Origin of the sequence: Enterococcus sp. RIT-PI-f, from assembly GCF_001297065.1 — a bacterium.
In the GTDB taxonomy this organism is placed as follows: Bacteria; Bacillota; Bacilli; order Lactobacillales; family Enterococcaceae; genus Enterococcus_D.
Map to the genome: position 1 here is coordinate 230,687 of NZ_LHOX01000011.1, position 57,671 is coordinate 288,357.

General features: G+C 40.8%; 59 protein-coding genes (2 of these 59 running past the window's edge). 15 read left to right on the forward strand and 44 right to left on the reverse strand.

The window, feature by feature from the left end; all coding sequences use genetic code 11:
- Positions 1–727, forward strand: partial view of a ribosomal protection-like ABC-F family protein gene (gene abc-f, locus AEQ18_RS04805; RefSeq protein ID WP_054115226.1) — the final stretch only. Its footprint begins 854 nt before the window's first position; the window shows 727 of its 1,581 coding nt (coding positions 855–1,581); its start codon lies beyond the left edge, outside the window; the stop codon is at positions 725–727.
- Between the two features lie 86 nt (positions 728–813).
- On the opposite strand, the gene AEQ18_RS04810 is transcribed toward abc-f, so the two are convergent.
- The 15 genes from AEQ18_RS04810 to AEQ18_RS04880 all read right to left on the reverse strand — a co-directional run bounded on the left by AEQ18_RS04810 (position 814) and on the right by AEQ18_RS04880 (position 12,922).
- Entirely contained in the window at positions 814–2,274 is a 1,461-nt protein-coding gene (locus tag AEQ18_RS04810; protein WP_054115227.1) for a peptide MFS transporter, read from the reverse strand.
- Positions 2,275–2,639: 365 nt separating this feature from the next.
- Complete coding sequence (locus AEQ18_RS04815; RefSeq protein WP_054115228.1) at positions 2,640–3,824, reverse strand: acetate/propionate family kinase; 1,185 nt, start codon at positions 3,822–3,824, stop codon at positions 2,640–2,642.
- A gap of 24 nt (positions 3,825–3,848) precedes the next feature.
- Complete coding sequence (locus AEQ18_RS04820) at positions 3,849–4,853, reverse strand: class I SAM-dependent methyltransferase (protein WP_054115229.1); 1,005 nt, start codon at positions 4,851–4,853, stop codon at positions 3,849–3,851.
- A 168-nt stretch (positions 4,854–5,021) separates the two neighbouring features.
- Positions 5,022–5,399, reverse strand: coding sequence for a competence type IV pilus minor pilin ComGG (comGG, locus tag AEQ18_RS04825; RefSeq protein WP_152911883.1), 378 nt, complete (start codon positions 5,397–5,399; stop codon positions 5,022–5,024).
- Positions 5,356–5,772, reverse strand: coding sequence for a competence type IV pilus minor pilin ComGF (gene comGF / locus AEQ18_RS04830; protein ID WP_054115230.1), 417 nt, complete (start codon positions 5,770–5,772; stop codon positions 5,356–5,358). Before comGF ends, comGG begins: the two co-directional genes overlap by 44 nt.
- Complete coding sequence (comGE, locus tag AEQ18_RS04835) at positions 5,762–6,079, reverse strand: competence type IV pilus minor pilin ComGE (RefSeq protein ID WP_054115231.1); 318 nt, start codon at positions 6,077–6,079, stop codon at positions 5,762–5,764. Before comGE ends, comGF begins: the two co-directional genes overlap by 11 nt.
- Positions 6,060–6,503 (reverse strand): competence type IV pilus minor pilin ComGD, encoded by a 444-nt coding sequence (gene comGD, locus AEQ18_RS04840; protein WP_054115232.1) that lies wholly within the window; start codon positions 6,501–6,503, stop codon positions 6,060–6,062. Before comGD ends, comGE begins: the two co-directional genes overlap by 20 nt.
- The gene (gene comGC, locus AEQ18_RS04845) at positions 6,500–6,823 is read right to left on the reverse strand and encodes a competence type IV pilus major pilin ComGC (RefSeq protein WP_152911884.1); all 324 of its coding nucleotides are present in this window, start codon (positions 6,821–6,823) and stop codon (positions 6,500–6,502) included. The genes comGD and comGC overlap by 4 nt, the downstream gene beginning before the upstream one ends.
- The gene (gene comGB, locus AEQ18_RS04850; RefSeq protein WP_235505486.1) at positions 6,820–7,851 is read right to left on the reverse strand and encodes a competence type IV pilus assembly protein ComGB; all 1,032 of its coding nucleotides are present in this window, start codon (positions 7,849–7,851) and stop codon (positions 6,820–6,822) included. Before comGB ends, comGC begins: the two co-directional genes overlap by 4 nt.
- The gene (gene comGA / locus AEQ18_RS04855) at positions 7,811–8,767 is read right to left on the reverse strand and encodes a competence type IV pilus ATPase ComGA (RefSeq protein WP_054115323.1); all 957 of its coding nucleotides are present in this window, start codon (positions 8,765–8,767) and stop codon (positions 7,811–7,813) included. The genes comGB and comGA overlap by 41 nt, the downstream gene beginning before the upstream one ends.
- An 80-nt stretch (positions 8,768–8,847) precedes the next feature.
- Positions 8,848–9,498, reverse strand: coding sequence for a tRNA (guanosine(46)-N7)-methyltransferase TrmB (gene trmB, locus AEQ18_RS04860; RefSeq protein ID WP_054115233.1), 651 nt, complete (start codon positions 9,496–9,498; stop codon positions 8,848–8,850).
- 57 nt (positions 9,499–9,555) lie between these two features.
- The gene (locus AEQ18_RS04865; RefSeq protein ID WP_054115234.1) at positions 9,556–10,335 is read right to left on the reverse strand and encodes a phosphotransferase family protein; all 780 of its coding nucleotides are present in this window, start codon (positions 10,333–10,335) and stop codon (positions 9,556–9,558) included.
- Between the two features lie 102 nt (positions 10,336–10,437).
- On the reverse strand, positions 10,438–11,649 hold the full coding sequence (locus AEQ18_RS04870) for an ABC transporter permease (protein WP_054115235.1): 1,212 nt from the start codon (positions 11,647–11,649) through the stop codon (positions 10,438–10,440).
- Positions 11,650–11,651: 2 nt separating this feature from the next.
- Positions 11,652–12,380, reverse strand: coding sequence for an ABC transporter ATP-binding protein (locus tag AEQ18_RS04875; RefSeq protein WP_054115236.1), 729 nt, complete (start codon positions 12,378–12,380; stop codon positions 11,652–11,654).
- Between the two features lie 62 nt (positions 12,381–12,442).
- Positions 12,443–12,922 carry a hypothetical protein gene (locus AEQ18_RS04880; protein ID WP_054115237.1) on the reverse strand — a complete coding sequence of 160 codons (480 nt, stop codon included), beginning with the start codon at positions 12,920–12,922 and terminating at the stop codon, positions 12,443–12,445.
- Positions 12,923–13,130: 208 nt separating this feature from the next.
- On the opposite strand from AEQ18_RS04880, the gene AEQ18_RS04885 reads away from it, so the two are divergent.
- The 3 genes from AEQ18_RS04885 (at position 13,131) to AEQ18_RS04895 (ending at position 15,094) form a co-directional block, all read left to right on the forward strand.
- A complete protein-coding gene (locus AEQ18_RS04885; RefSeq protein WP_054115238.1) occupies positions 13,131–13,556 on the forward strand; it encodes an HIT family protein in 426 nt (141 codons plus the stop codon).
- On the forward strand, positions 13,557–13,913 hold the full coding sequence (locus AEQ18_RS04890) for a YtxH domain-containing protein (protein WP_054115239.1): 357 nt from the start codon (positions 13,557–13,559) through the stop codon (positions 13,911–13,913).
- A 134-nt stretch (positions 13,914–14,047) separates the two neighbouring features.
- Positions 14,048–15,094, forward strand: a complete 1,047-nt coding sequence (locus AEQ18_RS04895; RefSeq protein ID WP_054115240.1) for a peptidylprolyl isomerase — start codon at positions 14,048–14,050, stop codon at positions 15,092–15,094.
- 133 nt (positions 15,095–15,227) lie between these two features.
- On the opposite strand, the gene AEQ18_RS04900 is transcribed toward AEQ18_RS04895, so the two are convergent.
- A complete protein-coding gene (locus AEQ18_RS04900; RefSeq protein WP_054115241.1) occupies positions 15,228–16,550 on the reverse strand; it encodes a PTS sugar transporter subunit IIC in 1,323 nt (440 codons plus the stop codon).
- A 146-nt stretch (positions 16,551–16,696) separates the two neighbouring features.
- Positions 16,697–17,410, reverse strand: coding sequence for a GntR family transcriptional regulator (locus AEQ18_RS04905; protein WP_054115242.1), 714 nt, complete (start codon positions 17,408–17,410; stop codon positions 16,697–16,699).
- A 169-nt stretch (positions 17,411–17,579) separates the two neighbouring features.
- Between AEQ18_RS04905 and AEQ18_RS04910 the strand changes: the two genes are divergently transcribed.
- On the forward strand, positions 17,580–19,001 hold the full coding sequence (locus AEQ18_RS04910) for a glycoside hydrolase family 1 protein (RefSeq protein WP_054115243.1): 1,422 nt from the start codon (positions 17,580–17,582) through the stop codon (positions 18,999–19,001).
- Positions 19,002–19,070: 69 nt separating this feature from the next.
- Here the strand turns inward: AEQ18_RS04910 and AEQ18_RS04915 are convergent, their stop codons facing one another.
- The 5 genes from AEQ18_RS04915 to AEQ18_RS04935 are packed head-to-tail and all read right to left on the reverse strand — an operon-like array spanning position 19,071 to position 23,174.
- Positions 19,071–19,874, reverse strand: coding sequence for a metallophosphoesterase family protein (locus tag AEQ18_RS04915; protein ID WP_054115244.1), 804 nt, complete (start codon positions 19,872–19,874; stop codon positions 19,071–19,073).
- 4 nt (positions 19,875–19,878) lie between these two features.
- Positions 19,879–20,637, reverse strand: a complete 759-nt coding sequence (phnE, locus tag AEQ18_RS04920; protein WP_442855690.1) for a phosphonate ABC transporter, permease protein PhnE — start codon at positions 20,635–20,637, stop codon at positions 19,879–19,881.
- Positions 20,638–20,657: 20 nt separating this feature from the next.
- Entirely contained in the window at positions 20,658–21,437 is a 780-nt protein-coding gene (gene phnE, locus AEQ18_RS04925) for a phosphonate ABC transporter, permease protein PhnE (protein WP_054115246.1), read from the reverse strand.
- Positions 21,434–22,198 (reverse strand): phosphonate ABC transporter ATP-binding protein, encoded by a 765-nt coding sequence (gene phnC, locus AEQ18_RS04930; RefSeq protein ID WP_054115247.1) that lies wholly within the window; start codon positions 22,196–22,198, stop codon positions 21,434–21,436. The genes phnE (AEQ18_RS04925) and phnC overlap by 4 nt, the downstream gene beginning before the upstream one ends.
- 55 nt (positions 22,199–22,253) lie before the next feature.
- The gene (locus AEQ18_RS04935) at positions 22,254–23,174 is read right to left on the reverse strand and encodes a phosphate/phosphite/phosphonate ABC transporter substrate-binding protein (protein WP_054115248.1); all 921 of its coding nucleotides are present in this window, start codon (positions 23,172–23,174) and stop codon (positions 22,254–22,256) included.
- Positions 23,175–23,366: 192 nt separating this feature from the next.
- On the opposite strand from AEQ18_RS04935, the gene AEQ18_RS04940 reads away from it, so the two are divergent.
- Positions 23,367–24,032 carry a cyclic nucleotide-binding domain-containing protein gene (locus AEQ18_RS04940; RefSeq protein WP_054115249.1) on the forward strand — a complete coding sequence of 222 codons (666 nt, stop codon included), beginning with the start codon at positions 23,367–23,369 and terminating at the stop codon, positions 24,030–24,032.
- A gap of 83 nt (positions 24,033–24,115) precedes the next feature.
- On the opposite strand, the gene hemH is transcribed toward AEQ18_RS04940, so the two are convergent.
- Together hemH and AEQ18_RS04950 are read right to left on the reverse strand one after the other, a co-directional pair.
- Positions 24,116–25,063 (reverse strand): ferrochelatase, encoded by a 948-nt coding sequence (gene hemH, locus AEQ18_RS04945; RefSeq protein WP_235505488.1) that lies wholly within the window; start codon positions 25,061–25,063, stop codon positions 24,116–24,118.
- Positions 25,064–25,181: 118 nt separating this feature from the next.
- Positions 25,182–25,769: a TetR/AcrR family transcriptional regulator gene (locus AEQ18_RS04950; protein ID WP_054115251.1), complete on the reverse strand. Its 588-nt coding sequence runs from the start codon at positions 25,767–25,769 to the stop codon at positions 25,182–25,184.
- Between the two features lie 112 nt (positions 25,770–25,881).
- On the opposite strand from AEQ18_RS04950, the gene AEQ18_RS04955 reads away from it, so the two are divergent.
- Positions 25,882–26,976 (forward strand): ABC transporter permease, encoded by a 1,095-nt coding sequence (locus AEQ18_RS04955; protein WP_054115252.1) that lies wholly within the window; start codon positions 25,882–25,884, stop codon positions 26,974–26,976.
- Position 26,977: 1 nt separating this feature from the next.
- On the forward strand, positions 26,978–27,649 hold the full coding sequence (locus AEQ18_RS04960; RefSeq protein WP_054115253.1) for an ABC transporter ATP-binding protein: 672 nt from the start codon (positions 26,978–26,980) through the stop codon (positions 27,647–27,649).
- A 77-nt stretch (positions 27,650–27,726) separates the two neighbouring features.
- Here the strand turns inward: AEQ18_RS04960 and AEQ18_RS04965 are convergent, their stop codons facing one another.
- The 6 genes from AEQ18_RS04965 to AEQ18_RS04990 form a co-directional block, all read right to left on the reverse strand.
- Positions 27,727–29,595, reverse strand: a complete 1,869-nt coding sequence (locus AEQ18_RS04965) for a beta-glucoside-specific PTS transporter subunit IIABC (RefSeq protein WP_054115254.1) — start codon at positions 29,593–29,595, stop codon at positions 27,727–27,729.
- 141 nt (positions 29,596–29,736) lie between these two features.
- Entirely contained in the window at positions 29,737–30,576 is an 840-nt protein-coding gene (gene licT / locus AEQ18_RS04970; RefSeq protein WP_054115255.1) for a BglG family transcription antiterminator LicT, read from the reverse strand.
- Between the two features lie 302 nt (positions 30,577–30,878).
- Positions 30,879–31,775 (reverse strand): EamA family transporter RarD, encoded by an 897-nt coding sequence (gene rarD / locus AEQ18_RS04975; protein ID WP_054115324.1) that lies wholly within the window; start codon positions 31,773–31,775, stop codon positions 30,879–30,881.
- A gap of 172 nt (positions 31,776–31,947) precedes the next feature.
- Positions 31,948–33,348: an MDR family MFS transporter gene (locus AEQ18_RS04980; RefSeq protein WP_326930185.1), complete on the reverse strand. Its 1,401-nt coding sequence runs from the start codon at positions 33,346–33,348 to the stop codon at positions 31,948–31,950.
- Between the two features lie 83 nt (positions 33,349–33,431).
- Complete coding sequence (locus AEQ18_RS04985; RefSeq protein WP_054115256.1) at positions 33,432–33,875, reverse strand: MarR family winged helix-turn-helix transcriptional regulator; 444 nt, start codon at positions 33,873–33,875, stop codon at positions 33,432–33,434.
- 221 nt (positions 33,876–34,096) lie between these two features.
- Positions 34,097–35,062 carry a tRNA dihydrouridine synthase gene (locus AEQ18_RS04990; RefSeq protein WP_054115257.1) on the reverse strand — a complete coding sequence of 322 codons (966 nt, stop codon included), beginning with the start codon at positions 35,060–35,062 and terminating at the stop codon, positions 34,097–34,099.
- 347 nt (positions 35,063–35,409) lie between these two features.
- Between AEQ18_RS04990 and AEQ18_RS04995 the strand changes: the two genes are divergently transcribed.
- Entirely contained in the window at positions 35,410–36,609 is a 1,200-nt protein-coding gene (locus AEQ18_RS04995; RefSeq protein WP_054115258.1) for an MFS transporter, read from the forward strand.
- Between the two features lie 94 nt (positions 36,610–36,703).
- Positions 36,704–37,432 (forward strand): class I SAM-dependent methyltransferase, encoded by a 729-nt coding sequence (locus AEQ18_RS05000; RefSeq protein ID WP_054115259.1) that lies wholly within the window; start codon positions 36,704–36,706, stop codon positions 37,430–37,432.
- Positions 37,433–37,576: 144 nt separating this feature from the next.
- Here the strand turns inward: AEQ18_RS05000 and AEQ18_RS05005 are convergent, their stop codons facing one another.
- From AEQ18_RS05005 to AEQ18_RS05030, 6 genes are all read right to left on the reverse strand, one after another.
- Entirely contained in the window at positions 37,577–39,622 is a 2,046-nt protein-coding gene (locus AEQ18_RS05005) for a beta-galactosidase (protein WP_054115260.1), read from the reverse strand.
- Between the two features lie 4 nt (positions 39,623–39,626).
- Positions 39,627–41,864, reverse strand: a complete 2,238-nt coding sequence (locus AEQ18_RS05010) for an alpha-galactosidase (RefSeq protein WP_054115261.1) — start codon at positions 41,862–41,864, stop codon at positions 39,627–39,629.
- A 35-nt stretch (positions 41,865–41,899) separates the two neighbouring features.
- Complete coding sequence (locus AEQ18_RS05015) at positions 41,900–42,340, reverse strand: hypothetical protein (protein ID WP_054115262.1); 441 nt, start codon at positions 42,338–42,340, stop codon at positions 41,900–41,902.
- A 42-nt stretch (positions 42,341–42,382) separates the two neighbouring features.
- On the reverse strand, positions 42,383–43,669 hold the full coding sequence (locus AEQ18_RS05020; RefSeq protein WP_054115263.1) for a PTS sugar transporter subunit IIC: 1,287 nt from the start codon (positions 43,667–43,669) through the stop codon (positions 42,383–42,385).
- 96 nt (positions 43,670–43,765) lie between these two features.
- A complete protein-coding gene (locus tag AEQ18_RS05025) occupies positions 43,766–44,806 on the reverse strand; it encodes a LacI family DNA-binding transcriptional regulator (RefSeq protein ID WP_054115264.1) in 1,041 nt (346 codons plus the stop codon).
- A gap of 103 nt (positions 44,807–44,909) precedes the next feature.
- Positions 44,910–45,677 carry a MurR/RpiR family transcriptional regulator gene (locus AEQ18_RS05030; RefSeq protein WP_054115265.1) on the reverse strand — a complete coding sequence of 256 codons (768 nt, stop codon included), beginning with the start codon at positions 45,675–45,677 and terminating at the stop codon, positions 44,910–44,912.
- A 145-nt stretch (positions 45,678–45,822) separates the two neighbouring features.
- On the opposite strand from AEQ18_RS05030, the gene AEQ18_RS05035 reads away from it, so the two are divergent.
- Genes AEQ18_RS05035 through AEQ18_RS05045 form a run of 3 tightly spaced genes read left to right on the forward strand, consistent with a single transcriptional unit; the run spans position 45,823 to position 49,157 of the window.
- Positions 45,823–47,151: a 6-phospho-beta-glucosidase gene (locus AEQ18_RS05035; RefSeq protein ID WP_054115266.1), complete on the forward strand. Its 1,329-nt coding sequence runs from the start codon at positions 45,823–45,825 to the stop codon at positions 47,149–47,151.
- Positions 47,151–47,876: a glucosamine-6-phosphate deaminase gene (locus AEQ18_RS05040; protein WP_054115267.1), complete on the forward strand. Its 726-nt coding sequence runs from the start codon at positions 47,151–47,153 to the stop codon at positions 47,874–47,876. The genes AEQ18_RS05035 and AEQ18_RS05040 overlap by 1 nt, the downstream gene beginning before the upstream one ends.
- 15 nt (positions 47,877–47,891) lie before the next feature.
- Entirely contained in the window at positions 47,892–49,157 is a 1,266-nt protein-coding gene (locus AEQ18_RS05045; RefSeq protein ID WP_054115268.1) for a PTS sugar transporter subunit IIC, read from the forward strand.
- 109 nt (positions 49,158–49,266) lie between these two features.
- Here AEQ18_RS05045 and AEQ18_RS05050 read toward each other — a convergent pair whose 3' ends face one another.
- From AEQ18_RS05050 to AEQ18_RS05065, 4 genes are all read right to left on the reverse strand, one after another.
- Positions 49,267–49,686 (reverse strand): prenylated flavin chaperone LpdD, encoded by a 420-nt coding sequence (locus AEQ18_RS05050; RefSeq protein ID WP_054115269.1) that lies wholly within the window; start codon positions 49,684–49,686, stop codon positions 49,267–49,269.
- Positions 49,687–50,262 carry a UbiX family flavin prenyltransferase gene (locus AEQ18_RS05055; protein WP_054115270.1) on the reverse strand — a complete coding sequence of 192 codons (576 nt, stop codon included), beginning with the start codon at positions 50,260–50,262 and terminating at the stop codon, positions 49,687–49,689. It abuts the gene before it with no gap.
- A 27-nt stretch (positions 50,263–50,289) separates the two neighbouring features.
- Complete coding sequence (locus tag AEQ18_RS05060) at positions 50,290–51,765, reverse strand: UbiD family decarboxylase (protein WP_054115271.1); 1,476 nt, start codon at positions 51,763–51,765, stop codon at positions 50,290–50,292.
- A 108-nt stretch (positions 51,766–51,873) separates the two neighbouring features.
- Positions 51,874–52,752: a LysR family transcriptional regulator gene (locus AEQ18_RS05065; RefSeq protein ID WP_054115272.1), complete on the reverse strand. Its 879-nt coding sequence runs from the start codon at positions 52,750–52,752 to the stop codon at positions 51,874–51,876.
- 137 nt (positions 52,753–52,889) lie between these two features.
- On the opposite strand from AEQ18_RS05065, the gene AEQ18_RS05070 reads away from it, so the two are divergent.
- A complete protein-coding gene (locus AEQ18_RS05070) occupies positions 52,890–53,618 on the forward strand; it encodes a DUF554 domain-containing protein (protein ID WP_054115273.1) in 729 nt (242 codons plus the stop codon).
- 57 nt (positions 53,619–53,675) lie between these two features.
- Here AEQ18_RS05070 and AEQ18_RS05075 read toward each other — a convergent pair whose 3' ends face one another.
- Together AEQ18_RS05075 and AEQ18_RS05080 are read right to left on the reverse strand one after the other, a co-directional pair.
- Complete coding sequence (locus AEQ18_RS05075; RefSeq protein WP_054115274.1) at positions 53,676–54,212, reverse strand: hypothetical protein; 537 nt, start codon at positions 54,210–54,212, stop codon at positions 53,676–53,678.
- Positions 54,213–54,354: 142 nt separating this feature from the next.
- On the reverse strand, positions 54,355–54,774 hold the full coding sequence (locus tag AEQ18_RS05080) for a MerR family transcriptional regulator (RefSeq protein WP_054115275.1): 420 nt from the start codon (positions 54,772–54,774) through the stop codon (positions 54,355–54,357).
- A gap of 124 nt (positions 54,775–54,898) precedes the next feature.
- Here AEQ18_RS05080 and AEQ18_RS05085 point away from each other — a divergent pair, with 124 nt between their 5' ends.
- On the forward strand, positions 54,899–55,930 hold the full coding sequence (locus tag AEQ18_RS05085; protein ID WP_054115276.1) for an SDR family oxidoreductase: 1,032 nt from the start codon (positions 54,899–54,901) through the stop codon (positions 55,928–55,930).
- An 86-nt stretch (positions 55,931–56,016) separates the two neighbouring features.
- On the opposite strand, the gene AEQ18_RS05090 is transcribed toward AEQ18_RS05085, so the two are convergent.
- Together AEQ18_RS05090 and AEQ18_RS05095 are read right to left on the reverse strand one after the other, a co-directional pair.
- Positions 56,017–56,607, reverse strand: coding sequence for a DUF3885 domain-containing protein (locus AEQ18_RS05090; protein ID WP_054115277.1), 591 nt, complete (start codon positions 56,605–56,607; stop codon positions 56,017–56,019).
- A 126-nt stretch (positions 56,608–56,733) separates the two neighbouring features.
- Positions 56,734–57,671: the 3' portion of an ABC transporter substrate-binding protein gene (locus AEQ18_RS05095; RefSeq protein WP_054115278.1), read on the reverse strand. The gene runs 76 nt beyond the window's last position; the window shows 938 of its 1,014 coding nt (coding positions 77–1,014); its start codon lies beyond the right edge, outside the window; it ends in the stop codon at positions 56,734–56,736.

Sequence of the window (57,671 nt, forward strand, 5' to 3'; positions counted from 1 at the left end):
GTCCTTTTTCAAAAAAGCAAAGGAAATCGAGAAACGACTGGAAAAACTAACCTTGGTCAAACCTCCTGTTGTGATCAAAAAAAGACTAAAAGCTATTACTGAAAGTAATCTATCAGGCAAAGAAGTTTTCTTAGTCAAAGACCTCGAGCACTGCATTGGTGATCGACGTCTATTTGGTCCAAACGATTTCAATATATACCGTGGGGAGCGTGTGGCCATACTCGGTGAAAATGGCTCTGGAAAATCGACCTTGTTAAAATTACTGATTGGTGAGGTCATACCTACCCAGGGAATAGTCAAACAAGGCAGTAATCTGCACATTGGCTACCTACCACAGCAGTTATCTTTTCCAAATCTCAATGAGCGTTTATTAGCGTATACCATCGCTTTGACTGGTCATGAAGAAACAGCGCGACGACTCTTAGCTCAAAGCGGTTTTTTCCAAAGTGATGTAGCAAAAAGAATCGCCAATTTATCTGGTGGCGAAAAGATTCGCTTATACTTAATGGCCTTGTTTTTGAAGAAAATCAATGTATTGATATTAGATGAACCTACCAATCATCTAGACATTTACGCGCGAGAGGAAATTGAAGAAATGATCCGCAATTTTGACGGTACACTGATCGCCGTCAGCCATGATCGATATTTTCTTGCACGTCATTTCGATACAGCACTCATCATCAATCACCAACAAGTACAAAGGACCTCTGATTTACATTTGATTTGATGAAATAGATATTGCAAAAAAACCTCAAGCTGTCAATCAACCGATCAAAGGTCGATTGCCAAGCTTGAGGTTTATTTAGTCTTTAATCAATGGATATTGCCAATCAATTTGCGAATTGGTTTTCTTGCCATGAATAAAATGATCCCAACGACCACTGCGATCCCACCGACGATACCATAATAAGCACCTTCTGTTTGCGGGGTATAGAAGCGGGCGATTTGGGCATTGATCGCTTGGGATGAAGCATCTGCCAATAACCAAATAGCTAAGGTTTGTGCTTCAAAAGCTTTTGGTGCCAATTTGGTTGTCACTGACAAGCCCACAGGTGATAAACACATTTCTCCAGCAATCATGATCAGGAAGCTGAATACTAACCACAATGGACTTACCCGTTGATCTACACCAAACATCATGCTTGGGAACATCAACAAGACAAATGACAAGCCAGCCAAAATCAAGCCAATGGCAAATTTAACTTCAGTTCGTGGTTGGCGATCCCCCAATTTGGTCCATAACCAAACAAAAACCGGGGTCAATAAGACAACAAACAATGGATTCAAGGTTTGATATAAACTAGCTGGAATCGTGATTCCGAATAAAGATGCTTGTGTCCGATCAGCAGCAAACAACGCCAAGATCGAAGAGCCTTGTTCTTCTAGCGACCAAAACACAATAGCAGACAAGAACAATGGAATATAGGCCAATACTTTTTTCTTCTCATCGGCTGTCACATCTTTTGAACGCAACATTTTAGTGAAATAGTAGATCGGTAAAAAGATACCTAAAATACTGATACAGTTGATAAAGAAGTCAACGGATAAATAGCCAGCAGCTGCTGCGCCGCCAAAGATTGCCGCCAAGACTACTAAAACAATGACGATGTTTCGGAAGAATGTTTTCTTCTCAGAAGCTGTCAAAGGATTGGTTGGTGCTGTTGCGACTGATTTCAAGGTTGTTTTTCCTTGGACATAGTATTGCACCAATCCGATGAACATCCCGATTGCTGCCACAGAAAATCCTAGATGATAGTTTACATTTTGACCTAAGATCCCTACGATGATCGGTGCCAATAAGCCCCCAATGTTGATACCCATGTAGAAAATAGAAAATCCAGCATCACGACGAACATCATCTTTGCTGTATAAGTGCCCCACCATACCAGAAACATTTGATTTTAACAATCCGGTACCGATAACGATCAACATCATCGATACAAACAAGGCTGGGATCCCTAATGGTGTGGCCAAAACGATATGACCAAACATGATCAATATCCCGCCATAGAAGACAGATTTATTTGATCCAAGCAAACGGTCAGAAACCCATCCACCGACGATACTAGACATATACACTAATGAGCCATAAATAGACATGATTGCAACAGCTGTCCCTTTTGGCAAACCTAATCCGCCATTGGTCACTGCATCGTACATAAAGTAAACCAGAATGGCACGCATTCCGTAGTAGCTGAATCGTTCCCACATTTCAGTGAAAAACAGTGTCGAAAGCCCTCGCGGCTGACCTAAAAAAGTTTTTTCTTTCTCCATAATTCCTGGCTCCTTAAATAAAGTAATGAAAATTGAATAGCTGAATTTTTCTGAAAATTCATACACGCTAGTTTATGCTCATTTCACTTGCTTTACAAGGTTAAAATGGTGAGAAGACATGCCAGATTTTCATCTTACCACCGCATGAAAATGAAATATTTATTAGAGAAAAAAATAGAGAAGCACTTACATGTTTATTTTAACGCCTATATAATTATTAAAAAAATCAACAAAACATTAAAATGGTCTTAACCAATTTTTATCAGTTGATCAAATTGTCTTTTTCTTTACGATAAGAAAACCAAAAAAGCCGCTCTACTAGAGAAACGATCTTCTCAGCAGAGCGGCTTGTTCGTTTATTGGAATTATCCCCGTAGACTTTCTACATCGCGGGCAATCATTAATTCTTCATCTGTTGGAATCAATAATACTTTCACTTTAGAATCCTCTGTGGAGATCACAAGTTCTTCGCCGCGTTTGGCATTTTGCGCTTCATCTAATGCACAACCGAACCATGTCATACCTTTGATGACTTCACTGCGGACATGGGCATCATTTTCACCAATTCCTGCCGTAAAGACGATTGCATCAACGCCATTCATGGTTGTCACATAGCCGCCAATATACTTACGGATACGGTCAGTGAACACGTCATAAGCAACTTTGACTTCATCTTTGTCGTAGTTTGCTTCTAGATCACGCATATCGCTTGAGATCCCTGTTAAACCTAATAAACCGGATTTCTTGTTCAATACATCTACCATTTGATCGATGTTCAAGTCAAGTTTTTCCATTAAATAAGGCAATACGGCAGGATCGATATCACCTGAACGAGTCCCCATCGTTACACCTGCTAATGGTGTAAAGCCCATTGATGTATCAACTGATTTACCACCATCGACTGCTGTGATCGATGCGCCATTGCCTAAATGACATGTAATGATTTTCAGTTCTTCGATTGGTTTGCCTAACATCTCTGCCGCACGTTCTGACACATAGCGATGACTGGTGCCATGGAAACCATATTTACGAACTTTGTAGTCATTGTAAAATTCGATTGGCAGGCTATATAAATAATTGTGTTTTGGCATTGTCGCATGGAAAGAGGTATCAAATACTGCCACACTGATGATTTCTGGCAAGATTTTTTTGAAGGCCGTGATTCCCATGAGGTTTGCTGGGTTGTGTAATGGTGCAAATTCAGCCAAATCTTGGATACGTGTCATCACTTCATCTGTAATGATCACTGATTCTGGGAAGTCTTCTCCCCCGTGAACGACACGATGACCCACACCTGTGATTTCATCATACGCACCTAAAATCGATAATTCGATCAATTGATCCAATAGCATTTTTACTGCTACTTCGTGATCATTGATATCGATGATTTGTTCGAATTTTTGATCTTCACCATATTTGATCGTGAAAATTGAATCTTTCAAACCGATTCTTTCTACGATTCCTTTGGCAATTACTGTTTCCTCTGGCATTTGATATAATTGCCATTTTAAACTTGAACTTCCAGCATTGATAGCGATTGTTTTTGACATGATGATCTCCTTATCCGGTTTATATTACAGATTTGCCGCTTTCCAAGCAGCAAATTGTTCAAAAAGTTTGGTGATATTCTTTGGTTCTTTCAAGGAGGCCAATTTAACAAGCAAGACTTCTGAGACTTGTTGGCTCATTTCTCCTTTGTTTTGTAAAAGCAAGATACTTTTACGTGAATGTGCTTGCTTAAAAAGTTCATCCGGCAACTGAATCATGCCTTGCAGATAGACTTTCTCTTTCAACCATTTTTTTAGATAGTCGCTTTGTTCAGTTTCCAGGAAATTACTTGGAATCAAGAATATCCCGAACCCATCAGGCTTTACATAGTTCATGGCTTGTTCCATCAATAAATGATGGGCATAACTGTGGCCTTCTGGCGCTGCTGAAATAAATTGACCTGCTTTTTCGTCTTGCGGGTAATAGCCGACAGGCAAGTCGCTTATCGCGATATCCATTGGTTCGATCAACAGATCTTGCAAGCCGTCTTGATGGAACAAATGCATTGGTGCTTGTGTCCATTCACTAGTGGCTGCGGCAATCGCCAACAAGGTTTCATCGATATCGACGCCGGTACCTTCTACTTGTCTCTTTGCCAATTGCAGATTCAGCAAAACCGTGAGTAATAAATTGCCCATTCCTACTGACAAATCTAGGATCTGCGTTGTATCATCGGCGTTGGTCAACTGTTCAATCAGGTAGACGAATAAAAACCCTAGACTATCTGGTGTGAGTTGATGATTGGCTTGCAGCCGTTCAGTTTGACCTCCTTTTAAAAGGAGCAATTGCGCAAGTTTGCGCTTTTCTTCAGCAGTCAGCGACACTGCTTTGAGCTCTTCGTAAATGGTTTGCAGTCGAGCAACCGTTGTCTCATCGGGCACGCCATCAATCACACGCACTTGATAATGATCAATAAAATTTTCGATGGTTTCTACATAAGAATCAAAAAAAGATGATTCTAATGCGTTTTGCAACAACTGAATGGCTTCGACAGTCAAATGAAAGGATGACTCCATTTTCTCTGCGGACATCTCGCACCTCTTCTCAAAACTATAACAACTTATATACCTGTTTAATTTTAGCTGATTTGTGAAAAATAATCAATCGCTTTCGTTCAGATTAATTTGTGAAGCTGTAAACATTTTTCTCCGTTTGTCTATAAGAAAAAAGATACCAAACCACGGCATCTTTTTTCTGTACTAATCTGTTTCTTCATCTGTGTCTATTTCTGGTGTTTCAAGGGGCTGTGCATAATAGAATGTAAAGGTTCTCGCCCCTACCCTGCATGTGATGACCACTTGCTCTCCTCGGCTTTCATAGGTTAATTCCCCCGTATTGAACTGCTTGGTACCACTTTTAGGGTAAAGGACTGACTGATATTCGGCCCAAAACAATTCACTCATGATCGAAGCCTCATAGCGTTGGATGGTTTTATGATAAAAATCCGTGGTGGTTCGACTGCTTTCCAAAACAGTGATCAGCATGAGACTTAACAATTGAATCAGTAACAAAGCGGTAAGTAAAATGCCTCCTTTATACCGTATGGATCTTCCATTGCCCAATTTTTTGTACTCCATTCTCAAAAGTAACTGTATAGCGAATACTTTCATTGATTTTCTGGTAACTCAGTCCACTGACTTCTGTCAACAGTGGTTGATATCCGTTGTTGTCACGTTTCCGGATCACACCATTGATCCGATCAATCGTCACGACATTATTTTCTGCGCTGCGCAAAAACAACGTATAGTCCGAGACAGAGATATACGTACAAGTCGCCAATTCTCTTTCAAGCTGCAATAAAAAAATATGCCACTCCTGATCTTTCCTGTCAGAAAGCTGTTGGTTGACTTGCGGGATTTGTTTGATGATGCCATCGACCATCAACAAACTGACTGACAAAACGACCAGCGCCAACAAACATTCGATCAAGGTGAACCCGCTAGTTTTCACTTTTGATCACCACCTGCCTATTTCCTTTACTGATCTGGACTTGTTGCTGTTGATTGGACTGCCAAAATGTTACTTGATACATGTCTTTGCGGGTCGTTGTATAAGAAACATTTGCGGGTAGTGTGGTCTGCCGATATTGGACTTCTTCATACAAGACCCGCAAGATTTCAGCATGTTCTTGTAATTGGGCGTTTTGTTGCAGTGAAACAGATTGCAGATGCAAAAAGATAAAAATACACGTGGTCAAAACACTAAAGGCCAGCATGCTTTCGAGAAGAATGAACCCTTTATTCGATGATTTTCTCATAACGTCCACTCCCAAAAAGAAATTTATAGGTGATCGTCTGCTCTTTTTCTGGCCAATACAAAACAATCCGCGGAAAACTGCTATTATTGCCAGAGTTGCTGCTGAATAAAATCGTAGGAAAGCTGCGGACTTCTAATTGTTCAGGCACATCGATGCTGCTTAAACGCAGCTCCCCTGTGACCGTCGATTGAAAATGTACTGCGGGATCCGCCCCGCTCGTATACGCCACACGTGTTTGACGCTGATCAATGATCGCTGTTTGTTGTGCAGTGTATAAGCCTTTTTCTAATCTTCCGCAAAAGCCGACCACTTCGATTTGTTTCTGATATTGATCGATCGCTAAAATCGGCAACAGCACAAAGATGCTGACTACCGAAAGAACGATCAAACTTTCAATGAGTGTAAAACCTTTAGGCTGGGTCATTCATTTGAAGGCGGTCTATTTTGATAAATCTGATACTGCTCAGCTGACACATATTTTTCCATGACAAGTTCATTTGGATTTGGCTCTCGGTTGTTTTCCAGTCTAAACAATTCTATTTGTGTCTCAACCACTTTCACGATTGCCGCGTTGCCTTTTTCATCGATCGTCCCGCGTTGTTGCGCCAAATTCGGAACAAACAACAATATCAAAACACTGACCACCAATAAAACAATCAGCATTTCAACTAAAGTAAATCCTTTTTTTAAGTTGCCTTTTCTTTTTTTCAACGCACGTATGCGTTGGTTCAACAATATACTCATTCAATCACTCCTTGTATATTTCCATAAATAGGCAAAAACATCGCTGCATAAATCCCGACGATCAGTAACGCGACAAATAAGAAAATCACCGGCTGAATCCATTGGATCGTTTTTTCTACCCGTTCAAAGACCCGTTCAGACAATAACTGACTATACACAAACAACTCTTCTCCCAACCGACCTTTGATTTCTCCTTGAAAAACGATCAAGGCAAACTCCGGTGTCAAAAAATGATACTGTTCTAGTTGATCTGTCAATCGCCCTCCTTGCACCAACGTCTGCTCCAATCGTATAGCAAGTTCTTGGATCAACGTCGCCTTATTGGTTTCCTTCATACAAACAATGATTTGGTTGATTTCTAGCCCTTGGCGGAACAGCTTGCCCCACTCTAAAGCAAAAAAACTCGTTTGCCAGCAACGATAGACTGAACCAAATAAAGGCAGGCGGCTAAAGAACTCGGCTTTTTCAATGGCTGTTTTTCGAGAGAATATATACTTGGCCAACAGCCAGAGGACGACAATGAGCAGCACGAAACCCAACAATACGATGGGTGCCTGTTCCACTAATCGAATGCCCCAGTGGCCCCCATCGATCATGCCTGAAGCTAAAAGCTGCGGCAACAAGAAGCTGCGCATGCCAAACAATGCACTAAAGACAAAAACCAATAATAAAGCAGGATAGAGGATCGTTTTTTGCAACAGCTGCTTTTGTTTGTTGAACAGTACTTGATAATCAACTATCCGACGCAAAGTATCTATCAAGTTCCCATGTGTTTCTGCCAAATACAATTGATTGATTTCGGATGCAGTCAGTTGTAAATTCTCTACCGCTTGCGCCAATGATCTCCCTTGCGCGAGAATCGCCATCTGAGCTTGAATCACTGAAGGCATATATTGGCCACTGCGCAACATGACCTGCAGACTTTCTTGCAATGAAAATCCGCTTTCCAACAAAATCGTACATGTGGCCAAAAAAGATTCAGCTGCTTTACGGGGCAATTTGTCCGCCTTCTTTTTGAAACGTATCATTTGAGATCCATCCTTTCTCGTAGATTTGCGTTAATGTCTGCTGCCACGTACAAGATTGCTGGGCATCAACAAATGCATATGCCATTGCGCCTTGAACGTCCCCTTCCGCATTGGGCATGAGCCGCTGATAAATAACCCCTTGCAAGGCATGGTTCAGGCTCGTTGTTTCACCGAGCAATTCTGTTAACCGCGTCCTCGTTTCTTTTACACCTCGGGCGTGGATCGTCGCAAACACCCTATGACCTGTCAAAGCAGCTCGGACAGCAGCTTGCGCCGTTTCACGGTTACGGATCTCACCAATGATCAGCAGTTCGGGATGGTGGCGCAGGGATAGACGAATCAATTCGTCATAGTCTTGGCTGATTTTCAGATTCGTTTGTAATTGCAGAAAATGCGCTGCTTCGATTTCAACGGGATCTTCGATGGTGATCACTTGCCCTTGCGCTTCGTTGGCGATTTGATACATCAAGGTCGATTTACCAGAACCAGTTGGTCCCGCAAACAAATACAGACCGCGATAACGCGTCGCTGCCAAGATTTTTTGCATGTCTTCTGGGAAGAAATAGCTGATATGCTGCTGATCGACGGTATACAAGAAACGCAGCACCAAACTCTCTCTCCCTCGGTAATCCCCCACTGTTGAAATCCGAATCCGCTGATCGCCGCTGGCTATTGGGTAACTAAGTGCCCCTAACTGGGCTTTGCGCCGTTCACCCACATCCATGCCGCCCAAAAATTTAAAGCGTGTGATCACCTGCTGCGCTTCTTCATCGGATAGATGCGCATAGAGCAATCGTTGATAGCTTTTGCTGCAGACCACGGCTGTTTGGCCTAATTGCGGCAGCACAGACACATCTTGGATACAAGCTTTGCGTGCATAGTCCACCAATTCATCTGAAAAAGTTGTAATGTCCATCATGGCTATCCCCTCCTAAATAGAAGTACGCAAAAAAAGACGAAGCATGTGTAAGCTTCGTCTTGATCGATCATTGCTATTTATTTTTCTTCTGCCACAAATTGGGCTTCGACACGATAGATCCGTTGTCCGCGATTGGCAAATTTTTCCTCATATTCAGTCATGATATTGCCTTCATACGTACTTGTATGCAAATCTAACCAGACTTGTTTCAATATCATGCCATACTGAGAAAAACTAGCCAATGAGTATTCAAATAACCCTTGGTTGTCTGTTTTAAAATGGATTTCACCATTTGGACGAATGATTTGTTCATCTACTGCAAGAAATGCTTTCGAGGTCAAACGACGTTTCTCGTGTTTTTTCTTCGGCCACGGATCACTAAAGTTCAAGTAGATTTGATCTACTTCATGGTCTGCAAAATAGTTGGTCAACGCCGAACCATCCACATGTAGTAATTGAACATTTGGGATTTCTTCGGCAATCAATTTATCCAAGGCAATCGATACGACACTGATCTGCATCTCGATACCAATATAATTGATGTCTGGATTGGCTTTTGCCATTCCTGTGATAAATTGTCCTTTTCCCATACCGATTTCAATGTGGATCGGGTGGTCATTGCCAAACCGTTCTTGCCAGCGTCCTTTCCATTCTGTAGGATCTGCCACCACAAATTCTGGATGGGCTGCCACAAGCTCTGGTGCACCCGCGCGTTTTCTTACTCTCATAATCTTTCCTCTCCGAAAAAACAAGATGGAACCAGTTTATTGTGCTCCATCTTGGCTTTATTCACTATAAATTCTTTTTAATTGTAAAATCTCTGCGTTCATTGCTTTAAAGTCGCCCCGCAGATAATGTTTTTTGACTTCTTGCAGCATGCTCAATAAGGCATACCAATAAATTTTTTCGATCACTTCACTGCTGCCGTGGATGCCATAACGCATCAACCAATGAGGCCAGCTAGATAGAGGAACGTAATGGCCTAAGATCGTACCAATATCCATGGCTGGATCAGCAAACATGATGGAATCCCAGTCAACCAAATACAGATAATTTTGACACACTAGCCAATTACGATAGTTGACATCTCCATGCACAACCGTTGCTTTTTGGGCTTGAAAAGTTGGAATATTCTTTTTTAAATAGGTCGTTACGAGGTGGATGAATTGATTTTGCGCCACCGATGTTGGCAAATCTTCCGAAAATTCTTTGACCATTTTTTCTGGGGTCATGATTTGGCCGCCGATTTTGCTTAACATTTGCGCCAATGTTTTGGAGTGGTGCAAATGATACAATACATCGATCACATCATTGCGTTGACCGATTTCTTCAGGGTCTAAGACGCGTCCATCCAACCATTCTTGTGCCGATAGTGTGTCACCGTTGCCCGTCCGTTTCGTCCATACGAGCTTCGGCGTAATGCCCTCTTTAGAGAGTGCTGCTAGCATCGGAGTCGTATTCCGTTTGATAAAGACTTTATCGTCGTCTTTAAGCCCAATATAGGCTTTTCCGGTGTCGCCTTTGATTGGCCGCATCCGCCAATCTTGATCCAAACGAATATCCATCCTTACTTCTCTCCTTATTTCACAGTAACTCTTATTCTAGCTTCCTAAAGTGTCGCCGTCAAGCGCATATGCGTTCGCTTTTTTTGAGAAAAACAATCTATTTCATGGATTCATTTTTTTGAGGCGATTTGGCAAGTAGATTTTCAAAAATCCTCCGGTAAAAATGAAGTAACCGCCAGCAGTTAATCCCCATTGACTGAGTGATGTCAGCGTAAAGCCGCCAATCACTGCAAAAATCAACGCTGCGAAAAATAACAGCAGTGCCAAAACTTTTTTCATCGCACCAACTTTTTGTTCTGTTTGTACCGGATACAAGTGCGTCAAGACCATATATTGAAACTCATTGGTCAATGGAATCAACTGAAAGCCTATCAAGTAAATAAACAAACAGCCAATCAGTAAACTAAGCCACGTTTCTTGTACAAAACAAAGAATCAAACCGGCAATCAATGAGAGACGAACATACAGTCCACCGTATTGACTTCCCCGAACCAAGCGTCGCAGATAAAGATAAAGATAGGTATTCTTGTGGTCTTTAGATACCCAATTCAAGGTCCAATCCAGATATTTTCTACGTTTGGCTTGTGCTGTGATTTGCGGTACATCTGTAAACAGATTGATAAAACGATAGATTCGATGCAACCTAGTTTGTTCCACTTGGATCATCTGATCCCACGCCAGCAAATGCTTGGGCGCTTTTAAGAAGAAGACAAACCAAAGTGCTTGTACGACCGCCAATAATAGGCCTAACCAAGGCGTGAGCCACAAACTGCAACTGATGGAAGCAATGACCGCCAACAACCAGATCAATCGTTGACGCTTGCTTTGGACGGTCGTATCTTGATACAACCGCAGCCGCTGGATCATTAAATCACTGATTTTCAACAACCACATCAGGAGAACATATAGAGGAAAGGAAGAGAAAGGCATGTCAACAGAAACCACCACCAATGGCATCGAAGCCCCGACGATCAGAAAAAGCACACCAAAAGGCAACCACATAGAGTAGCGCACAGCCCGGTTCAGATATGCAGCCATTTGACTTTCTTTCGCTAATAAAAAAATCAAGTCCGCTGGTTTCGTTAAGGTTGCTAGACGACCAAAGGACAAAGCACTTATCCACAACAATAAAACGATCCAGCCACCGATCCTAAACGGTTGAGGCAATGTTTTTAACAGTTCAGAATAATACAACCCCAATCCACCAACTAAAAACGTACAAATCAAAGCGAAATGATCATTGAACACATAGCGTAAATAACGCATCATATGTTTTTGGTGGCGCTGCAATCGTTGAGAAAAGAAATCAGTCATAGTTATTGCTCCTTTGTCAACGCTAGGTACAGATCATCCAGTGATGCGTCAGGTGTTTTAAATTCCGCTTGTAATTGCGCCAATGTGCCTTGGGCATGAATCTCGCCATTATGCAGCAAAATGAATTTATCACAATATTTTTCTGCAGTAGCTAAAATATGGGTCGACATCAAAATCGCCGCACCAGACTGTTTCATTTCATTCATCAACTCTAATAAAGCATTGATTGCCAATGGGTCTAACCCCAAAAATGGCTCGTCAATGATATAGACACTTGGTTCTATCAAAAAAGCACAAAGAACCATCACCTTTTGCTTCATCCCTTTAGAAAAATTGGCTGGGAACCAATCCAGTTTGTTTTCCAATCGAAATGTTTTGAGTAACCGTTCCGCTCGGGACATTGCTTCGTCTTGAGGCAATCCGTAGGCCATAGCCGTGATCTCAATGTGTTCTCGCAACGTAAGTTCTTCATATAAAGAAGGGGTTTCTGGGATATACCCGATTTTTTTGCGGTAGGCCTCCGGATTTTCTTTTAACGTCAATCCATCAATGGTGATCTTGCCGCTATGGGGTTGCAAAAGACCGATGATCTCTTTGATCGTGGTACTTTTCCCTGCACCATTTAGCCCAATCAATCCGACCAATTCACCATTTTCGATCGTAAAATCGATATTTTTCAATACTGGCAGCTGATGATAGCCGCCCGTCACATTTGCTACTTGTAATGTCATTCTTTTTTCCTCCGTTTTGCCAATTATACCATGCCTTGGCGTATGCACCAGTAGTCCATCAACTAATCAAAGCGGTTGGTGATTTGCAAACTATAGTCTTCTTCTCCAAGAGATAGCGTTTCTACTGCCAAGTCTTGACTGCCAAAACGATCTTGCCAAGTCTGAGATTCTGCAGCCGGATAGACCACGATCTGAATGGCACCCGCCGCTAAACGTGTAGTGAACGCTTGAACAGCTGCTGGTTCATCGTAGGAGACAAAATTGATCGTCAGCGTGTCTTCATCGATATCCTGCGCCTTCGCCCACTGGCTGACCGCAGTTGTCAGCCCACTTTGCGTATCTTGATCCAATGCGCTTTCTGAAACAACGGCGGCTGTGACAACCTCCTCTTTCGGCCTGGTCACTGAATAAATCAGCGAGCCGCCGACAGCGATGATCAGGATGCCTGCAATCAGCCATTCTTTGTAGGCATATGCCAGGTAGCGTGCTTTTTCGGGAAAGGTTTTCTTTTGTTGCAGCGTTTTTTTTATAATTGGTTTCATATAATCCCACTTTCCGGTTCATTAAGATTAAGTCTAGGGTTGTCAGAATTGAAATGCAAGCGTTTCTCGAGAAGTTTTATTATTTTTTCAAATCAAACTTTGCTGTTCTTTGATAGAACAGTTTTGCCATTGTGATTTATGAATGAAATCTGACGAAATGCAAGCAAATATGGTAAAGTAAGATGAATAGATAAAGGAGGTTCTTGCAATGGACAATTGTATTTTTTGTAAAATCAGTCAAAAGGAGATTCCTAGTCATACAGTATATGAAGATGATGTCGTATATGCTTTTTTGGATATTTCTCAAGTTACACCCGGCCACACCCTTGTGATCCCTAAAAAACATGTCATGGACATCTTTGACTTTGATGATGCGTTAGCAGCGGATGTGTTTGCCCGTATCCCGAAAATCGCTCAAGCCATCGAAGACGCATTTCCTGCGATCGAGGGGTTGAATATCGTCAATAATAATAAAGCCCTGGCTTATCAATCTGTCTTTCATTCCCATATCCACTTGATTCCTCGGTATAGCAAAGAAGACGATTTCTCAATGCATTTCGGCGACCATACAGCAGACTATACGACTGAAAAATTAGCAGATATCGCAGATAAAATCAGAAAGCAGGTGCGTTAGATGATTGGTCAATTCATTAAAGGCTTGTTCTTCGGTTCATTAGCCGGCGGTTTAGGTGGGCTTTTGTTTGCACCTAAAAGCGGGCAAGAAACCCGCGAACAGATGATCCGTTATTTGGATGAAACCACGGAAGCAACCCTTGAATTCAATGATAGTGTCAAACATTTAAAAGATGCTGTGATGGTCACTCGTAAAACCATAGACGAAACGATCCCAGTAGTGACAGAATCTTTCGCGAAGGATCTAGAATCGTTTAAATTTCAAGCTCAACCACGGATCGAGCGGATCAAAACCCAGCTTGAGCAACTCAATCAGCATGTCACAACGATCCAAGCTAAGCCCGCCGATGAAGAGTAGTCTCCTAAGAAACATTGTAGTTTTTATGAATTTTGTTTGAAACATCTACGGTTTTCTTTCCAACCTTTTATAGAAGTGGTATAGTAGGATTTGTGATTATTTAGAATTTTGACGAAATAGGAGTGCTTACTAGAATGAAGAAAAAATTGATTTTAGCCGCTGTCAGTGCAATGAGCCTTTTTGCATTAGCTGCTTGTGGCAGTTCCAGTGAAGAAATTGCAACAATGAAAGGTGGTACGATCACCGTTCAAGATTTTTACGATGAAGCAAAAACAGATTCAACGAACCAAAGTTTGATTCGTCAATTGATCGTCTTAAAAGTATTCGATGAAAAATATGGCGACAAAGTGACCGATGATATGGTTGATGAACAATTCAATACGACTGCTGATCAATATGGCGGCAGTGATACCTTTGAATCCGCATTAGAATCTGCTGGTTACACAACTAAAACCTACCGTGAACAAATTAGACAACAATTGTCTTTACAAGAAGGTTTGAAAGCCAACATGGATATCACGGATGACGATTTGAAAACTGCTTGGGATTCTTTCCATCCTGAAGTAGAAGCACAAATCATCAAAGTAGCAAGTGAAGATGATGCAAATGATGTTTTAGATGAAGTGAATAAAGATGACGCTGATTTTGGTGAGATTGCAAAAGATAAATCAACTGATACAGCAACTGCTGAAGATGGCGGGACGATCAAATTTGATTCTACTTCAACAGATGTACCGACTGAAGTACAAACAGCTGCTTTTGCATTAAAAGATGGCGAAATCTCAGATGTCATTTCAGCAACGGATACATCAACTTATACAACAAGCTACTATATTGTCAAAATGGTGAAAAACCAAGATAAAGGCAATGACATGGACAAATTCAATGATGAATTGACTGAAATCGCTCAAAACACATTGTTAAATGATTCCACATTTGTTGCTTCAACGATTGGTACAGAATTACAAGCTGCCAATGTCAAAATGAAAGATTCTGATCTTGCTGATCTGCTTTCTGATTACATCACAGCTGCCGATACAGAAGATTCTACAACTGACTCTTCCGCAACTGATGCTACAGACTCTTCTGAAACTGATAGTACAGACAGTGACGCAGCAACTGATTCAACTGATGATTCAACTGCAACTAGCGAAAGTGCAACTGATTCTTCTGCTGAATAGTTATCCCTTTATAATTATAAAAAAGTACAGCCACTCTGAAGTGGTTGTACTTTTTTTGTGTTCGATCGTTTCACATTAATATTGGCCTAAACACGCACTGCAAAAAATGTGATTTTCAAATCAAAACTTTTAATCAACTACTTTTTTTACTCATGTTTGATGTTACTTTTTCATCGATACGCAAGAAAGGCAGATAGATGAACACGCTGACTGCTATAATCGCGATCTGCAATGCTGCGGCACGCCAGTCGCCTCCTGTAGCTAAAAATCCGGAGATCACAGGTGGCGTAGTCCAAGGAATCTGAACTACGACATGGTTAATCAAACCAACAGCGGTGGCAAAATAGGCAACAGTTAAAGAAAAAATTGGTGCCAATACAAAAGGAATAATCAAGCTAATATTGAATACAATCGGCAATCCAAAAATGATCGGTTCACTAATATTAAATATCGCAGGTGTTACGGAAAGTTTCGCAAAATCTTTGTAATCTTTTCGACGACTAAAGATAAATATAGCAATCAGCAAAGCAATCGTATTCCCCGAACCACCCATCACTGCAAAAGTGTCTTTAAACGCCATATTGATAATATGTGGTATTTCCTCTTTGTTGGCATAAGCAGCCATATTTTCTTGCATATTTTGTAATAAAAACGGATCTAATAGTGAGCCAGAAATAACCGCTTGATGAATGCCAAAGCCAAAAAATAAATTGGCAATCGATGTGATGAGTAAGAATCCTGGCAACCCTGTCGTCACTTTACTCAAAGGCCCTGTGATTACAGTAGTAATGACCGTATTAACGTCCATATGAAATAGTTGATTGATTGCAAAAGAACCAATGGCAAAAGTAGTGACTGTTATCATAATGGGTATCAACACATTGAATGATTTCAACACTGCTGGTGGGATGTTACCCGATAACTGAATCTGCAGTTTTTGGTTATTTGAAAGTTTGATAAATAATTCTGTAGCTGCTAGTCCAACAAAAATCCCCACAAACATACCTGAAGCACCGGTATGTGTAACGGGTATTACCCCGCTAACTTCAAAAGCTTGTTGACTTCCCTCAGGTGTAAAGAATGTCATCATAGGTGTTAATACAACAAATGTTGAAATAGCTACTAATACCGCAGCGATTTGATTGGTATAATTTCTACTGACGCACATATGATATGATACCGCTGCCACAACTAGCAATGTCGTGATACTCAATGTCCCATTGCTTATTGATGTTCCTATTTCTTGAATTGTTGTTAACGTTGCCGGATCAATGATTTTCCCCATAAAACCTGTGGGTTCTAAAATCACATAATTAATCAATGTGACAAACCCCGCCAACATCATAAATGGCATAAAAGTTGCAAATGCATCACGCAGTGTACGCAAATGTATTTGATTCCCCAACTTCGTCGCAATGATACCAAATTTTTCAAAAATAGCATCTTTTTTACTCATAATACAATCCATCTCCCTCTATTTCGCTGTAAGCGATTGCTTATGACATGATAATACATCAGCCTTTCAATAAAGTAAATACCTTTATATAAAATTATATATCTTTGTATAAATAAAAAAATAAAAACCAACTTCTACGTTGGTTTTTATTTCTCTACAAATACTGCTTCAAAAATAAAATCTTGATATAAATGGCGAGACAATGAGTATTCAAATGGCAAACCAGAAGATAATGAAACCACTTTGTCTACTTCAATCATAAAAGAACCTGGATCAATGGATAAAACTTCTGCATCAAATGTACTCGCAACATCGCCTTTGATCCAAATATGGGAAGATTTAATTTCTAATCCTAATTCATCTGTGATATACCCATAAACTGAGCGTTCCAAATGCTTCGGCTCCAATCCAGGAATAACTGAAAGAGGCATAAAGGTTTGTTCGATTGAGTACGGATCACCATCAATAAAGCGACTTCGAATAATATTATAGACATATTCATTTGGATTGATTTCCAAAATGGTAGCGACTTCATTTTTTGGTAGTTCAATGGAAAATGTATGTATCTTCGACGTAACATGCTCTTCTCCTACCAAGTCAAACAGTCCTTCATTCGGACCGAATACTTTTGAATTATCGATTGGTGTGCGCAATACTTCAGTACCATACCCACTTCTTGTACGCAGAAGTCCTTCTGATACGAGCATATCGATCCCCTTCTTGACCGTTAATTTACTTGTATGATAATTTTTCGCTAAAATATCACCTGGTGGTAGTTTCTCACCTATTGGATATGTCCCTTTAGCAATTTTTTTCTTGATATCTGTATAGACTTCCATATATTTGGGCTGTTTCTTCATTTCAAAACTTCCTTTCACCAAACAATCATAACCCTACTTTATCATAAAGACATTAGTTTATGCTACTAAAAATATACACCATAAAAAAAGATATATATTTTTATATAAAAGTATTTACTTTAAAGTGAAAGCGGTGTTAAAATAAAGTCATTGAGTGGAGGGAAAAGATATGACAAAAAAACAATTAGTCTTTCCAAAAGATTTTTGGTGGGGATCTGCTTGGTCTGCTGAACAAGCTGAGGGACGAGGTGAAACCGGAAAAGCAGAAACCGTATGGGAACGATGGTTTCACGAACAGCCCAATCGGTTTTATAAAAGAATCGGTCCTGATACGACTACCGATCACATTCATCGCTATCATGAAGATATTCAACTAATGAAACAAACCGGGCACAATTCATTTCGTGTTTCAATTTCATGGGCGCGGATGTTTCCAAATGATGGCGTTGGAGAACCAAATAAAAAAGCCATCGCATTCTACCGTGATTTATTTACTGAGATGAACAATAATGGTATCAAAGTATTCGCAAATCTCTATCATTTTGATATGCCCGCGAAACTACAAGACCAAGGTGGCTGGGAATCCAGAGAAGTTGTAGACGCCTATGTTCACTTTGCGGATACTTGCTTTCAATATTTTGGTGACTTAGTGTACCATTGGTTCACATTCAATGAGCCTTTAGGTCCAATCTTAGGTTCTTATTTGGAAGATTTTCATTATCCTAATATGATTGATTTCAAAAGAGGTGCACAAGCAGCATTCTTTACAATTCTGGCTCATGCAAAAGCAATAGAAGCATTCAAAAAATATGATTTGACAAGCAAAATAGGTGTAATTCTTAATCTGAGTCCAACTTTTCCTAGAAGTCAAAATTCAGCGGATGTTCGCGCTGCAGAAATTGCAGATTTATTCTATACTCGAAGTTTCTTAGATCCAATGGTTAAAGGCGTATTTCCCGAAAAACTGATTACTCTTTTAAAATCATATGAACAAATGCCGGCTGACTACCAAGAGTCAGATCTAGCTACTATCAAAGAGAATACAGCACAAATTTTAGGTCTGAATTATTACGAACCTCGCCGAGTTAAAGCACGCTTAACTGCCATCAACCCAGATGGGCCTTTCCTACCTGACTGGTTTTTCGAGCATCATATTATGCCTGGGAGACGAATGAATGAATACCGCGGTTGGGAAATTTATGAAAAAGGGATGTATGATTTGTGTCTTGATATAAAGAACAATTATGGCAATATCGAAGCTTTTATCTCAGAAAATGGTATGGGGGTAGCAGATGAAGAAAGGTTTATGGATGAGAACGGACAAGTGATCGATGATTATCGGATTTCCTTCATCCAAGATCACTTAGCATATCTTTGGCAAGCAATCCAAGATGGTTGCAACATTAAAGGGTATCATTTGTGGACATTTATTGATTGTTGGTCCTGGATAAATTCATACAAAAATCGTTACGGTCTTGTATCATTAGACTTAGAGACACAAACAAGAACCATCAAAAAAAGCGGCTATTTCTATAAAACATTGAGTGAGGAAAACGGTTTTCTTTACGACACTGATTTACTCATTCGATAATATTGGCAACACAAACTAAAGAAGGCAAAGTCCGTTCCAGTATCTTTAGAACGAACTTTGCCTTCTTTTTTACTGTCGCATATCAAGACGCATCAATACATGGTTGGGCCGGAAATTTTCTGCTGAATGGTAGGTCAGTTTTCCGGCTGTAATCGTGTATAAATTATACCCATATCGTTCTTCAAAGCGGACGATGCCGTTCCCTTCATCTTCTCCGACAAACGACATACTTGCAACCGTAAAATAGGGTATCCCTCTAACCGTACCTGTATAAGCATGATGCGTATGTCCACATAATATAGCACAAATATCTTTGTTTCCTAATAAATCGAGCAAACGATCTGCACCTGGCCAAGCTGATGTACTGGCTTGCGCTTTAAGAAGATGGTGATGGGTCACAAAAAGAACTGGTTTTCCATCCTCTTCCCCTAAGATCTCTTCTAACCATAAAAATTGCCTTTCATCTACAACGCCATCCGCAAAACCATGACAAGAATTATCGAAGCAAATAATCCGAAAATCCCCTGCATCAAACACTTGATTGTATGGCGATGACTCACTTGCCGATTGACACCAGCCTTGTCTGAAATTGGCCTTGATATCATGATTCCCCAACGTAACAAGTATTGGGATCTCGCCTAGCATATCACGAAGATTCTGCTTGAGATAAGCGTAATCTTCTGGAGAACCATCTTCAGTTAAGTCTCCACTAACAATGAGCAAATCTATTGTGTTTTTTTCTTTCGCACGTTCGATACAAGTGGTCAATGGAATCATCGGGCTTTGCATCCGGCCAAGCATCCCTTGATAGCCTTCGGTTTGAGCTGCATACTGCTGACGATAATGGATGTCTGAAACGTGTAATATATTCATACGATCATCTCAATTTCTTTCTAATGATACCGGTCAATTGATCCAGTAAAAAAACGGTGACGACAACACCCAGCAAGATGATGCTCACCTTGCTCCACGTGCGTGTTTGAATGGCAAAAATCAACGGCGCCCCAATCCCGCCGGCACCTACTAATCCCAAGGTCGCTGCGCTTCGCACTGCGATCTCAAAGTGATTCAGAGCAAAGGAACTATAGATTGGTGCGAGATAAGGTACCCGAACAAAAAACATGGTTTGCCAAAAATTGGCCCCTACTGCTTGTGCTTCCTCTATCAAATGATCGTTCATCGCTTCCATCTCTTCAGTGAAAAGTTTACCCAACATCCCGATTTGATGAACACCGATCGCCATGACACCTGCAAAAGGTCCTGGGCCTACAACCTTCACGAAAATAATGGCATACACCAACTCTGGAAAGGCACGCAACACATTGCAGATCATTTTACCAATTTTAGCGACCCACGGGGCACTTTGCCAAAGATTGGCCGCGCTGATCAACGTGATGGGTATCGCCAAAACTGCAGCAATCATCGTGCCCAAGCAAGCAATCGCCAATGTCAGTAGTAACAAACTAAACAAATCTTCTCCGCTGCCATCATAAAAGAATGACCAGTCTGGTTTGCTCAAGCCTCTGATCACTTCCTGCCCCATGGTAAGCGAAAAAGTACTTAGGCTAGAGTAATCTAGTGTCAACAACGCAAGCAGAACGAACGCCATAAAAATACTGCACCAGACCCATGTCATTTTTTTTATATCTTTCACCATCATAGAAACGCCCTCCTGACTCGTTCACTGCAAAAATCGACTACAGCAACCGTCATTAAAATCAGTATAATGATGATCGACACCCGTTCGTAATTCATTAATGCCAGTGATGCATTCAAAATCACACCAATCCCTCCAGCACCTACATATCCCAGAACGGTTGAAGCCCGTACATTCACTTCAAAAGCATAAAAAGTGTAGCTGGCAAATTGTCCCATCACTTGCGGCAAAATCGCGTAAATAGTGATTTGCCATTTGTTGGCGCCTACTGCAGCAGCTGCTTCAATCGGCGCCTGGTCGATCGTTTCGATTGCTTGAAACATCAATTGAGAGACCATCCCAAATGTGAAGACTGCGATGGTCAAGACCCCAGTCGCTTCCCCTATCCCTACGATGGCAACGAATAAAGCCGCCAGCAATAAATTCGGTACTGTCCGTATCAACCCTAAAATGAAGCGAATCACTATAGAAAGCCAACGATTTTCGGTGACCACGGTTGTTGCCAATAAACTAAAGGGCAATGCCATTGCTACACCAATGATGGTACCGAGAAAGGACATTTGCAATGTCTTCAGCAAAGGAAGGAGCAGCTTAGGTATATAGCGCACATCTGGATGTAAAAACCGCGCAAAAAATGCCGTCATTTGATTGCTGTTTGTCCAAATTTTTGTAAAATCAGCACCCGTGATCCAAACACTACTTTGAAAGCACAACAATAAAAAGATCAGAAGCAAGAGATGCTTATATAAATGAAAGTGAACTGTATCTCTTAGCTTCAAAGATCTCCCCCACTTTCTTCAAAAATAGCTTTGCCATATATTTGTTCCAAACGTTCATCTGTCAAAACTTCCGGCGAACCATCAAAAACAATTTTCCCAGCTTTCAAGGCAATCACTCTGGTTGCATAGGTTCTGGCCAATGGTACAGAGTGCAGATTGATCACGATCGTTTTTGCCATAGTTTGATTGATCTGCTGCAAGTCGTGCATCACTTTTTCAGTTGTGATGGGGTCAAGGGAAGCCACGGGCTCGTCGGCCAAAATAATAGGGGCTTGCTGTACTAAAGCCCGGGCAATCAGTACCCGTTGCTGTTGACCACCACTAAGCTGATCACTGCGGGTTTGCAGTTTATCTGACAGGCCGACAGATGCCAGGGCGGTCTGCGTCTGTTGATAATCTTCCTTTGTAAAAAGGCCTAAAATACTTCTCCATGTGCTGTAGTAGCCTAATCTGCCGGATAAGACATTTTTCTGCACAGTACTGCGTTTGACCAAATTGAACTGCTGCGATATCAAGCCAATCTGTCGCCGAATCAACCGCAACTCTTTCTTATTTGCTTTCGTCACTGATTGTTCATTGACCCGAATATCCCCTTCTGTAATTGGGACTAGTTTGTTGATTGAACGAAGCAGCGTGCTTTTGCCGGCGCCGCTTAGGCCAATGATTGCTACGAACTCCCCTTGTCCGATCGTCAAATTGATATCTGTTAATCCTTGTACGCCATTTGGATAGGTTTTTGATACATGATCAAATGTTATCATCTTTATTCTCCATCTATGTAAAGGCAGACCCCTAACGAGGGACTACCTTATGATTTTATTCTGCAGCCTTTTTGGTATAGTCACGAATGGTATCATACGCTGAATCAGCCGCTTCTTCATAGCCTTGATGTCCCCACAATGCCATTGCTTCAGCACCTTCTTCATCATCCGCCATATGCAGAAAAACTTCTTTGATTTCAGATTTCAATGCATCATCCATTGTTGGCTGAACAGCGATGGCATCATTTGGGATGTCCCCTTCAGTCAAATACAATACTTTCAATTCAGAAAACAGATCATTGTCGGCAAAACTTGACGCAAATACATTGCGGGCTCCTTCAAAAACAAATGCGGCATCCATCTGCCCGTTCAGGACGGCTGTGATTTCGCTAGGAATGTCATTGACTGTCGTTAGCGTCGCTTCTGTTGTTGGATCGATCCCTGCATCTTTCATTTCTGCGACTGGATAAATGTACCCACTTGCTGAGTTTGGACTCAATGTGGCTATTTTTTTCCCTTTCAAATCTGTCAGTTCATTTAGGCCGCTATCCGCACGAACCAAAATTTCACCTTTGAAGGTATTGGTTTTCTCTCCTTCGATCGGTAAGCCAGTTTCTTGATCATATTCGCCTAATTGAGAAGTCAAAATCGCTTCAGCTGCGTCCATGTCTTTGGCTTGCACATAGGCCGCAGGCGGCATGATACCTAGATCCACTTGTCCCGATGCCATCGCTTCAACGATCGTTGAATAATCTGTAGCTAACGTCACCTCGACATCACGGTCTAATTGTTTAGATAAATATTCAGCAAATGGCTTGGCTTTGGCTTCCATCGTACCATCATTGTTGGTAGGTACAAACTGAACCACCAATTTATCTTTTTCAGGACTTTGATCACTGCTCCCACTACTGCAGCCAGTCAATAGCAAAGCCAAACTCATTGCCACGATCCCTTTGGTCATCTTTTTAATAAGCATCATTTTTTCCTCCTAATGGTTTACCCTGTGTTACCTGTAAATCATAGCAATTTTTTATATAAAATGAAGTGACATATGTCCTATTTTACCTTATTTTTACATACAATTTACATATTATTTTTTTTATCGTTCGTGTTGAGTCAATCGGAATTCTACGTTATACTTAGAGAAATCATGTGGGAGGCGCTTTTGATGAAAATCATTCATGATAGTCAACGCTTAGCAGAATACATTGACACCTTTGACCTGCAGGGGTACATGGATAGTGATCTGCTGTCAATGGCTTCTCTGCAAAAATTTGATAAAGAAGAACATTTGATCTATGCAGAAACCCCATCAGACTACCTTTATTTTTTAGTTGAAGGGACAGTGATGGTCTACTCTTTTTCCTCCGACACCCAAACGATCTGTATCGATTATGCACAACCAGCATCCCCATTGGGTGAAGCGTCTTCGCTTTGGGAGTTGATTCCCAAAAGTAGTGTCAAAGCTGCTTCTACCTGTATATGTGTCTGTGTTCCACTCAACCGGTATCGCACCACATTACAGCAAGATGTTCGGTTTTTGCAAACAGTGTGTCAATTGCTTAGTTATCGCTTAAATGCCGGTATCAACTTGGCAAACGCTTTGAACACACCAGTAGAAGCCCGATTGGCAAAATTTATGTTGGCAAATCAAGAAAATGAGCGCTTTTCTTTCCAACTGACTACTTGCGCGGCTATTCTAAATGTCAGCTATCGCCATCTTTTACGAACCATCAATAACTTTCGCGAAGAGAAATGGATCGAGCGCGACAAAAAAGGCTATATCTTATCTGATATAGCTGCACTAGAATCTTTAGCAGAAAATCTTAGTTAACCAAAAATGACATTATAAATAGCGAGAAAAAAACAGCGAGAAACACCTCTTCTAGGGGTGCTTTTCGCTGTTTTAATGTCTTCCTATTTCTTCAGCAAATCGACAAAGATCTCTGATAGCGCCTGCTCCTCATTAAAAGGGCGCACGTAATGATAGTCGGTTCCGCCGGATGCCAAAAAATATCCTTTGTTTTCTTGTTCCAATTCTTCGATCGTTTCTAAACAATCCGCCACAAATCCTGGTGCAACGATCAAGATTTTTTTGATTCCTTGTCCAGGTAAAGTCTTTAATGTCGCGTCTGTCGCTGGAGTGAGCCATTCATTGGGACCAAATTTAGATTGAAACGTTTGAAAGTGCGGCACATCTATTCCCATTTTTTCCATGATCAAACGTGTGGTGGCTGTACACTCTTCAGGATATCGATCGCCATCTTTCACATAGGATGCCGGAATACCATGATAAGAAAACACTACTGCATCCACTGTATGTGCAGCCAATGCCTGCTTGATCTTGTCAGCATAATAAGCAATATATCCAGGATGATCATAAAACGAGCGGATAAAACGAAGATCGATGATGTTGTCAGAACGACGAAAGAAACCCATGACGTCGTCAAAAACGGAGCCTACCGTTGTTCCCGAATATTGCGGGTATAACGGAATGACCGTTAGATCAGTCACACCAGCAGTCAACATCTCCTCGATGGCATCTGGGATCGCAGGTGAACTATAAGACATAGCGATACCGACTTTCGTATCTGGTAATAACTGCTGTAGATTTGCCTCTTGCGCACGTGCATATTTCAGCAAAGGCGAAACACCATCTTCAAAAATTTGTGCATACAAAGCCGCTGATTTTTTAGGTCGTGTCGTTAAAATAAAGCTATTCAAAATCGGTTGCCAAATAACACTTGGCATTTTGATAATACGTTTATCTGATAAAAAAGGTTTCAAATATTTTTTTACATCTTGCGGATCAGGACTATCTGGTGTCCCTAAATTGATCAATAATACCCCGCGCTTCTTTTCCACGGATCCATCTCCTTTAGTCATACTGCACAAAGCTTTATTATAACGAATATTCGCTCCTGAAGCTTACGATATGCTTGTGAAATAAAAGGGACGCAGATCTTTGGCGAAGTCGGATGCTTTAGGATTGGATGCCCCGTTTTAACCAACTGACTTTAAAATCAAAGTCTTGGAGCAGTGTTTCCGCTGTCCATTCATTGGCATAGGCATCCGTCAAGCTGTCGATCACCAATTTCATAGAAAAATACAAAAAACTCATGGCTTCTGCTTCCCCTTTGATATTGAAATGATTGGCGGTCAAAATTTTTTGCCACGCCTCTGCGCCATGCGGATCTGCACTTCGATAAGAAAACAAATAACTATTTTGTGTCAACAGCTTTAATTCTTTATACCCATCAGAAGCAGGATCATATGCCAATGCCTCAGTCAAAAAAACAGCCAATCCTGCAAAAAAATCATCATGATGTCGGGCAATCTGCTGCAAAATCCGACCATGGATTTTATTGGCAGCATCTTTGATCAGATAATCATACGCATCATTTAAATCGTCAAAATATTTATAAAAGATGCCTCTAGACATTTGCAGATCATGAACGATCTCACTGACTTTCACTTGGCTCAAAGGTTGTTTGGCAAAAATGTGCAATAACACCCCGCGCACAAACGCTTTTTTTTCTGCAGGCAAATGATTGAAGGTCGCTTTTGGCATACAATTGCCCTCCTCTTTCGTTTTTTTAAATTATAGCATAAAAAAAGCAAACAAAAACGGTGACAAAATGTCACCGAGGGTGTATGATGTTTTTCGAAAGGGGAAATGCATTATGTATTTAGCGTGGAAAGAAATCCGCTATGCCAAGTTACGGTATAGCTTGATCATTGGCATCATGCTCTTAGTCGCTTATGTTGTCTTCATGTTGTCAGGGCTCGCTAACGGGTTGTCAGATGGTCACAAAAAAGCAGTCAGTGATTGGGGGGCTTCTTCGATCATTCTTTCAGAAGATAGCAACAAAGTAGCCAGCGCCTCTATCCTCACACAAGGAGATCTCGATCGGATAAGCGCGAAAGAAAAAGCAGCTGTCGGCCTGACTGCTGCTGCGATTGCCCATGCAGGCACGGATGAAAAAACCAACCTTTCTATTTTTGGTGCAGCAGCAGATAGTTTTGTTGTCCCAAAGGTCATTGATGGCCGGCTATATCAAGCAACAAACGAAGTGATCGTTTCTGAGAATTTATTGGATGATGATTATCAGCTGGGGGATCAAATCACTTTAGGCAGTGACGACACGACCTTCACGATCGTTGGTGTCACTAAAGCTACGACATATAGTGTGGTTCCAGTACTCTACCTTGATCTAGATGCCTATGCGCAGCTAAGATATGGCCAGCAAGCCTATACTGACGATAGCCAGAAACCGATCACTCTGATTGCCACAAAATCGGCAGCTTCCGTAGTTTCTTTGGACAATAAAGATGAAACAACCAAATTAACGACGTTGTCCATGGATGACTTCATTCAAAATTTACCTGGGTATGCTGCAGAAAAACTCACACTGAATGCCATGGTTTACTTCTTATTTATTGTTGTAGCAGCAGTTGTTGGTATCTTTTTATATGTGATGACTTTGCAAAAAACCAGCCTCTTTGGAATACTAAAAGCCCAAGGGGTAGCAACGAGCTATTTGGTCCGTTCAATTGTCGGTCAATCTTTGATCGTGAGTATTGTCGGTGTCACTTTGGCTTATCTTTTGAGTTTTTTGACAAGCCTTGTATTACCCGCAGCGATGCCCTTCACAGTTGATTTGATCCAATGGTCATTGTATGGTGTGATTTTGATCGTCGTTTCTATGGTCGGCGGACTATTCTCCATTCGTACCGTGACCAAAGTTGATCCCATTACCGCGATAGGAGGCGAATAAGATGGCAACAGTTTTATCTATGGAAGGTATCATCAAACGATTTGGCAGTGGCCATACAGAAGTCACTGCCTTGAAAGGCATCGATTTTAACGTAGCAGCTGGTGAATTTATCAGTATCATCGGCCCTTCTGGATCAGGAAAAAGCACCTTTTTAACGATTGCCGGTGGCTTACAAACCCCTACAGAAGGGACGATCACGATTGGCACTCGTCCCTTTACTCACTTAACAGGAAAAGAACGGGCCAAAGCCCGTTTTGACGAAATTGGCTTTATCTTGCAAAGCGCAAACTTAGTTCCCTTTTTAACTGTTCAAGAACAATTTACCCTCGTTGACAAGTTGAACAAGCGGCATGAACAAGCCAAAGCAGAAGAACTGCTGCAATCGCTGGATATTTTTGATTTGAAAGACAAGTTTCCCAAAGAACTTTCTGGTGGTGAACGCCAACGCGTGGCAATTGCCCGCGCATTGTTCAATGATCCTGCCATCATCTTAGCTGATGAGCCGACCGCCAGTTTAGACTCTGATCATGCCTTTGAAGTTGTTCAGTTATTGGCCAAAGAGGCGCATGACAAACAAAAAGCGATCATCATGGTCACACATGATCCGCGGATGACGCAATGGAGCGATCGAACGTATCGGATGAAGGACGGTTTGCTACAGGAAGAAGCTTGATTTTACTTTCCATTCTCTCAAGAAAAATGACCACAAACAGCGGAAGAATCCCCGCTGCTTGTGGTCATTTCGTTTATTTATTTCACGATTGCCAAGAAATCTTCCCCTTGCAAGACATCGCTTTGATTCATATCCAGCACATCTAAATAATTTGGTGTGTTGGTGACAACGATAGGGGTGACCGTTGAGAAGCCCGCATTTTTGATTACATCTAAATCAAATTTGACCAGCAAGTCTCCACGTTTGACTTGATCATCTTGTTTAACGAAGGTTTCAAAGCCTTTGCCCTCTAATTCAACTGTATCCATCCCAATATGCATTAAAATCTCTGCACCTTCTGTTGTCGTTAAGCCAACAGCATGACCGGTAGGAAATAATGTCGTGATCGTACCGTCTGCCGGGGCATACAATGCACCAACAACAGGTTCGATCGCGATCCCTTTTCCTAATGCGCCTGAAGAGAAAACTTGATCTTTAACTTCAGATAATGGAAGAATTTTGCCTTCTAACGGACTGCTCAAAATGATTCGTTCCGTACCACTAGTAGTCACTGGCGCTGCTGGTCCATTCGTTTCTTTAGCAGCTGCTGTGTCGGGTTTGTCTTCAAAACGCAAGACGAAGGTCAAGACAAAGGCGGCAACAAAGGCAATTGCCGTACCAATCGATGCTGCAATCAACCCACTAAGATCTTTGGTATCTTGAGGGATAAATGAAGGTAAGCTCAGGACACTCACTAAACCAAAGGTAAAGTTTTCAACATGACTAAACCCTATAAATGCGCCACCGATCGCACCACTGATACAAGCAGCGATAAATGGTTTTTTCAATGGCAATGTGACCCCATAAACAGTCGGTTCGGTAATCCCGAAGAATGCTGTGATCGTTGACGACAAAGCTAAACCTTTTAACTTTACATTTTTTGTGATAAAGAAGACTGCCAATGCGGCACCACCTTGAGCGACAACGGCTGGCAACAACATAGGAACCATCGTATCGACACCATTTTGACTTAGATTCAACAACATGATCGGTACAAAGCCCCAATGCATACCGAACATCACGAATACTTGCCATAATCCACCCATAACTGCGCCAGCGACAAGCGGACTGAAGTCATAAATACTGCCATAAGCGCTTCCTAGCAGATTCCCAAGAATCGTTCCTAATGGGCCAACAACAATAAAGGTCAATGGTGCCATAATCAGAAATACCGCTAACGGCACACAAATGATTTGCAAGAAACTCGGAATAACTTTTTTAAAGAAACGTTCGACATAACTTTGTAGAAAGACTGCCAAAATGATTGGAATGACCGATGACGTATAGGCACTTGCCCCGATGATCACTGGGATCCCAAAAAAGTGCAGCGTTTGGCCAGCTAATGCCGTGATGCTGGGATGAACCAATGCCATGCCCAAAGAAACAGCTAAGAATTCATTGGTTTTAAACTTTTTAGCCGCTGTAAAGGCCAACATTACAGGCAAATAAGTGAACAAACCATCTGCAATGGCATATAAAACTGTATACACGCCAGATTCTGCTGTCAGCCAATTCAAGGTCAGCGCCAAAGTCAAGAACCCTTTCAAGACCCCTGCACCGGCCATCGCACCTAAAAACGGTGTAAAAATGGACGAAATAATGTCGATCAATTGATTGAAGATATTCCCTTTTTCACCAGTGTCTTCAGCAGTACCATCGAAATTGGCTACACCATTTAGTTCACGATAGACATCACTGACATGGCTGCCGATCACGACTTGATATTGCCCGCCGCTTTGAACCACTTGAATCACATCATCATCTTGATTCAAAGCCGCTGTGTCCGCTTTTTGCTCATCTTTCAGTTTGAATCGCAAGCGGGTGGCGCAATGGACCACACTATTGACATTTTCTTTGCCGCCAACGGCCGTTAAGACACGTTCCGCGATTTCTTTGTTTGTACTCATTTTACAACACTCCTTTTTTTGATATAAAAAAACCCAGATTGAAAAAACGACCATCAGCAAATCAAACCATGCTGACTGTTGTCTTTTCAATCTGGGTCTTGCCTGCCGAACAGTAACAATCCTTGAACGATTGAATGTCTATTACTTTTGATCATTGACCACCCGTTCGATATGGATCGTCAAATAAATCATTTCTGATTCACCAATCGATTTATCGTAGGTCTTGATCAAATACTCATTGATTCGTTGTACCGTTTGAAATGCTTTTGGGTACTTTGATTGCACAAGTGCAAATAAAAATTCATCTTTCTCGCTAGATAGTGCATCACTTAAATAACGCTGTGCGAAATACTGCAGGTGCGTGGTGATTCGCTGATAATTCAACGAGTCCGGATTAAAGACACGTCCATAAAAGCGACTAATGATCGCCAACACATCACGAACGATCTCAACAGCTTGCATCGTGGTTTCCATTGTCCCATTGGCTTGCTCGCTATTGACGATATGAAAGGCAATAAATCCTTTCTCAGTATCCGGTAATCTGACCCCAAATACATCCTCGAAATAGTCGATCGCTTTTGTGGCAACGCCATATTCCTTAGGATAAAACTTGCGTGTCTCGAACAAGAGCGGATTGGGAATCTCGATGCCTTCTCGTGCGCGAATCAAGGCATAGTGCATATGATCGGTCAAAGTCAGATAAATATTGGGGGATAATTCAACCCCTAAGATCGTTTCTGCATCGTCAACAATCTGCTTGACAGCTTCGACCTCTTCCACTGGGATATCAGAAAATAATTGTTGAAACTGATTGGCTGTCAATGCATCTTTTAAGACAAATTCTTTTTCCACAAAAGCCGCATCAACTGGGTCGCCCACTTTTTTCTTAAAAGCGATTCCTCGTCCCATATAGATGACTTCCTGACCGGCATCATTGGTCGAGATCACGACATTATTATTCAAAATTTTTCCAATAATCATCGCTATCCCTCACTCCAAAATAAAAAAACCTAGAATCTCCCCATCAATACACTACGGTCAATTCTGGTTTTGCCTGCCGAACAGTAACAATCCTTGCAACTGAGAGAATAATAACATACTCATTTAACAGATGCAACCCTTTTCAAAAAGGATTTCTTTCAACTGCCACAGCTGTGTTATCCAAGTAGACCAATTCCCTTAAAAAAATAATCTTTTTTATGTATCATTATGTTTTTTAATTAAAAAAGAAACGAGGATTGATCCCCTCGCCTCTACTTTTCTTCATTCCATATACTGACCGATTATTTTAACCCTTGCATCCGACGTGCTTTGATGGCGTTGCCCAGTGTGCCGTATGTAAAGACGGCAATCCCTAACCAAATAAAAGCAAAGGCAGAGAACTGCGCCACTGTATACGTTTCGTGGAACAAAAAGACTGCCAGTAACAGCATGATCGTCGGATTGATATATTGGATAAACCCTAATGTGATATACGAAATACTTTTCGCGGCTTCGGCAAAGAGCAGCAAAGGGATCGCTGTAACGATTCCAGCCCCCGCCAACAAGAGATTGGTTTGTAATGGATAATCCATGAACCCAACACTAGAAAAAGCGAAAATATAAATCAGCGCAAAGGGCAAAATGATGCCGGTCTCGACTGTTAATCCGGTGACAGAACTAATCGGGATACGACGTTTGATCAAGCCATAGGTACTAAAAGAAAAGGCCATGATCAATGAAGCGTACGGCACACTGCCGGTTTGGATCGAAAGCATGATTACCCCGATACTGGCCAATAGACAGGCAATAAGGCCTGAACGACTCAATCGTTCTTTCAAAAACAGCGTTGCCAACAAGACATTGACCAACGGATTGATATAATAACCCAAACTCGCTTGCATCACATGTCCTGCACTTACAGCGAAAATAAACGTAAACCAATTGATCGAAATCAGCACAGAGGCCAATGCGATCAATCCCGCAAAAGCTTTGTTTTTCCACAATAACTTTAGTTCCTGGATAAATTGTGTCCATTTGCCAGATACAAGAATAAATAGAATCATAAAAATAAACGACCATAAAATCCGATAGCACATCGTGGCTAAAGGTGATACCCCAACGATCATTTTCCAGTACAGGGTGATCAATCCCCACAATACATATGCTGACAACCCATAATAAATCCCTTTATTTTTCATGTATCGATTGATTTTTCTGAGGACCGACAACCACTCGATCAGGAGAAAAATACGCCTCCTCTTTTTATAAGTTACCTTATTATAGCGAAAATTCTGATTTTTCATATCCCTTTCATGAAAAAAGACGAACAAAACAATCGTTTTCTTCGTCTTTTTCACAGCAGCGCTGCCCTTATTCAATTGGTTCTTCTGCCCCTTCGACCCAGACAGGCGTAGCAGCCTGTTTGTCTCGAATCAAAAACAAACCGGTCGCAAACAGCAGACCCGATGCGATCGTCATCAGTAGAAAAGATACATTCATCCCATGAAGCAAAGCCGCAGCCCCTGACAAAGTGGTGCTTTTTTGGGCAACGCTATTCATAATGCCAACAAAAAGTGCCGTACCGATCGCACCAGCTACTGTTCGCAAAGAGGTGAGCAACGCTGTCCCGTGGGCAGTCAATTCTGGTGCAATGTTTTTATTGCCCCATGTGACAAAGGGCATCAACAAGCAACCTGTCGCTGCACACCGCAGTATATTCAAACAAACCGCCAGCCAAATACTTGAGTCCATATGAATAAAATACATCCCAATATTACTTAAAACCAGAGAACCGCCACCGAAAATCGTTAACAGACGGATGCCGATTTTATCATAAATACGGCCGGCTATCGGACTAAGCAGGGCCGAAACCAAAGAGCCTGGCAAAATCACCAATCCGGATATCGTCGCCGATTTGCCGAGGATCGATTGTACATATAACGGCATCAACATCGCTGACCCCATCAAGACTAAATACAGCAAGATACTGCCAAAGACACTGATTGCATATTCTTTGGTTTTCAGCACTTGTAAATCAAGAAATGGTTGGGTTGATCGAAATTGTCTGAAAACAAACCAAATACCAGCCAGCAAACCAATCCCTAGTGCCCCTAAGACAGGTACACTCACAAATCCATAACTGCCGATGTTGCCAAATCCTAATGTCACCCCACCAAAAGCGAAGGCACTCAGCACAAAAGATAATTGATCAAATCGGCTTTTGGCTGTAGGCAAGACATCGTCAAAGACTCGAATCGCCCAAATCAATGATAGCAAAACGATCGCCGCAACAATATAAAAAATCGCATGCCAGTTCAGCCGGTCTACGATCAGCCCCGCCAACGTTGGTGCAATCACTGGAGCTGCCGTGATCGACAAGCCATACCAGCCCATCACGACGCCAATGCGATTCATTGGATAAATCGTCAACAAAATTACTTGTGCCATAGCGGTCAAAATACCATTCCCGATTGCTTGCAAGATACGCGCAAGCATCATAACAAAAAAGTTCGGTGCCCCAGCACATAATAACAACCCTACCAGCGCGATCCCTAAGGCAGATAAATATAATTTCTTCGTTGGTACCCGATTCATCAAATAGGCAGTCAAAGGCATCACGATCGCCATCGCCAATGAATAGCCGCTAGTTAACCACTGACCTGTTGTCACTGAGATCTCCAAGTCGGTCACGATTGCTGGCAATGCCGTTGTGAGGGCTGTCGCCAACATCGATACTGCAATACAGGTAATCATCAAATTGATGAAAATCAACGTTCGCTGCCTTTCCGTTCGTTCATGGGCCTGCTTGTTTATATGATTTACTTCATTTAGGTCATTCGGTTCATTTAGGTCACTCAATCAATGTGTGCCTCCTTTTCATGGTAAAATGCTTCGATTTTGGCTAAACCTTCGCCAAAAATTTGTTTTTCCTCGTCTGTTAAATAGGTCAACATCTCGGTATGTGCTTTGCTGCGTTTATCTTTCATCAACTGTGCCTCTGCTTTGCCAGCTTCTGTCAATGAGATCAGATGACTCCGTTTGTCCTTTGGATCAATTTCTTTATGGATCAAGCCTTTTTCCGCCAGTTTTTTGATCAGTTCTCCCGTAGATGTCGAACGGATCGCCAAATAGGCCGCCAGATCCTTTTGTGTCAACGTGCCTTTTTCATCTAATACAATCAAACAATTGAACTGTCCGCGTCCCGGCATAAAATTGCCATATTTCTTTTCCGCATATCGTCGATTCAATTTATATACTTCAAATAATCGTTCTACGATTGCTACATCTGAATAAGCCATTGCATTTTCTCCTTTCTTTCTGTTTTTACTATGTACACCATGCCAAAGTGAAACTGTTTAGATAGGTACCTATTTAAAAGACATGGTCTATTTTACATAGGTACCTATCTATTGTCAATACGTCGATCCATGGAAGGCGTATTCATTTAGCTATTTTCTTCTCTTAGCGGATTTGAACACAAAAAAAGTATTGAGTCAGCGACAACTCAATACTTCATGGTTTACGTTTGCTGTGCTTCAAAAGCAGCCAATAACTGGCGCACTTCATCTGTAGACTTGGTATTCATTAATTTTCCACGTAATTCACTGGCACCAGGAAAGCCTTTAACATAAATTTTGAAAAATCGATGCAAACCAGCGATCGAACGAGGCACCATTTGCGCATAATGGTCTTGCAGATCTAATTGCAAGTGCAGCAATCCCAACAACTCTTCCGACGTATGGTCTTTAGGTTCTTTTTCAAAGGCATAGGGGTTCTTGAAAATCCCCCGGCCGATCATCAAACCGTCGACACCGTATTTTTCAGCTAAGGCCAAACCTGTTTGGCGATCAGGAATATCGCCGTTGATCGTCAACTTGGTTTGTGGTGCGATTTTATCTCTTAATGCCACAACTTCGGGAATCAATTCCCAATGGGCATCAACTTTGCTCATTTCCTTGCGGGTCCGCATATGAATCGACAAATTGGCAATGTCTTGTTGCAGCACATGGGTCAACCAAGCCTCCATCTCCCCTAGCTCGGTATAGCCTAAACGCGTTTTGACGCTCACAGGCAGTCCCCCAGCTTTGGCCGCTTGAATCAATTCCGCTGCAACTTCAGGCCGCAAAATCAATCCACTGCCTTTGCCGCGACCAGCAACATTGGGTACTGGGCACCCCATATTGATATCAATCCCCTGAAAGCCCATTTCAGCCAATCCAATACTCATCTCACGGAAAAATTCAGGCTTATCTCCCCAAATATGTGCCACCATCGGCTGTTCATCCTCGGTAAAGACTAGCCGACCACGTACACTGTCGCGACCTTCTGGATGACAATAGCTGTCTGAATTGGTAAATTCGGTAAAAAACACATCCGGTGCGCCGGCTGCTTGCACCACATGTCGAAAGACGACATCAGTCACGTCTTCCATAGGTGCCAAAACGAAAAAGGGCGACGGTAATTCAGCCCAAAAATTTGTTGTCATGATCTACGCTCCATTTCTTTGACCTCAAGTCAGCAAGATACTCCTCGCAAAACAAAGTTATTATACTAGGAATAGACAAAAGAAGCAAAAAATGGCGCGCAAAGAAACTGCCTCTCAAACTTACTCTCTACGAAAAATAGTATTGCTTCACCCGAGCCTTTTATTTGTTGCTTCGTGTCACTTATTTTTAAGCACAATCGCTTTCCTATGATTCTCTGACTGATGTGTCCTTCGTTTGACGGCCAAAAGACTCTTTTGGTATACTACGTGAGCGCTTGCTATTCGTTGATATTTCAGCACGTTATAGCAAGTGGTCTATTCAATAATAAAAAAGTGAGGTTAGTTGGTTGAAAAAATTCCCATTTCAAAGTTTCATATTGATATTGATTGCATTTATTTTAGGATTTAGTGAATTTATCATTGTGGGCATTCTAAATGATTTATCCCGTGAATTTTCTGTTTCAGTTTCAACCGTTGGCTATTTGGTCACGATATTTGCTTTGATTTATGCCTGCAGCACACCCGTGATCACCAGTTTGATTGGTCAAAGACCATTAAAAAGAGTATTGCTGATTCTTCTTGGTATTTTTACTATCGGCAATCTATTGACGGCATTGGCCCCAACGTATTTGATTTTATCGATTTCAAGAATCGTTGTAGCCATTGTTTCTGGTGCCGCCATTTCCGTTGCAATGGCCTTCGGCACCCATTTAGCCCCTTTAGAAAAAAGAGCGTGGTTGATTTCATGGGTCTATTCCGGCTTTAGTGTGGCTTCTGTCTTTGGGGTGCCCCTGGGTACGTGGCTCAGCCATCAATTTGGTTGGCCGATGGCTTTCTATACGATTTTTGTCATCAGTATTGTGGCCATGCTTTTTGTTTGGCTCAGCTTACCCGCTGATTTCAAACAAGTCCGTTCTGAACACAACCGCTTTTCAGATCAGTTCACTATTTTCAAACATCCCCAGATCCAGCTTAGTGTCTTGATCACGATGTTTAGCTTAGCCGGCGTATATGTCGTCTATACCTATCTCCGTCCTTTGTTCTCCGAACAATTGCACATTAGTATTTCACTGATCACGATCGCTTTTACGGTCTATGGATTCATGTCCTTGTTGAGCAATCAGTTAAGCGGAAAAATCGCGGAAGGCCCCGGATTGTCTTTCATGCCTAAGGTCTACCTTTGCCAATTGGCTTTATTGATCGCCTTGCCATTTTTGCTGACGATACCGATTCTTGGAATGATCGATATTATGCTGCTGGGATTGACGATGTATTTGATCAATTCCCCCATTCAATTGCATGTTCTTGAGATTGCTGAAGCATCGTTCCCTCAATCATTGGTTTTGGCTTCGTCTCTAAATTCAATATTCGCTAATTTCGGGATTGCCTTAGGATCTGCAGCTGGCAGCTTGATCGTTCAATTTAGCGGCACAAAGTATGTAGGTCCTGGTGGAGCTGTTTTTACATTGATGACCCTAGTCTTGTTAGTTAAACTAAATCGCCACGTTCGTCGACAGGCTGTTGCAGAACCTAAAACAAGAAGCTAAGACCAGCTTCAATTTTAGTCGGCAGCTGTGATACACTGATAGTATCTTTCTCGTTTGTGTCCATCATTCGTGCATAATAAAAGGAGCATCGAACATGACAGTGAATCATTATAACAATCCAGATTTTTTTAAAAAATATAGCCAAATGTCACGATCCACTCAAGGATTGGCAGGTGCAGGCGAATGGTCAGAATTGCAAAAGCTATTGCCCGATTTCACAAACAAAGAGGTTCTTGACCTTGGATGCGGCTATGGATGGCATTGCAAGTTTGCAGCCGATCACGGGGCAAGTCACGTCGTTGGCATCGATGTATCTCAAAAAATGTTGGCGGTTGCGCAGGCCAAAAATGCGAATGACCATATAAGCTATCATTGTGCAGCAATGGAAGATCTCAATTATCCCGACAACCACTTCGACTGCGTCATCAGCTCACTGGCCTTTCACTATATTGCCGATTTCTCATCACTTGTACAAAACATTACCCGCTGGTTACGCCCGAATGGGACTTTTGTCTTTTCGGTGGAACATCCGGTATTTACAGCACGAGGTGATCAAGATTGGTTTTATGGTTTGAATGGAGAAAAACTGCATTTTCCAGTAGACCATTATTATGAAGAAGGCGTGAGAGAAACTGTCTTTTTAGGTGAACCGGTGCAAAAATACCATCGCACCCTCACCACTTATTTACATACCTTGTTGCAAGCAGGGCTGGTCATCACTGATGTGATCGAGCCGCAACCACCGGAAACAATGATGCATCTTCCAGAAATGAAAGATGAATTACGCAGACCTATGATGCTGTTGGTTGCAGCTAGGAAATAGTTAAAGTTGATATATGACCATTACCACCTAGGCGTTCAACATCATTTTTTTTTAGACACTTGAAGTTACTTTCAAAAAAACCGACAATTGGCTAAATAGCCAACTGTCGGTTTTTTTCTTTTAGACACGTCTATTTTGCTTTCATCAATTTACTTTATAAGCGACGATTACTTCATACGGTTTTAACTGAAGGAATGTCGGTAAGAGTTGGTCGGTCTCCAGATTTGTGAGCGCACAACTAATGGATAGCGGCTGATCAATTTCAGAAAAATTCATGATAAAGTAATAATCTCTGATCGAGCTACTTCTACTTTGGATAGAAACAACTGGATTGGCTTCAGCAATTGACTCCTTTTTCAGTTCTAATTCTTGCGCAAGCTGATCATAAAAGTCATGATGAAATTCATTACTTGTACGCGCTGAAAAATAATAAGCGGCACCTTTTCCATAACTATTTTTTGTGATTGCTGGTGTGCCTCTATAAAAATCTAATTGAAACTCTCCCAACACTTGTGCCGTTTTAACTTTAACGATCGCTGAATAATCTTTGGTTTTATACGTTTTATTTCCGTAATTGATATGATTGTATTCATGTGGGTATAACGTATCTAATTCTAGTACCTCAATGCCAAAGAGTGCTTGCAGCGTTTGAGGTAACCCACCCAGATATAATAAGTCTGTTTCATTAACCATACCAGAGAAATAACTGGAGACTAGCATTCCACCATTTTCAACATACTTCTCTAGTTTTTCCATTATGTCAGGTGTCATCATGTAGAGCATTGGCGCTAAAACAAGTGTATAGTTCGAGAAATCTTGATCCGGCGTTAAGATATCTAAAGCGATATCATTCTCCCAAAAATATCGATAATGTTCTTGTAAGGTTTGCGGGTACCTTCTTGTTGGCCTTCCAAAACCGCCACCACGATTTAAAGCCCAATTGCTTTCCCAATCAAACAGGATAGCAACCTCTTTTTTTCTTGTAGTCCCTTTGATTTCTTTGATCTTTGTCAGTCTTTCACCATAAGCTGCAACTTCTTTAAATACTCGATTCTCGCTAGAACCATCATGACTGATCACAGCACCATGAAATTTCTCGGAATTCCCCCGTGATTGTCGCCATTGAAAATACAATGTACTATCTGATCCATGCGCAATTTGCTGCATGGCACTCAACATATGCATGCCCGGTTTTTTCGCTTTGTTGAATTGGTGCCAATTGACATGACTTGGGGTACATTCCATTATTAAAAAAGGTTCTTTTTTTAATGACCAATACTGGTCGTGCACGTATGCTGATTTCATGGCAGTATCTGCAATACGTTCAAAATCATTATGCCAATCAGGATAACTGTCCCAACTCACAATGTCTACATATTGGGCAAATTTACCATAATTTATTCCTTCTAATGGAATAAAATCTTGGGTCGCATGTCCTTCTGCCATAAAATTTGTCGTAATTGGTATATTCGGCGTTTGCGCACGAAGAGGCGCACACTCGTGCAAATAAAAATCTATTGTCATATCCGTGACAAACCGTTTCCAATCCAAATCCATCCCATGGACTTTGTGCTCCCCTAATGGAGACGGAGGTAACACCTGCGACCAATCTGAGTAACTATTCCCCCAAAAGCTCATCCACCATGCATGATTTAATGACGCTAAATCTTTGTACTTATTTTTCAACCATTTCCGCCAATTTTCCTGACAATAGCTGCAAAAGCATTCACCTGAAAATTCATTGGATATATGCCACATCGCAAGAGCCGGATGTGCCCCATACCGCTCAGCCAATTGCTGATTGATTGCCCGTACTTTCTCTCGATAGATAGGAGAAGAATAGCAGTGATTATGCCTGAATCCGTGCCCATGTTTTTGACCTTGATTGTTGGTTCGATTCACTTCGGGATATTTTTGGCTCAGCCATTGTGGACGCCCGCCGCTTGGCGTTGCTAAAATAACCCTCCCGCCAATACTATGGATGTGATCGAATATTTCATCTAGCCATTTGAACTGATACTGACCTTCTTCGGGTTCTAAGGCATTCCAAGAGAAAACACCTAGAGTGACTGTGTTGATTTTTGCTTGTTTCATGTATGAAAAATCTTTTTCCAAAATATCTGGGTAGGATAACCACTGATCCGGATTATAATCCCCACCGTGCATAAAGTATTGATTGTCCATATCCATTGACTTACTCCTTATTTTCCACGACCTGTATATGATAAATAAAAGATTGAAAATCACCTTGTATCTGTGCTGTTCCATGATTTACCGCATTAAATTGGTATGGTTTGCGTAAGCCAAGATTCTTAAGTATTCTTCCAGAAATACGCTCCCCATTGACTTGATACACGCGGGTCATATCAAGAAATGGAATGTGAAAAAATTCTTCCGATGCAGGATTTGCCTCTGCCAATATTTTATAAAATCCAATCAATATTTCTTGCTTATCTGAGTCGTGTACTGCCCAGATAACTTCATTCTGTTTTTCCACTGAATTCAATTGATAGAAGGTACCAAAAGTCAGTAACTGTCGATGTTGTTTGTAGAATTCAATATGATTTTTAATTTTCTGTTTCTCTTCTGTTGATAGGCTGAAAAGATCCAGTTCATAGCCTAACGGTCCAAACATCGCTGTATGCTGCCGAAATGTTAATGATGTATGGCGGTCAACTTGATGATTAGGACTGGCAGAAACATGATTGCTGAAACTTGACATTGGATAACCCAATAATGTACCAGATTGAATGGTCAGCCGTTCGACAGCATCACTGTCATCACTTGGCCAGATTTGGGGACTATAAAATAAAATGCCTAAATCATAACGGCCCCCTCCACCAGCACATCCTTCAATCAAGATGTTAGGAAATGCAGATAAGATTTTTTGATACAGTTTATATACGCCCAACATATAGCGATGATAAAATTCTGTTTGAGCAATGCCATTTTCTGCCAAATAAGCAGAGTAAGCCTCAGTTATGTTTCTATTCATATCCCACTTTATATAGTCTAAGTTCGTTTCAAGAATGATTTCTTTCATTGCTTGAAAGATAGATTCTACAACTATGGGATTCGCAAAATCCAACACATATTGTCCTCTTCCGATAGAAATACGATTGTATGGATGCTTTACTACCCATTCTGGATGTTCTTGATACATCTTACTATCAGGGGATACCATTTCTGGCTCAAACCAAATACCTAACTTTAAATCAAGCGCATGGATTTCCTGTGCAAAATGACCAATACCTTTGGGAAATTTTGCGTTATTAGCTGTCCAGTCTCCTAGCGAGCTACGGTCACTATTTCTGTTTCCAAACCAACCATCATCAAGTACAAAACATTCCATACCCAAAGAGCGGCTTTCTTTTGCCAAAGATAATAGTTTTTCTTCATCGAAATCAAAATAGGTTGCCTCCCAGTTGTTAAAAACAATTGGACGTTCCCTTTCTTGCCAATGTGGCGGAATAATATGTTTTTCCACAAATTGAGCTGACTCTTGAATCAGTCCATTCATACCTAGATTACTAAAAGTAAATATACTTTCTGGTGACTCAAATGTTTCACCGGGATCCAACTTCCAACTAAAGTGCTCTGGATGCATCCCTATCATCAATCTTAGATTATTCCATTCGTCCATTTCAACTTGCGCTAAAAAGTTTCCTGAATAAATCAAATTTGCGCCATAAATATAGCCATGATCATTAGACGTGCTTTTTTCTTTTAACGCAACAAAAGGATTGTGTTGATGTCCAGAAGCACCTTTTAAAGAGCCCACGCTCATTGTCCCTTGAGATACTGTAGTTGCTTTGATATGCCGTTCTTTTAGCCAAGCACCAGAAAGGTGAACCCATTCAAAGTCTCTATTTTTTAATTCTAGGACCCCACTCATGAAACGTTCAATCCTTCTTGCTTCATCACCTATGTTACTAATTTTTTGCTTCCTAGCAATTGTTCCTAATCCCCGAAAGATTGTATAAGTCATATCAATTTTCAGTTCTCGTTCAGCGTCTACAAGTTCGAATTCAATGCTCTGACTTTCATTTTCTCCTGCAAAACTAGCTGGCTTATCTAGATTACGCACTTTGCCCATATAACACCTAAAAGAATGGAGTTTAAAATCAGTATACAATGGGGTTTCTTCCTCAAATATAGTGAGGGCACCTTCCCGAAAGTCAGTTGTGCCATAGATTGGTAATTCTTGATAACGATCTGCTAAGGTAAAAGAATTGTTTCCGTCAAAGAACTTTACAGTACCTGCAGATTTATTTACTTTTTTATCCAAATATATTTGATCAAAGGATTCAATCTTTCCCAATGCAGGACCAAAATATACATGACCCAACTGTTGATTGGGTAAGACTGTCATCACATAACTTATCTTCTCATTATATAGATGGAACATAGTTTCATTAATAATCTCTATCATTTTATTCCCCAATTCTACTGTTTTTCTCTCTACTTTTACCCATGCGTACAATTCAATTCAAGATGGCGCAGTCTTTTTTTTACGCCACGATTGAAAAAAAATTTATAGACAAGTGCTGCTACCATATAGCTATATGTCGACTGTGCTTTATTAAATCGGCTCTGTTCTGAATAAGTGACTAATAGTTTCCCGTTTCTTTGCATCGTGTATATATATCGTTGCTCAATAATGCCTTCTTCATAAGCAGTACTTGTCCAAAACTCATTCAATGTGATTTTTTTTATCGTTATAACAGCTGGAACAACTTTAGGGGATGTTTTTGTCTGCATATTTATGTGCACTTGACATCCTTCAGCAAAATTTCCTATCGCATGATTTGCTTCAAAGTATTTCTTCTGCTCATTAAATAAAACATGGTGAAACGCTTCTTGTGTCGCACGCATTTGATACCGACATGTTAATGTATCTGTCTTCATACAATCCCCCTTGAGTCGTTCCTTGTCTTTTTACCAAAAAATCTATTGTTCTGTTTCGACTTGTTCTTCTTTTAAATATCCTCGGTCCATGACAATTAAAAATGGTACCCAAATCAAGGTCATGACCGCTACAGTAACTAATTGCAAAATTGCACCAGCAATCGATCCTGTTCCAAGCCACCCTGATAAAAATACTGGTGTTGTCCAAACTACTGTAGCACCAATCGGCCTCGGAACAAGTCCTGCTGCAATCGCAAAATAAGAAATGGTTGTACTCGCCAACGGAGCCAGTATCCAAGGAACAAAAGCAATTGGATTTAATACGATAGGTAAACCAAATGTCATTGGTTCGGAAACATTAAATACAGATGGTGCGATAACTGTCTTCATCAATTTTTTCATACGAATAGACCGAGCGATAAAAAAGGCCATTGTAATTGAAATACCTAATTGCATCCCCTGATTGACAAATACACCCATAAATGTTGTATTGATGATATGCGGTAATTGTTCTGCTCCAGATTTATATGCTTCGTAATTTTCAATTGCTAGGGCATTCATGATAGGATCGATTACAGCATTTACAACCAACGTACCATGTATACCAAACCACCAGAAAAACTGCGTAAATAATACAGCAATGAGGACCGCTGGTAAAGTTCCACCTAGACCCATCAAAGGTTTTTGTAAAATTTCATAAACAAAGTCAACTGCATTTCCCCAAGAAGTAAACGTGAATAAATATCTAATCAAATTAAAAAGAAACAATGGTGCAGCACCAGGAATAATCGCAATAAAAGATTCAGCAATCATAGGAGGAACTGACTCTGGCATTTTGATTGTGAAACCTGCAGCACTGATTTTACAATAAATTTGAGTAGCAACAATCGCTGTAATAATCCCAACAAACATACCCTCAGCACCTAATTTAGATAAAGGAATCACCGTTCCTAATTCATCAGAAGAGCCATACGGCAAAAGCATTAGAAAAGAAGATAAAGATATTGCACCTGCAAATAATTTGGCCTGTCCATACTTCCCAGCAAGTTGATATCCAATCCCAAAAACGACAAAAATTGCAGTAATACTCATTGTTGCATTGCCTATTGGTCCAAAAAAGTCGTTCAAAAATGTTATGAATCCCTCAGGAAGTCTATCCGAAAGTCCAAAAGTAGTAGGCAAATTTTGAATAATAATCATAATAGAGGCAAACATTGTTGCAGGAAAAGCGACCATAAACCCATCTCTTAAACTTAAAAGATATTTATTATTGGCAATAATTTGTGCAAAAGGAACCATCTTTTCAGCTAACTTATCAATAAATTTCATACTCTTTCTCCTCTAATTCAATTTGTAAACGTTTACTAATATGAGTATAATTGTTTACTTAACGTTTACACAACCCTAAAAAATAAAAAAGATCAATTATAACTGATCTTTTTTATTTGAAATAGATTCCCGCAAAATAAGCTCGCTTCCACAAATCACATTTACAGGCATTGTCCGTACACCTAAAATCTTGTTTTTCGCCAATTCAACACTCATTTGCCCCATTTCCTCAGCCAACATTTTCACAGAAGATAATGTTGGCGTCATAAACTGAGCCATTTCTATATCATCAAAACTGACTACTGAGATATCTTCAGGTATTGATAATCCTTCTTCATTTATGGCTTTATAGATACCGACTGCCATTGGATCACTTGCCACAACAATTGCTGTGGGTCTAGGTTTCATTCGAGCAATTTGTTTTCCGAAAGAGAGCCCAGTCTCAGGTGACCATTTATCTTGAAAAACATTTATATATTTATCTAACTTGTTTAAAATCATCCATTGTTTATAATTTTCTGCACGAATTTCATGGGCATCATAAACAACCTCGCCAGATATCGTGACCCGACTTGCTACGCCACCAACGAAAGCAATATTTTTATGACCTTTACTTTTTAAAATTGACAGTATCTGATGTGTTTTTTGCGCAAAATCTGTTTGGATACAATCATAAATCAATTCATTACTGTAATTATCGACCAAAATGATATTCGAGTTATATTGACTAATTACCGTTAGCGCTTCATTCGTCATTTCACCAATAATGATCACTGCCCCATATTTTGCTAATTGGTTTAAGTCTTTATTGGGCTCTCGCATCGAAAAAGCTCTAATTGTTTTTAATCTCCATTTGGCAGCTTCTTTTTCTATACCAGTACGAATCATCGTAAAATAAGGATCATTTCTTTCTGATTCAATATCATGTCGGGTAATGATAGCGATCGTATGTTCATCTCCCACGTCTCTTCTATTTGAGCTACGTTTTTCTTTAGAATAATTTAATTGATTGGCTATCTCTATCACCCTTTTACGGGTATTTTCATTTATACTGAAAGTTTCATCATTATTTAAAATTCTAGATACACTTGCTACCGAAACGCCTGCTAACTTTGCAATATCTCTCATACTTGCCATTGTTGCACCCCGTTGTTTACTGTTTACTAAATGTATATTTATCTTAGATATTTTTTATCCAACTGTCAATAACATATAGTTAATTATAATTCCCTTTTACAATTCAACAATCATATTCATTCGTGCTTGCTTTTTTATTCCGGACGGTTTTAGCTAACTTTTCAATAATATACATAGCTGGAATTTGTGTTGTAATATCAGCTTCATTTATTTTTTCGAGCGATATATTGTAAGTGATAGCAATATCTACTAATCGTGAAAGTGTTGAATTGTAACTGCTAGTAACACCAATGACTGAGCTCTCTGATAAGTTCAAATGATTTAAATAGTTAATAATCTCAGTTGTTTCTCCGGAAACAGACAAAGCAACTACACACATTTTTTTTGCTAGTTCACTTGACACATAATTAATGGGATAGTTACTAGGGTCCTCAATTCGGATTGCCATATTGAAAAGTGAAGAAAAATAAAGTGCCCCATATTCAGCTACAATATTGGATGAGCCAACGCCGACAAATACAATTAGTTCCTTCTCCATCAAAAGGTGAACAGCTTCATCAATTTTTTCTTCAAAAAACTTATCTTGCGTACGTGCCAAAAAATTCAGCAACTCGCTTTCAAAATCCAATGTTTTAACTTTTTTTTCTTCGGTCAAAGAATCAACATATGCACTTAGGTATACTTTAAACTCAGAAAAGCCTGTACAACGAAATTTTTTACAAAAACGCAAAACACTGGCTGTACTTGTATGACTTTTATCTGCAAGTTCCCGTACACTTATTTTAGAAATCTGGTTCAGGTCAGACAAAATAACTTTGTAGATTTCTATATCCGTCTCATTTAGTTCAGGTTGATAGTCCAAAAACAGCATTTTCATCCCTCCTGTTACAAAGTGTAACAGGATTGTCACACGTGTCAACAACCACTCTTTTGTAACCGTTTGCATAAAAAGCCTATTTATCTCGTTATGATTAAATTATACTGACGATGTAGATCAGATAAAGGAGTGTATTTGCATGAAGAAACAATTAAAAATCGCAACAATTGGTGGCGGATCTAGTTATACCCCAGAATTAATCGAAGGATTCATCAATCGATACCATGAACTGCCTATCTCAGAGTTATGGCTAGTTGATATTGAAAAAGGAAGAGAAAAGTTAGAGATCGTAGGTGCCTTAGCCAAAAGAATGGTAGCAAAAGCCAATGTTCCTATTAAAATCCATTTGACATTCGACCGTGAAGAAGCTCTGAGAGATGCTGATTTTGTCACTACACAGTTTCGTGTTGGCTTATTGGATGCACGTGCAAAAGATGAACGCATTCCGCTCAAATATGACACGATTGGACAAGAAACCAATGGTCCTGGTGGATTATTTAAAGGGCTACGCACCATCCCAGTCATCCTAGATATTGTTAAAGACATGGAACGCCTTTGCCCAGATGCTTGGTTGATCAACTTTACCAATCCAGCTGGAATGGTCACTGAAGCGGTCTTACGACATACTCAAATGCGAAAAGTAGTGGGTCTTTGTAATGGGCCTATCGGCATCGAAAGAGGTATTGCAGAAACGCTGAATGTACCGAAAGAAGAAATCTATGTTGAATTTACAGGATTAAATCATATGGTTTTTGCAAAAACAATTTATCACCAAGGCGTTGATGTCACGAAGAAAGTAATTGATATTATGGCCAATAATGTAGCGAATGCTGTTGGATTAAAAAATATCGCTGATTTAGATTGGGAACCCGAGTTTTTTCGTACTCTAGGTATGGTTCCAATAGGCTATCTGCGCTACTATTATCAAACATCAAAAATGCTTGCAGATCAAAAGAGGGCTTTTGAAGAAGAAGGGACGCGTGCAGAAGTAGTACAACGTATTGAACATGAATTATTTGAACTCTATAAAGATGAAAATCTTGCCATTAAACCACCTCAATTAGCTGAGCGCGGGGGAGCTTATTATAGTGAAGCAGCCTGCAACTTGATCAACTCAATTTATAACGACAAGCGTGATATCCAGACAGTCAACACACGTAATAATGGAGCCATTTCAGACATTGATCCACATTCAGCTGTAGAGGTAAATTGCGTCATCACACGTCAAGGGCCGATTCCTTTGACAACCGGAGAGCTACCTGTGCCGATTAAAGGACTCGTTCAACAAATCAAATCTTTTGAGCGTACTGCAGCGCAAGCCGCAGTAACAGGTGATTACAATATGGCATTATTAGCGATGACAATTAACCCTCTAGTACCTAGTGACACTGATGCTAAGTCTATGTTAGATGAGTTACTAGCCGCCCACAAAGAGTACTTACCACAATTTTTTAAAGGAGAACGATAATGAAATTACAATATTTTATGACAGATGATTACCAGAATATGAGTCAAACTTCCGCAGAAATTATTATTGATACGTTCAAAAGAAAACCTGATGGACTTTACTGTTTTGCTGGTGGCGATACACCTGTGGGTACCTTGCAGTTGCTAGCAACTGCTGCAAAAAATAAAGAAATCGATTTAACTCAGGCCAAATTTATTGAGTTAGACGAATGGGTTGGACTAAATCCTGAAAATCCGGGAAGCTGTATCTCCTATTTAAAAAGGAATTTATTTGATCCGATTGGTATCAGAGAAGATCAAGTGCATACATTTAATCCTTTAGCACCGAATTTAGACACAGAATGTAAGCTAGCCAATCAATTTGTCGAGAAACACGGTGGATTGACTTTAAGCTTATTAGGCGTGGGCGTGAATGGACACTTAGGCTTCAATGAGCCCTACTCATCATTTGACGCCAATGCACATGTCGTTGATTTAGATGAAACTACACAAAATGTAGGGGGGAAATATTTTTCTGATAAAGAGATCGATCGAACAAAAGGAATTACTCTAGGTATTAGACAATTGCTTAGTTCTTCTACATTGATTGTTCAAGCAAGCGGTAAGAAAAAGAAACAAGCAATCCAGCAAGTATTATCAGGTGAAGTTACAGCAGAATGGCCAGTTACATCAATATGGCTACATTCAAATCCTATATTAATCGTTGATAAGGAAGCCGTTAAATAAAAAGGAGGTAACAACATGCAGACCATTGAGAATAAAATATTGCCTATACTATTGAAAATCGGAAATAGCAAACACCTTATTGCAATAAGAAATGGAATCTCTATGACGATTCCATTCACCATTGTTGGTAGTATATTTTTAATTGTCGGAAACTTTCCAGTGCAAGCTTGGATGGACTTTATTTCAAAATGGGGTGACCAATTAAATGCACCTGTAAATGTAACCTTTGGTGTACTAGGATTGATTTCAGCCATAGGTATTGGCTATCATTTAGGTAAAGAATTCGGTGTAGATGCAATATCAAACTCAATGTTAACAACAATTTGTTTTTTGTTAGCAACATTAAATGATGACTGGTCGATTAATGTAGATAATTTTGGTGCAAGCGGTATGTTTACAGCTATCATTGTCGGTATATTTGTGACGCATGCATTCAAATGGTTTATTTCACATAATATCGTCATTAAAATGCCTGAAGGCGTTCCACCAACAGTTGCTATTTCATTCGCTACGTTGATACCAGGTGCTTTTGTTTTATCTGTTATATGGGTTGTCCGATCTTTACTTGGCATTGACATTAATGAAATGATCACGCTTGTTTTTCAGCCATTGATGCAAGGTATGGGCACATTGCCAGGCATGCTCCTTTATACCCTACTTGTTTGTCTGCTATGGGTTTGTGGTATTCATGGAGACAATGTTTTATCTGGTATCGCAACACCCGTTTTTCTAAGTTATCTAGCAGAAAACACCGCTGCATTCCAACAAGGGACTGAATCCCCTCATATTTTTGCTGATGGCTTTTGGATTGTTTTTATGTGCTTAGGTGGAACAGGTGCGACATTAGGACTTGTATTAAATATGATTCAGTCAAAAAGTCGTATGTATAAATCGATTGGTCGGTTATCACTCCCATCCGCCATTTTCTGTATCAATGAACCTGTAATTTTTGGTTTACCAATTGTTATGAATCCTCTTATGTTGATTCCATTTATTGCTACACCAATGATACTTTGTATCGGTACGTATGTTTTAATGAATTTGGGATTAGTAGGGCGCATCGTGATTCAAGTCCCATGGACTATTCCGCCAATCATTGGTCCTTATTTAGCAACAAATGGTAGTATTGGTGCAGCAATTTGGTCAGTAGTTTCGATTGGTCTATCTTATTTTATCTATATGCCATTTTTTAAAATTTTAGAAAAACAACAAGTAAGCAATGAAAAAGAAAATATTCAGGAGGTCTCAAATCAAGAACAAGTTCAAATACTTCAAGATTAATCGAGTATAAAATATATGAAGAATAACCCTAACAATGTATTCAGTTTACAGTTAGAGTCGTTCTTCATTTTCTTTTGTTCAAAAAAGCAAAAATTATATACAATAACTTTTAATCGGTAAACGTCTGCCGATACCGTGTATATACCGTATCTGGCATAGAGATTTCGGTTGTTTGCAGCCACTGCAGCAACTGATGGCCAAGATCTTTAGCCATGTTAGCGGAGGCTTTGATTTGTTCATCAGAAATATCATTCACATGTATCCCGGCAGTGATCAGACAATGCCCAGGCAATGCCTCTTTGATGATTTCTGCGATGATCGTACTGAGGACATCATCTTTATGGTAGCGTCCGTGATGGCTATGGAAGCGAATCGTTTCCGTAGCCATATCATCCGCAACAGCTGTCACTGTACCTAAATGCGGCACATCGCCACCAGTCAGAACAATCAATAGATCAGCGCCTACAAAAACTGCTTCTGCCGTCATCGTATAGCCTGCTTCTGTAGTTTGGCATCTTTGGGTCAGCATTTATTCTTCCCCTTTCCAACGCCCATCGCTCTCATTTTCGATTCCTAAGGCATCCATGATTTTCATCGTTTGATGGTTGACCAAATCTGCGATCGTTTCTGGATGATTATAGAAAGCCGGAATTGGTGGGATGATCTGAACACCTAATCGGGATAATCTTGTTAAGTTTTCCAGATGGATCGTACTTAATGGTGTTTCTCTAGGAACGAGGATCAGCTTTCGTTGTTCTTTTAAGGTGACATCTGCCGCACGGGCAATCAAGTTGTCGCTATATCCCATCGAAACGGCTGCGACTGTTTTCATACTTGCTGGAACGATGACCATCCCATCGACAAGAAAGGATCCACTCGCAATCGTGGCACCAAGATCATTGATAGCATAATGATAGTCCAATAGAGATTCTAGTTCATGCAATGACATATCTGATTCTAGCTTCAAATTCTGCTTCGCCCAGATACTGATCACGCCGTGGGTTTCCACCTCTGGATTGGCGTGTAATTTCTTGATTAAATCAATTGCATACGTTGTTCCTGAAGCCCCACTGATGCCAATCACGATTTTTTTCTTTCTTGTCATAGGTCATTCCTCTTTCCTCATTCTTGCTTAATCCAAGTATTTTTGCCAATCAGGAACATCTTTGAATTTTGCACGTTCAAAATGTTCTTTCATATCAAAAGGTACTGTGCCATCAAAGATGGTTTTGGCGCTCATCCCTCTAAAACGGATCACACCTGGATTGTATTGTGGCAATTCTGAAGGATCAAGGGGATGATTACGCATGCCAGGAATCACGATCACATCTTTGTCGCCTTGGAAACGTGTGTTCAAAGTCCACATCACATCATTCATATCAAAGATATCCACATCATCATCCACCAGAATAACGGTCTTTAACTCTTTGAATGCAGAGAGCGCCAAAATCGCTGCTTGACGTTGAATGCCTTCATCCGCTTCATTTTCTTTGTGGATTTGCATAATGGTCATCAATTTCCCGCCACCTGCTGGTGGATTATACACATTGACGACTTTCCCTGGGATCGCTTTGTCTACTAGACCCAAAATACTTGCTTCTGTAGGGATGCCCGCCATAGATACGTGTTCTTCACTTGGACCGATCGTTGTTTGCATGATTGGCTTGTCTTTTCGGTGCGTCACTGCTTTGACTTTGACCACATTGACACCTGGATTGGCATCACCTGTGTAGCCAGGGAATTCTGGCATTGCTTTGCCTGTATGGGTATTGATATCTTCTTGCATGGTTTGATTAGGCATGATCTCAGCTTCGATCACGAACTCAGCACGGGCGATGCCCACTTCATTCACAGCGACACCATCTACCAGTTGTACAGGTTCATTTCTCAAGGCGCCTGCTACCCACAATTCGTTATAGCCAAGGGGCGTGGTTGGTGGTTCAAAAGTCGTACCAATCGCGATGGCTGGGTCTAAGCCGATATTGATCGTGATCGGCATAGGTTGATTCAATGCTTCGAATTGTTTTTGGAAATGACCAATATGGCGACCGCCAGGCATAATGTACATGCCAATCGTGTCTTCATCTTCTAGCACCATCCGATGTATCGTCACATCACTCATTGTTTTATCAGGATCTGACCCTAAAACAACCCCTAAAGTAATATAAGGTCCGGCATCTTCTTCAGTATTGGTCGGTGCTGGAATCAATTTTCGGATATCGAAACCTTCATCAGTCGCTAGATGAACGACTTCTTGGACCGGTGCTTCTTCTTTTGCGACTTTGATTGGTTTGATTGGATTTTCGACTGATTTTTGTAGTAATTGACCTAAGGTACGATAGTCATGATGTAAAATCTGACCCACCCGTTTACGGCTTGCCATAGTACCGATATTGACCCGCATCCCAGGAAAACCTTTGATGTTATTGAACGTCATGGCAGGTCCTTCTTGTGTCGGACGTTGAACGGTACCACCAGCACCAATATAGCGATAAACCCCCGATAATTCTGCTTCAGGATCCACTTCAACATCTGTTTCATGATATTGGCCAGGCAGTTGTTTTAATTCCTCGATCACTTTACGTAAATCATAAGGTGTATTTGACATGATTGTGCTCCTCCTTCTTCGTTTACAACCTTATGATATAAGGCTTGCACGAAGAGAACAATTCACTTTCAGTCACTAGCTATTCCATTTTGGAATAGGCGCCCCTTCTCAGTTCACTTCTTCCTTGATATACTGCCATAACAGCTGACTCGCCAAAGAATGACTATTTTTTGTCCGAATAAACGAAAGGTAACTCTTTTTCGTAGGGGTGATCGGCACAATGGCGACACGATCGACCCAATATTTGTCGATACTTTTTTCCATAAGTAGTGACACGCCCAATTCACGTTCTATCATATTCAGCAATAAGTCGATTCGGGCACTGCGAAAGCTGATTTGCGGATCAAACCCCGCTTCATGGCAAAGATCGACCATAGGTTGATAGATCAAAGTATCTTCTTCTAAGGCAACAAATTGTTCCATACCCAAATCAGCAAGGGCGATCTTTTTTTCATTGGCTAGCGGATGGTGTTTCGGCAAAACAGCGACAAATCGGTCTTCTTCAGTCAACAACATCTCGCATTCAGCCATGGTACGGCTAAAGGTGCGGGCAAAAATCACATGATTCTGTCCGCCTTTCAGAAATGGCAGCAATGCGTTGCCTTCACCTTCCTTCAACTGCACATCGACTTCTGGGTGGCGCTTAAGAAATTTAGTGATTAGTTCAAATCCATAGTAATTGGCCATCGTCGGAATCGTCAGCATCATCAAAACCAAACTATCTTGAGACAGTTGTTCGCTCAAATGCTGCTGCATTTGCTGATATTGCATGACGATTTCTTGTGCATGAGGCAGCAGAAGTTCTCCTAATGGATTAAGGCTGATTTGGCGATGGGCCCGTTCAAACAATGGCGCGCCAACTTCTTTTTCCAGCGCAATGATTTGTTTTGAGATATTGCCTTGGGTCGTAAATTGTCGTTCAGCGGTTTCTGTATAGTTCAATGTTTCAGATAAATCGATAAAAATCTCAAGTTTATGAATATCCATTTTTGGCGCCTCTCATCTATTCCATTTTAGAATACTTTATCATGATTTTTGAATTGTTGCGAAAATTTTCTTTGGTACAATAAGCACTGTCAGATGTACTTATTGTACCTATTTTATTTATTGAAGGAGCGAGTTTCATGCCTACAGGAGTCATTATCAATGCGTTATCCGTCTTACTCGGCGGACTACTTGGCGGTTTTTTAGGTGAAAAATTGCCAGAGAAATTCAAAACAGAAATCAATTTGGTCTTCGGTGCTTGTTCGATGGCAATGGGGATTTTTGCCATTGCACCAATGAAATACATGCCTGCTGTCATTTTTGCGATGGTTATTGGTACTGGATTTGGATTGGCGATCCACCTAGGGGATATCATCAATAAAGGTGCCCGCATGATGCAAAAGCCAATTGCCAAAATCGTGCCAAACGAAAGCATCAGTCTAACAGAAGATGAATTCATGAGCACATTGATCACAGTTATCGTCTTGTTTTGTGCTAGCGGAACGGGGATCTACGGTAGCTTAGATTCAGGTATGACTGGTGACAGTTCGGTTCTGATCGCCAAATCTATTCTAGATTTCTTCACTGCTGCTATTTTCGCTTGCAACTTAGGATTCGTCGTATCAGTCATTGCTATCCCACAATTTATTATCTTTTTCTTGTTGTTCTTGTTGGCAAAATTCATTTTCCCATTAACCACCCCTGATATGATTTTGGATTTTAAAGCCTGCGGCGGTATCTTGATGTTAGCGACTGGTTTTCGCATGATCAAAGTCAAAATGTTCCCTGTTGCGGATATGATTCCGGCAATGGTTTTGATTATGCCTTTCAGTTGGATGTGGGTCAATTGGATCTTGCCATTGCTATAAAATATACCTTATATATCAATATGCAAAAAAGCTGACCGCCGAAAGGGTCAGCTTTTTTTAATCATTCGATGCCGTTTCAATACCAATATACCGGATTTCTGCTTTTTCTTTATATTCTTCAGCAGACTGTGGGTCTTTTTGAATCGCCTTGATGATCTCTTGATCATCTGTCGCAACAAACAAGCCCACCTCATTGCCATTCGCTGTGGCATACGGTATATACGCAGCATAGGCTAAATCACTGGTGACCATCCCACCTACAGAAAGATCGTCCATTTTGGTCGACTCGACTACCCCATCTTGCCCTTTCCCTTTTAGTCCAATGGTTACTGTCCAGTCCCCTGTATAGTCATTAACTAGCTCTGCATTGCTCAACCAAGTTTTCTTTTCCTCGTCAGGCGTACGCGTAGTCACTTGAAAGGTACCAGCTGCTTCTTTGACCAAAAATGTCGTCTGTGTATCATCGGTTGCTTCTACATACGCTGATAAAGTGCTTTTATTGCCAAACATATCTGGGAAAACCCAACGCATACCACCATATATTAACAAACCTACAATTAATAGACACGCTAACCAACCCAACCATTTTTTCATGTACTTCCCCCTTTTTTGTGCGATCTATTGTTACTGTTCAGTATACGTTCTCATATGGTATTTATCAATCTTTAGATCATAAAAATATTTTAAAAGCAAATTAGAGAAATGAACAAAAAATAATACATAAAAAAGCAGTCCCTCAAAAATGAAGGGCTGCCTTTTCATTCTCCGTATACTCCCGCATCTCTTGTAAAATCTGTTCCGCATGCGGATCTGTATAGATCTCCAGTTTATGGTCGATTTCTACCAAATTCTCTCTTAACTTTGTCATCTCGTCCTCGATCTTTTTACGATGTGCCTCCATCAACACCCGACGTTGTGGGGCTGTTTGAGGCCCTGCCATACAATAGTCGATATACTTGCGGATCTCTTTGATCGGCATACCGGTATTTTTTAAACAGCAAATCGTATGGATCAAAGATAAATCAGACTCTGTAAATGCGCGATACCCAGAGGGATTTTTGACCACAAAAGGCATCAAACCTTGTTTGTCGTAATAGCGCAAGGTGTAGACAGATAGATCAAACATTTCGGCCACTTCTTTGATAGAATAAGTCATTGATTTCGCACCTTTCAAAAATTTTCAAACATTCCCCTTTCCCTAGAGTATACTCTAGGGTTTACAATTTGGCTATCAATAAAACAATCATTCACAGTTCGCTTAAATTTAGGAGGAAACAGATATGAAAGAAACAGTATTGGTTACCGGCGGCACAGGTTTTTTGGCTTCCCACATTATTTTTCAGTTATTACAAGAAGGCCATACAGTGAAAACGACCGTTCGGTCATTGAAGAGTCAAGAAAAAATTTTGCGTACGATGGCGGACAATGGGATTACCGCATTAGATCAACTTTCCTTTGTCGAAGCAGATTTGGCCAAAGATGCTGGTTGGCATGAAGCGATGGCTGATTGTACCTATGTATTCAGTGTGGCTTCTCCAGTTTTCTTTGGCAAAGTCACCGATGAAGCAGCAGTGATCCGTCCTGCAACAGAAGGCATTATCCGTATTCTTCAAGCAGCAAAAAACAGCCCTGTCAAGCGTGTCGTCATGACATCCAATTTTGGTGCAGTCGGATTTAGCAACCTGGACAAACATTCGACAACGACAGAAGCCGATTGGACAGATCCTGAACAACCTGGTTTATCTATCTATGAAAAATCAAAATTACTTGCCGAACAAGCCGCTTGGGCTTTCGTTGCAACTGAGAAACCAGCGTATACCTTTGCGACTGTCAACCCTGTTGCGATATTCGGTCCATCTCTAGATCAGCATGTTTCTGGTAGTTTTACGTTGATAGACACATTATTGGCTGGTGCCAACAAACGGTATCCGAATATTCCTTTGAACATTGTGGATGTGCGAGATGTAGCAAAGATCCATTTGCTGGCCATGTTTACTCCAGAAGCAGCCGGTCAACGTTTTATCGCTTCTTGTGATGGTCAAATTTCAATGAAGGAAATGGCATCGATCATACAACATCAACGGCCACAATTGGTTTCACGTGTAACAACCAAAGAAATTCCGCAATGGGTCATTCGATTTGGTGCCTTGTTCAACCATCAAGCAAAAGAAGGTGCTCTCTTTTTGAAAATGAATCGCCAAGTCAGCAATCAAAAAGCCAAAGCTGTTTTAGGATGGCACCCATTAGCAGATAATCAAACAGCACTTTTGGCAGCTGTGGATAGTTTGATTACGGCTGAAGACAATAAGTAAGCGCAGCAGCAAGAGAAAAAGAACAAAGACAGGTTATCTAACACAGATATGTATCTGATGATAGACAACCTGTCTTTTCATTTTTCTCAAGGAATTGATGCAAATACTTGGTCAATTGCATAGCGGTCATATGCTAAAATCCAATCATTGAATCTTTGATAGATTGCCTTTTGCTGCTGAAAATGATCAGACCAAACGTCACAGCCGCGATCATCATAGATGTTCAAAAGGATCTGTTTTTTGGGTTCATAGAAAACAACTGCATTTGTGATCCTCATCTTACCTGGCTCTATAAAATCTTGATAACAAATACCGTCAATCACTTTAGTTCTTCTTAGATTAGCAACCGATGTTTCGACCACAGTAACGGCTGTTGTAGCCATATGGTCATTTTTAAAAGCATCTGTCATGAAATGATCCACAATCTTGAACTGTTGATGATACAAAAATTTCCTAAAACGACTATTCTTCCCACAGGCATCATCAAACAAAATCAGTTGTATACACGCTGAATCTCGAAAGATGTCTTCAAATATTCGGTGCGCCCGTTGTTTTCCATTTTCTATCTGCTGATTATAGTTGCTTTCACTCCCATGGGCCAATTCAAAGCGGAGATTCTCTCTTAGCGAATAGGTATGGTGAGATTGCAGATAGATGTTACGAAGGACTTGATTCATGTTTCCCCTCCATTCAACCCATCAAAGATGGGATTGTTACCAACATGATAGCACATAGACAGTCATGAAAAAACAGCTCGGCTTTCACACCAAACTGTTCATGCGTTCTATTCACTTTTTTTGTGTTTACTTCGCCATCTCATCAACCAATTGTTCTAACCCCGTCAAAGCTTGATACCCATATCCAAATAGATAATTGTAGTCTAGTGCATAGACTTGTTTGTTCTTGATGGCTTTCATGCTGGACAATTTTTCATTGTCGTACAAGCCTTGAATGATCTCATCCCCAGAGACACTGCCCTCGATCGTTGACCAATCTCCTACGATCAAGACATCTGGATCTGTTTCAATCAACGTTTCAACACTTACTTCACCTGAATAATCTTTGAAGACATTGTCTAATTTGATCATTTCAAAGTTGCTATTAAAGAAAGATTCATCTTGCGCTGCGTAGACACTGACCACACTCGGGTCAGACATGAATAAATGCGCGAAGGTTTGTACTTCTTTGTCTGCCACTTTGTCTTCTAATGCTGCTTGGCGATCTTTCAATTCTTGCTCAAATGCTGCAGCTGCTTCTGGCACATCAAAGATTTTGCCTAAGTTCTCTATATCTTTGTAGACAGAGTCAAACGTCGCCCCTGTAACGGATGTTTCTTGGACATAGGTTGGGATCCCCATCTCATTCAATGAGTCAACCGTCCCCACACCCCAGTCTTGGTTGTCAAATAACCCACCCCGACCATAAATCATATCCGGATCCACGCTCAACGCAGTTTCTTTGCTGATATAATCACTTCCTAAATCATTTAATTCGGCATATTCATCCGCAACAGATGCGTCAGCTGCGCCAAAAGTCGCGCCTACACCGGCAATTCGGTCTTTCAATCCTAGGTGCAGCAACAATTCAGCTGCTGGCTGTGAATTGGCCAAGACTTTCTTTGGTGCTTCTGTAAAGGTCTGATCTTTTGCTGTCCACTCTGTGCCGCCTTCTGCTTTTGTAAAATTGCTGATCGTTAATGGATAGGTGCTTGCAGCCTCACTGGACGTGGATGCTGCTGTAT

Bases quoted from the DNA above. Each gene is read 5' to 3' on its own strand.
- AEQ18_RS04810 (WP_054115227.1), bottom strand. From the start codon at position 2,274: ATGGAGAAAGAAAAAACTTTTTTAGGTCAGCCGCGAGGGCTTTCGACA.
- AEQ18_RS04815 (WP_054115228.1), bottom strand. From the start codon at position 3,824: ATGTCAAAAACAATCGCTATCAATGCTGGAAGTTCAAGTTTAAAATGG.
- AEQ18_RS04820 (WP_054115229.1), bottom strand. From the start codon at position 4,853: ATGTCCGCAGAGAAAATGGAGTCATCCTTTCATTTGACTGTCGAAGCC.
- comGG (WP_152911883.1), bottom strand. From the start codon at position 5,399: ATGGAGTACAAAAAATTGGGCAATGGAAGATCCATACGGTATAAAGGA.
- comGE (WP_054115231.1), bottom strand. From the start codon at position 6,079: ATGAGAAAATCATCGAATAAAGGGTTCATTCTTCTCGAAAGCATGCTG.
- comGD (WP_054115232.1), bottom strand. From the start codon at position 6,503: ATGACCCAGCCTAAAGGTTTTACACTCATTGAAAGTTTGATCGTTCTT.
- comGC (WP_152911884.1), bottom strand. From the start codon at position 6,823: ATGAGTATATTGTTGAACCAACGCATACGTGCGTTGAAAAAAAGAAAA.
- comGB (WP_235505486.1), bottom strand. From the start codon at position 7,851: ATGATACGTTTCAAAAAGAAGGCGGACAAATTGCCCCGTAAAGCAGCT.
- comGA (WP_054115323.1), bottom strand. From the start codon at position 8,767: ATGGACATTACAACTTTTTCAGATGAATTGGTGGACTATGCACGCAAA.
- trmB (WP_054115233.1), bottom strand. From the start codon at position 9,498: ATGAGAGTAAGAAAACGCGCGGGTGCACCAGAGCTTGTGGCAGCCCAT.
- AEQ18_RS04865 (WP_054115234.1), bottom strand. From the start codon at position 10,335: ATGGATATTCGTTTGGATCAAGATTGGCGGATGCGGCCAATCAAAGGC.
- AEQ18_RS04870 (WP_054115235.1), bottom strand. From the start codon at position 11,649: ATGACTGATTTCTTTTCTCAACGATTGCAGCGCCACCAAAAACATATG.
- AEQ18_RS04875 (WP_054115236.1), bottom strand. From the start codon at position 12,380: ATGACATTACAAGTAGCAAATGTGACGGGCGGCTATCATCAGCTGCCA.
- AEQ18_RS04880 (WP_054115237.1), bottom strand. From the start codon at position 12,922: ATGAAACCAATTATAAAAAAAACGCTGCAACAAAAGAAAACCTTTCCC.
- AEQ18_RS04885 (WP_054115238.1), top strand. From the start codon at position 13,131: ATGGACAATTGTATTTTTTGTAAAATCAGTCAAAAGGAGATTCCTAGT.
- AEQ18_RS04890 (WP_054115239.1), top strand. From the start codon at position 13,557: ATGATTGGTCAATTCATTAAAGGCTTGTTCTTCGGTTCATTAGCCGGC.
- AEQ18_RS04895 (WP_054115240.1), top strand. From the start codon at position 14,048: ATGAAGAAAAAATTGATTTTAGCCGCTGTCAGTGCAATGAGCCTTTTT.
- AEQ18_RS04900 (WP_054115241.1), bottom strand. From the start codon at position 16,550: ATGAGTAAAAAAGATGCTATTTTTGAAAAATTTGGTATCATTGCGACG.
- AEQ18_RS04905 (WP_054115242.1), bottom strand. From the start codon at position 17,410: ATGAAGAAACAGCCCAAATATATGGAAGTCTATACAGATATCAAGAAA.
- AEQ18_RS04910 (WP_054115243.1), top strand. From the start codon at position 17,580: ATGACAAAAAAACAATTAGTCTTTCCAAAAGATTTTTGGTGGGGATCT.
- AEQ18_RS04915 (WP_054115244.1), bottom strand. From the start codon at position 19,874: ATGAATATATTACACGTTTCAGACATCCATTATCGTCAGCAGTATGCA.
- phnE (WP_442855690.1), bottom strand. From the start codon at position 20,637: ATGACATGGGTCTGGTGCAGTATTTTTATGGCGTTCGTTCTGCTTGCG.
- phnC (WP_054115247.1), bottom strand. From the start codon at position 22,198: ATGATAACATTTGATCATGTATCAAAAACCTATCCAAATGGCGTACAA.
- AEQ18_RS04935 (WP_054115248.1), bottom strand. From the start codon at position 23,174: ATGCTTATTAAAAAGATGACCAAAGGGATCGTGGCAATGAGTTTGGCT.
- AEQ18_RS04940 (WP_054115249.1), top strand. From the start codon at position 23,367: ATGAAAATCATTCATGATAGTCAACGCTTAGCAGAATACATTGACACC.
- AEQ18_RS04950 (WP_054115251.1), bottom strand. From the start codon at position 25,769: ATGCCAAAAGCGACCTTCAATCATTTGCCTGCAGAAAAAAAAGCGTTT.
- AEQ18_RS04955 (WP_054115252.1), top strand. From the start codon at position 25,882: ATGTATTTAGCGTGGAAAGAAATCCGCTATGCCAAGTTACGGTATAGC.
- AEQ18_RS04960 (WP_054115253.1), top strand. From the start codon at position 26,978: ATGGCAACAGTTTTATCTATGGAAGGTATCATCAAACGATTTGGCAGT.
- AEQ18_RS04965 (WP_054115254.1), bottom strand. From the start codon at position 29,595: ATGAGTACAAACAAAGAAATCGCGGAACGTGTCTTAACGGCCGTTGGC.
- licT (WP_054115255.1), bottom strand. From the start codon at position 30,576: ATGATTATTGGAAAAATTTTGAATAATAATGTCGTGATCTCGACCAAT.
- rarD (WP_054115324.1), bottom strand. From the start codon at position 31,775: ATGAAAAATAAAGGGATTTATTATGGGTTGTCAGCATATGTATTGTGG.
- AEQ18_RS04985 (WP_054115256.1), bottom strand. From the start codon at position 33,875: ATGGCTTATTCAGATGTAGCAATCGTAGAACGATTATTTGAAGTATAT.
- AEQ18_RS04990 (WP_054115257.1), bottom strand. From the start codon at position 35,062: ATGACAACAAATTTTTGGGCTGAATTACCGTCGCCCTTTTTCGTTTTG.
- AEQ18_RS05000 (WP_054115259.1), top strand. From the start codon at position 36,704: ATGACAGTGAATCATTATAACAATCCAGATTTTTTTAAAAAATATAGC.
- AEQ18_RS05005 (WP_054115260.1), bottom strand. From the start codon at position 39,622: ATGGATATGGACAATCAATACTTTATGCACGGTGGGGATTATAATCCG.
- AEQ18_RS05010 (WP_054115261.1), bottom strand. From the start codon at position 41,864: ATGATAGAGATTATTAATGAAACTATGTTCCATCTATATAATGAGAAG.
- AEQ18_RS05015 (WP_054115262.1), bottom strand. From the start codon at position 42,340: ATGAAGACAGATACATTAACATGTCGGTATCAAATGCGTGCGACACAA.
- AEQ18_RS05020 (WP_054115263.1), bottom strand. From the start codon at position 43,669: ATGAAATTTATTGATAAGTTAGCTGAAAAGATGGTTCCTTTTGCACAA.
- AEQ18_RS05025 (WP_054115264.1), bottom strand. From the start codon at position 44,806: ATGGCAAGTATGAGAGATATTGCAAAGTTAGCAGGCGTTTCGGTAGCA.
- AEQ18_RS05030 (WP_054115265.1), bottom strand. From the start codon at position 45,677: ATGCTGTTTTTGGACTATCAACCTGAACTAAATGAGACGGATATAGAA.
- AEQ18_RS05035 (WP_054115266.1), top strand. From the start codon at position 45,823: ATGAAGAAACAATTAAAAATCGCAACAATTGGTGGCGGATCTAGTTAT.
- AEQ18_RS05040 (WP_054115267.1), top strand. From the start codon at position 47,151: ATGAAATTACAATATTTTATGACAGATGATTACCAGAATATGAGTCAA.
- AEQ18_RS05045 (WP_054115268.1), top strand. From the start codon at position 47,892: ATGCAGACCATTGAGAATAAAATATTGCCTATACTATTGAAAATCGGA.
- AEQ18_RS05050 (WP_054115269.1), bottom strand. From the start codon at position 49,686: ATGCTGACCCAAAGATGCCAAACTACAGAAGCAGGCTATACGATGACG.
- AEQ18_RS05055 (WP_054115270.1), bottom strand. From the start codon at position 50,262: ATGACAAGAAAGAAAAAAATCGTGATTGGCATCAGTGGGGCTTCAGGA.
- AEQ18_RS05060 (WP_054115271.1), bottom strand. From the start codon at position 51,765: ATGTCAAATACACCTTATGATTTACGTAAAGTGATCGAGGAATTAAAA.
- AEQ18_RS05065 (WP_054115272.1), bottom strand. From the start codon at position 52,752: ATGGATATTCATAAACTTGAGATTTTTATCGATTTATCTGAAACATTG.
- AEQ18_RS05070 (WP_054115273.1), top strand. From the start codon at position 52,890: ATGCCTACAGGAGTCATTATCAATGCGTTATCCGTCTTACTCGGCGGA.
- AEQ18_RS05075 (WP_054115274.1), bottom strand. From the start codon at position 54,212: ATGAAAAAATGGTTGGGTTGGTTAGCGTGTCTATTAATTGTAGGTTTG.
- AEQ18_RS05080 (WP_054115275.1), bottom strand. From the start codon at position 54,774: ATGACTTATTCTATCAAAGAAGTGGCCGAAATGTTTGATCTATCTGTC.
- AEQ18_RS05085 (WP_054115276.1), top strand. From the start codon at position 54,899: ATGAAAGAAACAGTATTGGTTACCGGCGGCACAGGTTTTTTGGCTTCC.
- AEQ18_RS05090 (WP_054115277.1), bottom strand. From the start codon at position 56,607: ATGAATCAAGTCCTTCGTAACATCTATCTGCAATCTCACCATACCTAT.